The sequence below is a fragment of the Pseudomonas sp. 15C genome (assembly GCF_055484735.1).
On sequence record NZ_JBUDGD010000027.1, the window covers coordinates 1 to 56784 of the forward strand.

Annotated in this window: 53 protein-coding genes (1 of these 53 only partly in view); 33 read left to right on the plus strand and 20 right to left on the minus strand. The window is 61.0% G+C overall.

Annotation, left to right across the window (positions count from 1 at the left end):
• Positions 1–327 precede the first annotated feature (327 nt).
• From ccoM to ACYYKW_RS15255, 3 genes are all read right to left on the minus strand, one after another.
• Positions 328–441, minus strand: coding sequence for a cytochrome c oxidase subunit CcoM (ccoM, locus tag ACYYKW_RS15245; RefSeq protein ID WP_016771346.1), 114 nt, complete (start codon positions 439–441; stop codon positions 328–330).
• Between the two features lie 144 nt (positions 442–585).
• Positions 586–747, minus strand: a complete 162-nt coding sequence (locus ACYYKW_RS15250) for a hypothetical protein (RefSeq protein ID WP_090282138.1) — start codon at positions 745–747, stop codon at positions 586–588.
• Positions 748–853: 106 nt separating this feature from the next.
• Positions 854–1195, minus strand: a complete 342-nt coding sequence (locus ACYYKW_RS15255) for an aspartate-semialdehyde dehydrogenase (RefSeq protein ID WP_090282137.1) — start codon at positions 1193–1195, stop codon at positions 854–856.
• Between the two features lie 239 nt (positions 1196–1434).
• Between ACYYKW_RS15255 and rapA the strand changes: the two genes are divergently transcribed.
• Entirely contained in the window at positions 1435–4281 is a 2847-nt protein-coding gene (gene rapA / locus ACYYKW_RS15260; protein WP_093103963.1) for an RNA polymerase-associated protein RapA, read from the plus strand.
• Between the two features lie 184 nt (positions 4282–4465).
• On the opposite strand, the gene ACYYKW_RS15265 is transcribed toward rapA, so the two are convergent.
• On the minus strand, positions 4466–5815 hold the full coding sequence (locus ACYYKW_RS15265; RefSeq protein ID WP_093103966.1) for a spinster family MFS transporter: 1350 nt from the start codon (positions 5813–5815) through the stop codon (positions 4466–4468).
• Between the two features lie 301 nt (positions 5816–6116).
• Here ACYYKW_RS15265 and ACYYKW_RS15270 point away from each other — a divergent pair, with 301 nt between their 5' ends.
• Positions 6117–6485 (plus strand): YkgJ family cysteine cluster protein, encoded by a 369-nt coding sequence (locus tag ACYYKW_RS15270; RefSeq protein ID WP_090282134.1) that lies wholly within the window; start codon positions 6117–6119, stop codon positions 6483–6485.
• 148 nt (positions 6486–6633) lie between these two features.
• Positions 6634–8916 (plus strand): putative bifunctional diguanylate cyclase/phosphodiesterase, encoded by a 2283-nt coding sequence (locus tag ACYYKW_RS15275; RefSeq protein WP_093103969.1) that lies wholly within the window; start codon positions 6634–6636, stop codon positions 8914–8916.
• On the opposite strand, the gene ACYYKW_RS15280 is transcribed toward ACYYKW_RS15275, so the two are convergent.
• Positions 8807–9703, minus strand: coding sequence for an NAD(P)-dependent oxidoreductase (locus ACYYKW_RS15280; protein WP_464990478.1), 897 nt, complete (start codon positions 9701–9703; stop codon positions 8807–8809). The genes ACYYKW_RS15275 and ACYYKW_RS15280 overlap by 110 nt on opposite strands.
• Before the next feature lie 193 nt (positions 9704–9896).
• Here ACYYKW_RS15280 and ACYYKW_RS15285 point away from each other — a divergent pair, with 193 nt between their 5' ends.
• Complete coding sequence (locus tag ACYYKW_RS15285; RefSeq protein ID WP_464990479.1) at positions 9897–12089, plus strand: hypothetical protein; 2193 nt, start codon at positions 9897–9899, stop codon at positions 12087–12089.
• A 303-nt stretch (positions 12090–12392) separates the two neighbouring features.
• Here ACYYKW_RS15285 and ACYYKW_RS15290 read toward each other — a convergent pair whose 3' ends face one another.
• Positions 12393–12713, minus strand: a complete 321-nt coding sequence (locus ACYYKW_RS15290; protein WP_464990480.1) for a DUF2288 domain-containing protein — start codon at positions 12711–12713, stop codon at positions 12393–12395.
• A 351-nt stretch (positions 12714–13064) separates the two neighbouring features.
• On the opposite strand from ACYYKW_RS15290, the gene ACYYKW_RS15295 reads away from it, so the two are divergent.
• The 9 genes from ACYYKW_RS15295 (at position 13065) to ACYYKW_RS15335 (ending at position 20811) form a co-directional block, all read left to right on the plus strand.
• Positions 13065–14192, plus strand: coding sequence for a branched-chain amino acid ABC transporter substrate-binding protein (locus ACYYKW_RS15295; protein ID WP_336355044.1), 1128 nt, complete (start codon positions 13065–13067; stop codon positions 14190–14192).
• Between the two features lie 231 nt (positions 14193–14423).
• Positions 14424–15347 carry a high-affinity branched-chain amino acid ABC transporter permease LivH gene (gene livH, locus ACYYKW_RS15300; protein WP_090282129.1) on the plus strand — a complete coding sequence of 308 codons (924 nt, stop codon included), beginning with the start codon at positions 14424–14426 and terminating at the stop codon, positions 15345–15347.
• Positions 15344–16600, plus strand: coding sequence for a high-affinity branched-chain amino acid ABC transporter permease LivM (locus tag ACYYKW_RS15305; RefSeq protein WP_090282128.1), 1257 nt, complete (start codon positions 15344–15346; stop codon positions 16598–16600). The genes livH and ACYYKW_RS15305 overlap by 4 nt, the downstream gene beginning before the upstream one ends.
• Positions 16597–17364 (plus strand): high-affinity branched-chain amino acid ABC transporter ATP-binding protein LivG, encoded by a 768-nt coding sequence (gene livG, locus ACYYKW_RS15310; protein ID WP_016771357.1) that lies wholly within the window; start codon positions 16597–16599, stop codon positions 17362–17364. Before ACYYKW_RS15305 ends, livG begins: the two co-directional genes overlap by 4 nt.
• Positions 17365–18066: an ABC transporter ATP-binding protein gene (locus ACYYKW_RS15315; RefSeq protein ID WP_003222380.1), complete on the plus strand. Its 702-nt coding sequence runs from the start codon at positions 17365–17367 to the stop codon at positions 18064–18066. It begins immediately after the preceding gene.
• Positions 18067–18364: 298 nt separating this feature from the next.
• Positions 18365–18670: a BufA1 family periplasmic bufferin-type metallophore gene (locus tag ACYYKW_RS15320; protein ID WP_336355043.1), complete on the plus strand. Its 306-nt coding sequence runs from the start codon at positions 18365–18367 to the stop codon at positions 18668–18670.
• Positions 18671–18695: 25 nt separating this feature from the next.
• Positions 18696–19583 (plus strand): MNIO family bufferin maturase, encoded by an 888-nt coding sequence (gene bufB / locus ACYYKW_RS15325; protein ID WP_336355042.1) that lies wholly within the window; start codon positions 18696–18698, stop codon positions 19581–19583.
• Complete coding sequence (locus ACYYKW_RS15330) at positions 19580–20338, plus strand: HvfC/BufC N-terminal domain-containing protein (protein WP_464990481.1); 759 nt, start codon at positions 19580–19582, stop codon at positions 20336–20338. The genes bufB and ACYYKW_RS15330 overlap by 4 nt, the downstream gene beginning before the upstream one ends.
• On the plus strand, positions 20335–20811 hold the full coding sequence (locus ACYYKW_RS15335) for a DoxX family protein (RefSeq protein WP_464990482.1): 477 nt from the start codon (positions 20335–20337) through the stop codon (positions 20809–20811). The genes ACYYKW_RS15330 and ACYYKW_RS15335 overlap by 4 nt, the downstream gene beginning before the upstream one ends.
• A gap of 104 nt (positions 20812–20915) precedes the next feature.
• Here ACYYKW_RS15335 and ACYYKW_RS15340 read toward each other — a convergent pair whose 3' ends face one another.
• Positions 20916–21830 carry a LysR family transcriptional regulator gene (locus ACYYKW_RS15340; protein WP_464990483.1) on the minus strand — a complete coding sequence of 305 codons (915 nt, stop codon included), beginning with the start codon at positions 21828–21830 and terminating at the stop codon, positions 20916–20918.
• A 104-nt stretch (positions 21831–21934) separates the two neighbouring features.
• Here ACYYKW_RS15340 and ACYYKW_RS15345 point away from each other — a divergent pair, with 104 nt between their 5' ends.
• Positions 21935–22534: a short chain dehydrogenase gene (locus ACYYKW_RS15345; protein WP_464990484.1), complete on the plus strand. Its 600-nt coding sequence runs from the start codon at positions 21935–21937 to the stop codon at positions 22532–22534.
• A 4-nt stretch (positions 22535–22538) separates the two neighbouring features.
• On the opposite strand, the gene ACYYKW_RS15350 is transcribed toward ACYYKW_RS15345, so the two are convergent.
• Positions 22539–22886, minus strand: coding sequence for a hypothetical protein (locus ACYYKW_RS15350; RefSeq protein WP_093103997.1), 348 nt, complete (start codon positions 22884–22886; stop codon positions 22539–22541).
• A gap of 128 nt (positions 22887–23014) precedes the next feature.
• Here ACYYKW_RS15350 and ACYYKW_RS15355 point away from each other — a divergent pair, with 128 nt between their 5' ends.
• Complete coding sequence (locus ACYYKW_RS15355) at positions 23015–23668, plus strand: COG3650 family protein (protein WP_464990485.1); 654 nt, start codon at positions 23015–23017, stop codon at positions 23666–23668.
• A 97-nt stretch (positions 23669–23765) separates the two neighbouring features.
• The gene (locus ACYYKW_RS15360; protein ID WP_464990486.1) at positions 23766–25379 is read left to right on the plus strand and encodes an NAD(P)/FAD-dependent oxidoreductase; all 1614 of its coding nucleotides are present in this window, start codon (positions 23766–23768) and stop codon (positions 25377–25379) included.
• Positions 25380–25492: 113 nt separating this feature from the next.
• Here ACYYKW_RS15360 and ACYYKW_RS15365 read toward each other — a convergent pair whose 3' ends face one another.
• On the minus strand, positions 25493–26587 hold the full coding sequence (locus ACYYKW_RS15365; protein WP_464990487.1) for a PLP-dependent cysteine synthase family protein: 1095 nt from the start codon (positions 26585–26587) through the stop codon (positions 25493–25495).
• A 250-nt stretch (positions 26588–26837) separates the two neighbouring features.
• Here ACYYKW_RS15365 and nhaA point away from each other — a divergent pair, with 250 nt between their 5' ends.
• The 3 genes from nhaA (at position 26838) to ACYYKW_RS15380 (ending at position 29600) form a co-directional block, all read left to right on the plus strand.
• Entirely contained in the window at positions 26838–28028 is a 1191-nt protein-coding gene (gene nhaA / locus ACYYKW_RS15370; RefSeq protein ID WP_336355036.1) for a Na+/H+ antiporter NhaA, read from the plus strand.
• A 166-nt stretch (positions 28029–28194) separates the two neighbouring features.
• Positions 28195–29379: an S-type pyocin domain-containing protein gene (locus ACYYKW_RS15375; RefSeq protein ID WP_464990488.1), complete on the plus strand. Its 1185-nt coding sequence runs from the start codon at positions 28195–28197 to the stop codon at positions 29377–29379.
• Positions 29376–29600 carry a hypothetical protein gene (locus tag ACYYKW_RS15380; protein WP_093104013.1) on the plus strand — a complete coding sequence of 75 codons (225 nt, stop codon included), beginning with the start codon at positions 29376–29378 and terminating at the stop codon, positions 29598–29600. Before ACYYKW_RS15375 ends, ACYYKW_RS15380 begins: the two co-directional genes overlap by 4 nt.
• A 128-nt stretch (positions 29601–29728) precedes the next feature.
• Here ACYYKW_RS15380 and ACYYKW_RS15385 read toward each other — a convergent pair whose 3' ends face one another.
• The 6 genes from ACYYKW_RS15385 to dinG form a co-directional block, all read right to left on the minus strand.
• Positions 29729–30193, minus strand: coding sequence for an outer membrane lipoprotein (locus ACYYKW_RS15385; protein ID WP_016771369.1), 465 nt, complete (start codon positions 30191–30193; stop codon positions 29729–29731).
• A gap of 179 nt (positions 30194–30372) precedes the next feature.
• Positions 30373–31020, minus strand: a complete 648-nt coding sequence (gene pdxH / locus ACYYKW_RS15390; protein ID WP_093104015.1) for a pyridoxamine 5'-phosphate oxidase — start codon at positions 31018–31020, stop codon at positions 30373–30375.
• 24 nt (positions 31021–31044) lie between these two features.
• Positions 31045–32151, minus strand: a complete 1107-nt coding sequence (locus tag ACYYKW_RS15395; RefSeq protein ID WP_434708114.1) for an OmpA family protein — start codon at positions 32149–32151, stop codon at positions 31045–31047.
• A 112-nt stretch (positions 32152–32263) separates the two neighbouring features.
• Positions 32264–33409, minus strand: a complete 1146-nt coding sequence (locus tag ACYYKW_RS15400) for a serine hydrolase domain-containing protein (protein WP_093104021.1) — start codon at positions 33407–33409, stop codon at positions 32264–32266.
• Between the two features lie 145 nt (positions 33410–33554).
• A complete protein-coding gene (locus ACYYKW_RS15405; protein ID WP_464990489.1) occupies positions 33555–36017 on the minus strand; it encodes a beta-agarase in 2463 nt (820 codons plus the stop codon).
• A 95-nt stretch (positions 36018–36112) separates the two neighbouring features.
• The gene (dinG, locus tag ACYYKW_RS15410) at positions 36113–38257 is read right to left on the minus strand and encodes an ATP-dependent DNA helicase DinG (protein ID WP_093104027.1); all 2145 of its coding nucleotides are present in this window, start codon (positions 38255–38257) and stop codon (positions 36113–36115) included.
• Between the two features lie 98 nt (positions 38258–38355).
• On the opposite strand from dinG, the gene ACYYKW_RS15415 reads away from it, so the two are divergent.
• Positions 38356–38814 carry a DUF2269 family protein gene (locus ACYYKW_RS15415; RefSeq protein WP_464990490.1) on the plus strand — a complete coding sequence of 153 codons (459 nt, stop codon included), beginning with the start codon at positions 38356–38358 and terminating at the stop codon, positions 38812–38814.
• Between the two features lie 113 nt (positions 38815–38927).
• On the opposite strand, the gene ACYYKW_RS15420 is transcribed toward ACYYKW_RS15415, so the two are convergent.
• The 4 genes from ACYYKW_RS15420 to ACYYKW_RS15435 form a co-directional block, all read right to left on the minus strand.
• A complete protein-coding gene (locus ACYYKW_RS15420; RefSeq protein ID WP_464990491.1) occupies positions 38928–39686 on the minus strand; it encodes a collagen-like protein in 759 nt (252 codons plus the stop codon).
• Positions 39679–39960 (minus strand): DUF1145 domain-containing protein, encoded by a 282-nt coding sequence (locus tag ACYYKW_RS15425; protein WP_464990492.1) that lies wholly within the window; start codon positions 39958–39960, stop codon positions 39679–39681. The genes ACYYKW_RS15420 and ACYYKW_RS15425 overlap by 8 nt, the downstream gene beginning before the upstream one ends.
• A gap of 159 nt (positions 39961–40119) precedes the next feature.
• A complete protein-coding gene (locus tag ACYYKW_RS15430; protein ID WP_093104040.1) occupies positions 40120–40842 on the minus strand; it encodes a PA1041 family peptidoglycan-binding anchor lipoprotein in 723 nt (240 codons plus the stop codon).
• A gap of 90 nt (positions 40843–40932) precedes the next feature.
• Positions 40933–41628 (minus strand): PA1041 family peptidoglycan-binding anchor lipoprotein, encoded by a 696-nt coding sequence (locus ACYYKW_RS15435; RefSeq protein WP_090282103.1) that lies wholly within the window; start codon positions 41626–41628, stop codon positions 40933–40935.
• Positions 41629–41827: 199 nt separating this feature from the next.
• Between ACYYKW_RS15435 and ACYYKW_RS15440 the strand changes: the two genes are divergently transcribed.
• From ACYYKW_RS15440 to ACYYKW_RS15455, 4 genes are read left to right on the plus strand one after another with little or no spacing between them, the layout of a single operon-like run.
• Entirely contained in the window at positions 41828–42325 is a 498-nt protein-coding gene (locus ACYYKW_RS15440; protein WP_093104043.1) for a DUF6231 family protein, read from the plus strand.
• A gap of 4 nt (positions 42326–42329) precedes the next feature.
• Positions 42330–42806 carry a YchJ family protein gene (locus ACYYKW_RS15445; protein WP_093104046.1) on the plus strand — a complete coding sequence of 159 codons (477 nt, stop codon included), beginning with the start codon at positions 42330–42332 and terminating at the stop codon, positions 42804–42806.
• A 42-nt stretch (positions 42807–42848) separates the two neighbouring features.
• A complete protein-coding gene (locus ACYYKW_RS15450; protein WP_093104049.1) occupies positions 42849–43343 on the plus strand; it encodes an LEA/WHy family protein in 495 nt (164 codons plus the stop codon).
• The gene (locus tag ACYYKW_RS15455; RefSeq protein WP_034154967.1) at positions 43340–43543 is read left to right on the plus strand and encodes an SEC-C metal-binding domain-containing protein; all 204 of its coding nucleotides are present in this window, start codon (positions 43340–43342) and stop codon (positions 43541–43543) included. The genes ACYYKW_RS15450 and ACYYKW_RS15455 overlap by 4 nt, the downstream gene beginning before the upstream one ends.
• Positions 43544–44381: 838 nt before the next feature.
• Here the strand turns inward: ACYYKW_RS15455 and ACYYKW_RS15460 are convergent.
• Complete coding sequence (locus ACYYKW_RS15460; RefSeq protein WP_464990500.1) at positions 44382–44939, minus strand: cysteine hydrolase family protein; 558 nt, start codon at positions 44937–44939, stop codon at positions 44382–44384.
• 198 nt (positions 44940–45137) lie between these two features.
• Between ACYYKW_RS15460 and ACYYKW_RS15465 the strand changes: the two genes are divergently transcribed.
• From ACYYKW_RS15465 to ACYYKW_RS15505, 9 genes are all read left to right on the plus strand, one after another.
• The gene (locus ACYYKW_RS15465; RefSeq protein ID WP_464990493.1) at positions 45138–47588 is read left to right on the plus strand and encodes a penicillin acylase family protein; all 2451 of its coding nucleotides are present in this window, start codon (positions 45138–45140) and stop codon (positions 47586–47588) included.
• A gap of 457 nt (positions 47589–48045) precedes the next feature.
• Positions 48046–49080 carry a ligase-associated DNA damage response exonuclease gene (locus ACYYKW_RS15470; RefSeq protein WP_464990494.1) on the plus strand — a complete coding sequence of 345 codons (1035 nt, stop codon included), beginning with the start codon at positions 48046–48048 and terminating at the stop codon, positions 49078–49080.
• Positions 49077–50765, plus strand: a complete 1689-nt coding sequence (locus ACYYKW_RS15475) for an ATP-dependent DNA ligase (protein ID WP_464990495.1) — start codon at positions 49077–49079, stop codon at positions 50763–50765. Before ACYYKW_RS15470 ends, ACYYKW_RS15475 begins: the two co-directional genes overlap by 4 nt.
• A gap of 382 nt (positions 50766–51147) precedes the next feature.
• Positions 51148–51930 carry a transporter substrate-binding domain-containing protein gene (locus ACYYKW_RS15480; RefSeq protein WP_090282095.1) on the plus strand — a complete coding sequence of 261 codons (783 nt, stop codon included), beginning with the start codon at positions 51148–51150 and terminating at the stop codon, positions 51928–51930.
• A gap of 56 nt (positions 51931–51986) precedes the next feature.
• Positions 51987–52715 (plus strand): ABC transporter permease, encoded by a 729-nt coding sequence (locus ACYYKW_RS15485; RefSeq protein ID WP_090282094.1) that lies wholly within the window; start codon positions 51987–51989, stop codon positions 52713–52715.
• Positions 52712–53422: an ABC transporter permease gene (locus ACYYKW_RS15490; protein ID WP_464990496.1), complete on the plus strand. Its 711-nt coding sequence runs from the start codon at positions 52712–52714 to the stop codon at positions 53420–53422. Before ACYYKW_RS15485 ends, ACYYKW_RS15490 begins: the two co-directional genes overlap by 4 nt.
• Before the next feature lie 13 nt (positions 53423–53435).
• Positions 53436–54554: a succinylglutamate desuccinylase/aspartoacylase family protein gene (locus ACYYKW_RS15495; protein WP_090282092.1), complete on the plus strand. Its 1119-nt coding sequence runs from the start codon at positions 53436–53438 to the stop codon at positions 54552–54554.
• A 13-nt stretch (positions 54555–54567) separates the two neighbouring features.
• Positions 54568–55332: an ABC transporter ATP-binding protein gene (locus tag ACYYKW_RS15500; RefSeq protein ID WP_464990497.1), complete on the plus strand. Its 765-nt coding sequence runs from the start codon at positions 54568–54570 to the stop codon at positions 55330–55332.
• Between the two features lie 192 nt (positions 55333–55524).
• Positions 55525–56784, plus strand: the 5' portion of a protein-coding gene (locus ACYYKW_RS15505; RefSeq protein ID WP_464990498.1) for a ligase-associated DNA damage response DEXH box helicase. 1230 nt of this gene lie beyond the right edge of the window; 1260 of the gene's 2490 nt are visible here — the first part of the coding sequence; it begins with the start codon at positions 55525–55527; the stop codon falls past the right edge of the window.

Genomic DNA, 56784 nt, shown 5'->3' on the forward strand with positions numbered 1-56784 from the left:
GCGTAGCGACCGTCTGGCGCAGCCAGACACAGCGGAAGGAGGTGCAGCGAAGCAAACCGTAGCCGCTGCGCCCGGATCGATCCCGGAGCGAAGGGACCCCGAGCTTGCGAGGGGCCGGACGTAGGAGCAAAGCCTTTTGGTTCCTTTTTGGCGTCTGAAAAAGGGACTCGCCGTAAGGGCGAAACCGCCAGAAGCAGCACCCGAAGCAACGGATATTCACCCAAGACACCAAGAGCCTGGTCGGCCCAAAGGCCGCCACGGCCCAAAAAAAAAGGGGCAACCGAAGTCGCCCCAAAATGCCTTGCGTGCCCATCAACCCAGAAGAACTCACTTGCGCCGCTTATGCGCATCCTTCCAGATAAAAAATCCAAACCCTGCAAAAAACAGCACCATCAGCCCAACCGTCAGGACCCCGGCAAACACCACGTTATCGAAAAACATGACTGGCCTCCTGGCCCCTGCTTTACTGCGATGAGTGCAAATTAGCAGACACACAGACACGCACATTGACCAGGATCAATGTCCGCAACAAAGAGAGAAACGAGGGGAAAACTAAATGACCTGCGTCAAAGAACGCAGGGGAGATCAGCGCTTTTTCGGCTTGTTCTTCGACTTTTTCCTGGCTTTCCCCAACGGCATCGCCTGCTCGAACGCCTGGCGGACTTCGTTCAGGCGCTTCTCGTTGAGGTCATGCACACGCTTGGCGCGCTCGCTGCTGAGGTCGATCAGTTTGTCGTCTTGGCTCATGGCATCAGTACATCGAAGAAAAAGAACACAACTGCCACATCACCGGCAGGACTGCGCCCATCATGCCGCCTGACGCCGGCGCTGACCAGCCACACCGGCACCGCAATCAAATCTCGATATCGACCCACAACCCCTGACGCGGCTGATCGTCCATCAGCGGTACCACTGGCACGGTGTTGTCGGCATTGAGTTCGGTACCGGGTACGGCCAGATGTTCTTCCGGGTCTTCATCGGCCTCGCGACGCCGACGCTCGCGCTCCTGCTGGCGGCGCTGTTCCTCGCGCAGCAACAGGCCATCCTCTTCGGGATTGCGTTTTTGCAGATCGATCGTGCTTTCGTTGGAGCTTTCCTGCACCGGCACCACCGGAGGGATGTCCGGCCGCTGGCGGATCGGATCCTGCTGGGAAGTGATCGGCACGGCGCTCAAGGGGAGCATCGGTGGCAACATATATAGGTCTCCTGTGTGCAGGCTATCGGCTGCGGTACAGGCGCCTTGAGCCGCCCGTCGCAAACTTGTGACCCGGTTGGCACCCACAGGTGCCCCGCCGCTGGAAAAAACCGACGCCTGACGCTCCGGTACCCGCTTGCAGCTTGCAGCTAAAAGCTCGCCACTGCTCCTATTCCTTTGGCCCTGAAGCCGTCATTCCGTTAAGATAGCCCGCTTTTTCAAGGTGGGAGTCAGGCAGCATGGCGCAGCAGTATCAACCGGGGCAACGCTGGATCAGTGACAGCGAAGCAGAGCTTGGTTTAGGCACCGTTCTGGCACAGGACGGCCGCTTGTTGACCGTGCTTTACCCGGCCACTGGCGAAACCCGCCAGTACGCGCTACGGAATGCGCCCCTGACCCGCGTGCGGTTCTCGCCGGGTGACAGCATCACCCACTTCGAAGGCTGGAAGATGACCGTGCAGCAAGTCGACGACGTCGACGGGCTGATGGTCTATCACGGTCTCAACGCGCAGAACGAAGCCGTCACCCTGCCGGAAACCCAGCTGTCGAACTTCATTCAGTTCCGTCTGGCCAGTGACCGTCTGTTCGCCGGGCAGATCGATCCGCTGCCGTGGTTCTCCCTGCGCTACAACACCCTTGAACACACCAGCCGCCAGTTGCAGTCCTCGCTCTGGGGCCTGGGCGGCGTGCGCGCACAGCCGATCGCACACCAGTTGCACATCGCCCGTGAAGTCGCCGACCGTATCGCGCCGCGGGTACTGCTGGCCGACGAAGTAGGCCTGGGTAAAACCATCGAAGCCGGTCTGGTGATCCACCGCCAACTGCTGTCCGGCCGCGCCAACCGCGTGCTGATCCTCGTTCCGGAAAACCTCCAGCACCAGTGGCTGGTGGAAATGCGCCGCCGTTTCAACCTGCAGGTCGCGCTGTTCGACGAAGAACGCTTCATCGAAAGCGATGCCACCAACCCGTTCGAAGACACGCAACTGGCGCTGGTCGCGCTGGAATGGCTGGTCGACGACGAAAAGGCTCAGGACGCACTGTTCGCTGCCGGTTGGGATCTGCTGGTGGTCGACGAAGCCCACCACCTGGTCTGGCACGAAGAAAAAGCCAGCCCGGAATACTCGCTGGTCGAACAACTGGCCGAAGTCATTCCCGGTGTGCTGCTGCTCACCGCCACCCCGGAACAACTCGGTCAGGACAGCCACTTCGCCCGTCTGCGCCTGCTCGACCCGAACCGTTTTCATGATCTGGCGGCGTTCCGCGCCGAGAGCGACAACTATCGCCCGGTCGCCGAAGCGGTTCAGGAACTGCTCGACAAGGGCCGCCTCTCGCCCGCAGCGCACCAAACCATTCACGGTTTCCTCGGCAACGAAGGCGAAGCCTTGCTGACCGCGGTCAACGATGGCGACACCGAAGCCAGCGCGCGTCTGGTGCGTGAATTGCTCGATCGCCACGGCACTGGCCGCGTGCTGTTCCGTAACACCCGTGCGGCCGTGCAGGGTTTCCCGGAGCGCAAGCTGCACCCCTATCCACTGCCATGCCCCGACGAATACCTCGAACTGCCGTTGGGCGAGCATGCCGAGCTGTATCCGGAAGTCAGCTTCCAGTCCCAGCCGGAGGCCAGCGAAGAAGAACGCTGGTGGAAATTCGACCCGCGCGTCGAGTGGCTGATCGACCAGCTGAAGATGCTCAAGCGCACCAAAGTGCTGGTGATCTGCGCCCACGCTGAAACCGCAATGGATCTGGAAGACGCCCTGCGTGTGCGCTCCGGCATCCCGGCCACGGTGTTCCACGAAGGCATGAACATCCTTGAGCGTGACCGCGCCGCGGCCTACTTCGCCGACGAAGAGTTCGGCGCGCAAGTGCTGATCTGCTCGGAAATCGGCAGTGAGGGTCGCAACTTCCAGTTCGCTCACCACCTGGTGCTGTTCGATCTGCCGTCGCACCCGGACCTGCTCGAGCAGCGTATCGGTCGTCTCGACCGGATCGGCCAGAAGCACATCATCGAACTGCACGTGCCGTACCTGGAAACCAGCCCGCAAGAGCGCCTGTTCCAGTGGTACCACGAGGCGCTGAACGCATTCCTCAATACCTGCCCAACCGGCAATGCCTTGCAGCATCAGTTCGGCCCGCGCCTGCTGCCGCTGCTCGAAGAAGCCGACGACGGCGAGTGGCAAGCGCTGATCGACGAAGCACGCGCCGAGCGTGAGCGTCTGGAAGCCGAGCTGCACACTGGTCGCGACCGTCTGCTGGAACTCAACTCCGGTGGCGCTGGCGAAGGTGAAGCGCTGGTCGAGGCGATCCTTGAGCAGGACGACCAGTTCGCCCTGCCGATCTACATGGAAACCCTGTTCGACGCGTTTGGCATCGACAGCGAAGACCATTCGGAAAACGCCCTGATCCTCAAGCCGAGCGAGAAAATGCTCGACGCCAGCTTCCCGCTGGGCGACGACGAAGGCGTGACCATCACCTACGACCGTAACCAGGCGCTGTCGCGTGAGGACATGCAGTTCATCACCTGGGAACACCCGATGGTGCAGGGCGGCATGGACCTGGTGCTGTCCGGCTCGATGGGCAACACCGCCGTCGCACTGATCAAGAACAAGGCGTTGAAACCGGGCACCGTGTTGCTGGAACTGCTGTATGTCAGCGAAGTGGTCGCCCCGCGTTCGCTGCAGCTGGGCCGCTACCTGCCGCCGGCAGCGCTGCGCTGCCTGCTCGATGCCAACGGTAACGACCTGTCGCCACGGGTATCCTTCGAAACCCTCAACGATCAACTGGAAAGCGTGCCGCGGGCCAGCGCCAACAAGTTCATCCAGGCCCAGCGCGATCAGTTGACGCCACGGATCAACGCCGGCGAAGACAAGATCGCCCCGCGTCATGCCGAGCGTGTGGCCGAGGCGCGTCGTCGCCTGGCCGCCGACACCGACGAAGAACTGGCGCGTCTGACCGCATTGCAGGCGGTCAACCCGACCGTGCGTGACAGCGAACTGGAAGCGTTGCGCACTCAGCGCGAGCAGGGTCTGGCGATGCTGGATAAAGCGGCGTTGCGTCTGGAAGCGATTCGGGTGCTGGTGGCGGGCTAACCGCTCCGCTCCACCGCTGAAAACAACAAGGCCCGCAGCGATGCGGGCCTTTTGTTTGCCTGTAATTTATTAGCTGAAGCTGATGGCCTCATCGCTGGCAAGCCAGCTCCCACAGGTTTCGGGTTGTTTACAGATTATGTGTACGACTCGGTCACTGTGGGAGCTGGCTTGCCAGCGATTACGGTCAGGCAGTCGCCGCCGCAGCACCTGGCTCAACCACAGCCACCAACCCCTCCTTCATCCGCTGCGCATCCCGCACAAAACACCGCGAGGCCAGAAACAGAAACACCATGGTCAGAAACAGCGCCACCGGAATCAGGTACATCGCGTCATGCAAGCCGACCGCCTTGAACGCTTCGGTCATCTGTTCCGCCCCCGCCGACAGCATCGCCGTGTGCGCAAAATGGTCCGACAAACCACCGACCACCACCGGCCCCAAACCACCGCCGAGCAGATACAGCCCGGCAAAGAACAACGCCATCGCCGTCGCGCGCAGGCGCGGTTCGACAACGTCCTGAATCGCCGTGTACACGCAGGTGTAGAAGTTATAGGCGAACAGCCAGCCAACACTGAACACTGCGACGAACACGCCGATCTCGATTCGCCCGGCATGCAGCGCCCACGCCGTGCACAGGGTCGAGATGATCAGACTGAACGCCGCAAACAGCAGTCGCCCGCTGGCCACGCGCTGGTGAATCTTGTCAGCGATCCAGCCGCCCAAGGTCAGCCCGACCAGCCCGGTCACGCCGACAATGATCCCGGTGGCCACCGCCGCTTCCTGCAACGGCATGAGGAAGAAGCGTTGCAGCATCGGCACCAGAAACGAGTTGCAGGCATAGGTCGCGAAGTTGAAGCACAGCCCGGCCATGACCAGCCACAGAAACGTCGGCACCGCCAGCACGCGACGAATTGGCTTGTCGACTTTCTCTTGCGAGACTTGCACGGTTTCCGCCGCGCCGCGCTTGGGTTCCTTGATGAAGAACATGAACACCGCAAGGATCAGCCCCGGCACCGCGGCGATAAAGAACGGCGCGCGCCAGCTGTCGAACGCCTTGACCATCGCGCCGATGGTGAAGAACGCCAGCAGCAGCCCAAGCGGCAAGCCAAGCATGAAAATGCCCATGGCCCGCGCCCGACGGTGCGCCGGAAACAGATCGCCGATCAGCGAGTTGGCCGCTGGCGCATAACTGGCTTCGCCGATGCCGATGCCCATGCGCACGATCAGGAAGCTCCAGAAACTGCCGACCATACCGTTGACCGCAGTCAGTGCACTCCAGGTCGCCAAACCCCAGCCCATCAGTTTGCTGCGTGAACCGGTGTCGGCCATGCGCCCGAGTGGCAGGCCGGCAATGGCGTAAACGATGGTGAAGGCAGTGCCGATGATGCCCAGCTGAAAGTCGCTGAGGTGCCATTCCATGCGGATAGGTTCGATGATGATCGCCGGAATGGTACGGTCGAAGAAATTGAACAGGTTGGCGAGGAACAGTAAAAACAGAATGCGCCAGGCATTCGCCGCTTGGGTCGAGTTCTGCATGGGTCCGTCTCTTTATTGTTATGGGGCTTCACTGCCAGCGCGTTCGAGCCCGGAACCTGCAATCTAGTCAGCCGCGCGAGGGCTGTCTGTGATCATTCGTCAGCCTGATATCGGCCCATCGCACTGTAACGAAACGTAAGCCCTTGATAACGCTGAAATCCCCTGCCATACGGGGCTTTCACGGCAAAATCCGGGCACAAAAAAATACTTTCGCGCCCCCCTTCCCAAGTCCATGGCAAAGCCTAGAATGGCCGCCGGATCCGTCCGGATCTGCCGATCAATCCCTTTGATACCCTCGCCCATGTCTGAAGTCAGTCCGTGTCTGAATTGCGGTGCCTGCTGTTCCCATTTTCGCGTGTCTTTTTTCTGGGGTGAATGCGCATCCTCCGGCGGTACGGTACCTGATGAACTGGTCGAGCAAATCACCCCGAGCCGTGTGGCAATGATCGGCACTGATCGCAAACCCACGCGCTGCATCTCGCTGGCAGGGGAAGTCGGCAGCAAAGTAGCGTGCACGATCTATGAAAATCGCTCGAGCCCCTGCCGCGAATTCGAAGCGTCGTGGGAGAACGGTGAACACAACCCCGACTGCGACAAGGCCCGCGCCGCGCATGGTCTGCCGCCGCTTGACCCGCACTGGAACGATCTGCCACTTGAGCGTATTGCCTGAGTCTTAGCGCGAATCGCTATGATGCTAATGCCAAAATCATTAGCGCCAATGTGCCACTACCGCTTGCGCGCCGAAATCGGCCTCTATACTCCAGTCATTCGCCTGCGTTGATCGCGCAGTCAGGACGACTTCAGAGACGGGGCACGCTATGGAGTGGCTTGGTTTGCATTTTGTTACCGAGCTGCCGGCGCGCGGGCAGGTCATTCTCGATTGCAGCCACAATCCGTTGCTGGTGCTGGCGGCCTATCTGGTTGCCTGCGCGGCGAGTTTCGCGACGCTCGATATGGCCGAGCGTGTGGTGCATGCCGAGGATCTTGCCTCGCGGCGGCTCTGGCGCTGGATCGGTGCGACCTGTCTGGCCGGCGGCATCTGGGCCATGCACTTCATCAGCATGTTGGCTTTTCAGACGCCCATCGATATCGAGTATGACCTCGGCATCACCCTCTTCTCGTTACTGATCGCCCTGCTCGCCTCGTGGCTGGCCATGCAGACCCTGAGCGAGGTGCAGCCCAGTGCGCAGCGCTGCCTGAAAACGGCGTCGGTCATTGGCCTGGGTATCGCCGGCATGCATTACGTGGGCATGGCGGCGATGAAATCGAGCGCCAGCGCCTACTACCATCCGGGGCTGTTTGCGCTGTCGGTGCTGATCGCCATCGGCGCCAGTTTCGCCGCGCTGTGGGTCGCCCGCTATCTGAGCGAAGGCAGCGGCGTGGCCCATCAGTTGCTCAAATACAGCGCTGCGCTGATTCTCGGCGCAGGCATCATCAGCATGCATTTTACCGGCATGGCCGCGCTGGATCTGGTCATTGCCGAGGGTGGCCTGGCAGCGAGCGGCGGCGCAACCGGACATCTGCAACTGGGCCTGACCGTGGCGTTGATCATCCTGTTGATATTGGGCAGTGCAATCAGCGCCGCCCTCGCCGACAAGAAGCTGCAAAACAAGGAGCAAGACCTGCGCCGGGTCAACGCCCTGCTCAGCCAGCTCGATCAGGCGCGCATGTCGTTACAGCAAGCGGCCAATTACGACGCGCTGACCAATTTGATCAACCGCCGTGGCTTCAACCAGATGTTCGCGGAAAAACTCAGCCAGAAAACCAGCGAAGGCGGCATGCTCGCGGTGATGTTTCTCGACATCGATCACTTCAAACGGATCAACGACAGCCTCGGGCATGACGCCGGCGACGCGCTGCTCAAAGTCATCGCCCAGCACATCAAAAGCTCGGTGCGCAGCCACGAAGACGTGGTCGCGCGGTTCGGCGGTGACGAGTTCTGCATCCTGATCAGCCTGCACGACCGCGAAGAGGCACGCGGCATGGCGCAGCGCATCATGCTCAAGATGAAAGAGCCGATCGAACTGGCCGGCCGGCGCATGGTGATGACCACCAGCATCGGCATCAGCCTGTTTCCTGAAGACGGCACGACTTGCGAAGAACTGCTAAAACACGCCGACCTGGCGCTGTACCAGTCCAAAGGCGCGGGGCGCAATGGCCTGCACTTTTTCAATTCAAGCCTGAAAAACCGCGCCACCCTGGAATTGCAACTCGAAGAAGAACTGCGCCAGGCCCTGCGCGAAGAAAACGGCCTGACGCTGTACTACCAGCCGATCTTCGAGCTGAAAACCGGCCGTGTCACCAAGCTCGAGGCGCTGATTCGCTGGCAGCACCCGCTGCACGGTTTGCTGACCCCGGATCGTTTCATCGCCATCGCCGAGAGCAACGGCCTGATCGCCGAACTGGACAACTGGGTGTTACGGCGCGCCTGTCGCGATCTCGGCGAGCTATCCAGCCATGGCTGCGAGGAGCTGAAAATCGCCTGGAACTGCTCGCCGTTGAATCTGGCCCGCGAAGAGCTGGCCGATGAAATCGAACACGCCCTGCGCAGCGCCGGAGTGGCGCCGGAACGACTGGAGCTGGAGGTCACCGAAAATGCGCTGATGGGCAACATCGCCAACACCCTGGTGTTGTTGCGGCAGATTCGCGCGCTTGGCGTGTCGCTGTCGATTGACGACTTCGGCACCGGTTATTCGTCGCTGGCCTACCTCAAGCGCCTGCCGCTCAACACGTTGAAAATCGACCGCTCGTTCATCCTCGACATCCCCAAGGCCACGGCGGACATGGAAATCGTCCAGGCGATCATCGTCATGGCGCACACCCTGCACCTGCAGGTGGTCACCGAAGGCGTGGAAAGCCTGGAGCAGTACGAGTTTCTCGAGCGCTCGGGCTGCGATTTCATTCAGGGCTACTTGCTTAGCCGCCCAGTGCCGCTCAACGAGTTGCGCCCGGTGCTGGCGGAAATCAACCAGCGCAAGGCGTCGCCGGCGTTCAATCCGTTGCTGCTGGCGCGCGGTACATTTGCACCAGTGTCGCTGGGTCCTGCGCCAGATAGCCCTGCGCCCCATGCAGGCGCATCAGTTGTGCGGCCAATCCGCTGAGCGGCGTGGCCGAGCCCTGTTCACGGGAAAATTTCACTGCCGTGTCGAGATCCTTGAGCAACGTGCGCACGTGCCATTTGATCGGCTCGAAACGACTCTCGGCCATTTGCGGCGCAAGAATCTGCAGCGGTTTCGAATCGGCAAAACCGCCGGCCAGCGCTTCGGCAAGCAGGCTGGCATCGACCCCGGCCTGTTCGGCCAGCGCCACCACTTCGGCGATCACCAGCGCGTTGCAGGCGACAATCATCTGATTGCAGGCCTTGGTCACCTGGCCGGCACCGACGCCGCCCATGTGCGTGACGCGCTGGCCGAGACTCAGCAGCACCGGACGCACCCGCTCGAGATCCGCCGCCGCGCCGCCAACCATGATCGCCAGGCTGCCCGCCTCGGCCCCGACCACGCCGCCGGACACCGGGGCGTCCAGCCAGCCCATGCCGGCTCGCTGCGCCAGTTGCGCGGCCATCTCGCGGGTCGCCGTCGGTTCGAGGCTGGAAAAATCCACCAGCAGTTGTTCGTTTTTTGCGCGCTCGGCAATGCCGCCAGCACCAAACACCACCTCGCGCACCACCGCCGTGTCAGCCAGACACAACATCACGATGTCCGCGTGCTCGCACAGTTCGGCGGGGCTCGCCACTTGCCGGGCACCCGCCTCGACCAGTGCCGCGCACTTGGCCGGGTTTCGATTCCACACGGTCAACGGGTAGCCCGCCGCCAACAGACGCCGGCACATCGGCAAGCCCATCAGGCCGATTCCGGCAAACCCCAACGAAGGTCGCGTTGACATCATTTTGCCTCTTTTCCATTAAAGATCGCCGAATAATGGCCGATTCAACAACGATCAGGAAAGGATTCCCCCCAGCGACAGTCAGGCCACCGCGCTGACGCTCGGGCTCAATTCGCGCAAAAGACGCGAGATCCTATTCCGTGAGGTTCGCTGACATCGGTCATCGGGCCAACCCAGTCCAGGTACATGGCGCACCATGACATCCAAAAACAATCCTGCCACTGCGATTTCCGACCTGACCTCCAGCCCCGCCGCCAACAGCCCGACCAAGCCTGCGCAACCCGCGCGTCCGCTGTCGACCCAGCAATACCTGTACTTCACCGAAACCAATACCGACCGCATCCTCGATAACCTCGACGGCCTGCGCGATCTGGTGTTCCCGCGCCCGCCGCACCTGGAAGGCGATAACGAACAGCACAACGATCAGGAATTCCCTTCGGTGTGCCTGATCGGCCTCGGTCGCTGCGGCTCCAACATCGCCCTCGACGTCGCGGAGCTGGTGTACAACGCGCGCAAGTTCTACCTCAACGAATTCAACAACGAAGATCGCCCGGCCGATCGGCGTCTGGCCGACAAGGGCTACAGCCCGGCGCAGTGGATTAAAAACAACCTGCGCATCGGCACCAACAAATCGGCCAAACCGGTGTTTCTGGTCGAGCCGCTGGTGATGCTCGGCGACCTCGACAAGGACATCGCCGGGCGCATCCGCTTTTCCCGCAAGGGTGAGAAAAGCGGTTTCCTGCGCGACTACAGCAAGATGAAGATCATGGACTTGTCCGAAGTCCACGCCGGTGGCGCCGGTAACGCGCCGATCCTCGGCCAGTACCTGGCGAAGATCATCCTCAACAAGGACACCCAGCGTTTCTCCAGCCCCGACTGGAAAATGATCCACTCGTACCTGATCGACAGCTGCGGCATCAAAGCCAACCAGTCGCGCCTGTACTTTTCGATTTTCAGTGCCGGCGGCGGTACCGGTTCGGGCATGGCCTCCGAATTCGGTCTGGCCCAGCAGCACTCGTACATGAACAAGACGTTCGACACCAAGCCGATGGACGAACATGACGGCAAGAGCGGTCATTCGTTTGTATTCGAGCCGATCTTCACCAGCGGCATCTGCGTGCTGCCGAACATTTCTGATCACCGCAGTGAAATGTCCGAGGCGCTGCACATCAACGCCGGGCGCCTGCTGTGCAAATACCTTTCCGAGGAATGGGACTTCTCCTACAACTTCGCCAACGAAGACAGCAGCGAAGCCAGCGTCATGGGGCGGATTCGCCCGTGGAACGCGATGATGCTGATTTCCAACGACATCATGCGTTACGCCGAAGAAAGCGATGACGGCAACATCCAGAACATTGATGTCAATGCGATGGAGAAGCACGCCAACCAGTACATCTCGCAGCAGATCTTCAACATTCTCACCGCGCAGGCAGTGACCACCGACTACGACCAGAACTACTTCCGTCGCGCCGGCATCGACATCGGCGAGACCATTCGCCTGGACGCCAACGACCTGTTCATGAGCCTGGCCGGCCCGGTGGCGATCGCCTACGCCGAATCGGTGGTGCCGGAAACGCCGCCGCCGAGCAGCGACAAGTTCAAGGTCTTCGAAAAAGAGCCGCAGCGTCTGAACATCGACGATCTGTTTTTCCGCTCGATCGACCTGCCGCACTTCAACAAGGTCACCCAGGCCATCGAAGGCATCAGCCTGCTGCCGATCGAGTCCAAGCGCTATCGCGCGTCGCTGGAGCAGTACAAGAATTCCGGCTACGACGCCGCTGCCCTGCATGACCTGCACTTCTTCAAGAACTGCTCGTCGGTGGTCTCGATCGTTTCGCTGCCCAAGGACTACAAGCTGTCGTACATGGACCTGAACCGGCTGAAGACCCACCTCAACAGCCTGTTCCCCAACACCACGCTCAAGCGTTACGCGCTGGTGATCGGCGCTTCGGCGAACCTGTCGCTGACCACGCTGATTGCCAAGAGCCCGTGCCTGTCGGATGACTTCCTGACGTTGATCGTGGCATTCATCAAGCGTTGCTTCGCCAAGACCCCGTACCGTTTCGACGAGACGCTGGACAACTCGATTCTCGACTTCATCATTCAGGAAGAGTTTGACGAAGACCGCATCGATGATCTGCTCAACGAGTTCGAAAACCCGGCGAAGATTCTCGACACCAACTGGTACGCGATCAAACCGATGTACGAGAAGAAGTACCGCGAGCTGATCAACGACAAGGACAAGTTTGTTTCGATCAACGACATTCGCCTGTCGCGCGATTGTGTGAAGAAGTCGATCAAGTACCTGCGCGAGATTTACCGCCACCGGATTGGCAAGACCAAGGTGATTTCCCTGAATAACCATACCGGCAAGACTTATTCGGTCTGATCCACTACCGAGTCGCCCCCATCGCTGGCAAGCCAGCTCCCACAGATTTTGTGGTGCTCACAATATTTGTGTTCACCCGGACACTGTGGGAGCTGGCTTGCCAGCGATGGGGCCTTCAAATTCACTAAAGATTTCAGCCTTTCCAACATCCAGAAACAATTAAGCGACCCTCAGGCCGCTCAATAAACTGTTCCCGTTACGTTTACGTCACCGTGAAGTGAGACGCGCCTGTGGCATTTCTCTACGGCAACGTGCCATCACGCTACTCCGCTACACACTTTTCGCCGATGACAGCTCGCACCATTAAGGTGCGGCACTTGGAGCGCTCGCCCTTTCCTGGATCAGAATCCATGGCGACACCACCACGGCCCACAGTTGCGGATCGCGTTCAAAAATATCCAGCGCCCGTGTTTCAGACAGCTTGGCGACCTTGTCGTCGGCCAGCCAGGCCGCGACTTTCTCGCCTTCGTCAGACGCCACGGCTTCGGCAGCCGCGATCAAATCCAGCTCAGGGTCGACCCACAATAGGGCACCCTTGGCGAAGAACGGCTCCAACTCTTTCCAGGTAATAGATGCGGTTTCCCCAAGCAGCTTGGCATAGAGGGTGCTAGGTTCTTGATTCATGGGCTCTGTCCGGAAAAGAAATCGACGCGAATCATAACGTTGGTGGTCCGCCAGAAAAACCCGGTTGCAAATGGCTGCACCGAACGAAAAGAGCAGGAACGCCAGGGAATGCCGCTGATTGGGCTATATGCCCGCGAAAGCCCCGCCGCAATTCTGTCTTTTTCATTCAAAAATGCGACACCCCCAAGTTTTGCCCCTTGGCGCCCGCTTCCCAGTTGAACAAGCGGCGCTCTACACTGTACCGGTACAGTTGCCGGGGGCATTTCCGGAGGATGTCGCAAAGATATCTGACCCGGTTCTGCTGCTACGGCGCCAGAACTCTAAAAAATACAACAGTAAGAGTGGAGCACTATGACTAAGGCTACTAAGCAGATTTCCAAACTGTTTGCCGCTATGGTTCTGGCCGGGGTTGCCAGCCATTCGTTCGCAGCTGACACCATCAAAATCGGTATCGCCGGTCCTAAAACCGGTCCAGTAGCCCAATACGGCGACATGCAGTTCAGTGGCGCGAAAATGGCCATCGAGCAGATCAACGCCAAGGGCGGCGTCGACGGCAAGAAACTCGAAGCCGTTGAATACGACGATGCCTGCGATCCGAAACAAGCGGTAGCGGTAGCGAACAAGGTCGTCAACGACGGCGTCAAGTTCGTGGTCGGTCACCTGTGCTCCAGCTCCACTCAGCCAGCTTCGGACATCTATGAAGACGAAGGCGTGATCATGATCACCCCGGCTGCCACCAGCCCGGACATCACCGCCCGTGGCTACAAAATGATCTTCCGTACCATCGGTCTGGACAGCGCTCAAGGCCCTGCCGCCGGTAACTACATCGCCGATTACGTGAAACCGAAAGTGGTTGGCGTGCTGCACGACAAACAGCAGTACGGTGAAGGCATCGCCACCGCGGTGAAATCGACCCTGGAGAAGAAAGGCACCAAGGTTGCCGTGTTCGAAGGCGTCAACGCCGGCGACAAGGACTTCTCGGCAATCATCGCCAAGCTCAAGCAAGCCGGTGTCGATTTCGTCTACTACGGCGGCTACCACCCAGAGCTGGGTCTGATCCTGCGTCAAGCCCAGGAAAAAGGCCTGAAAGCCAAGTTCATGGGTCCGGAAGGCGTGGGTAACGACTCGATCACCCAGATCGCCAAGGACGCGTCTGAAGGCCTGCTGGTGACCCTGCCGAAATCCTTCGACCAGGATCCGGCCAACGTTGCCCTGGCTGACGCGTTCAAAGCGAAGAAGGAAGACCCGAGCGGCCCGTTCGTGTTCCCGTCCTACTCGGCTGTGACCGTGATCGCCGAAGGCATCAAGGCTGCCAAGTCCGAAGACGCCACCAAAGTTGCCGAAGCCATCCACGCCGGTTCGTTCAAGACCCCGACCGGTGACCTGAGTTTCGACGCCAAGGGCGACCTGAAAGACTTCAAATTCGTGGTTTACGAGTGGCACAACGGCAAACCTAAAACTGAAGTTTCGCCTCAGTAAGGCGCTGCCTGGACTGACTGCCAATAAAGCCCACGGCGTGCCGTGGGCTTTGTTTTACGAATGTATGGGCCGCGCTGGCGTGATCCGCCAGTCTCCCCACCTGAAAATCTCAAAACCGTCATCAGCGGTTCGCTGGCAAAACCCGGATTCGAAGTGGATAGAGATCCACGGGGCCGGGCGGGAAAATGACTCCACCAGTGAAATGCGTATCAGGTTTTTAGGAGCGCTGTAATGCCTGACCTCTATCACTTCTTCCAACAGCTGGTTAACGGCCTCAACGTTGGCAGCATGTATGCCTTGATCGCCATCGGCTACACGATGGTCTACGGCATCATTGGAATGATCAACTTCGCCCACGGCGAGGTGTACATGATCGGTTCCTACGTGGCGTTCATCGCCATCGCCGGGCTGACCATGATGGGACTCGACAGTGTCCCGCTGCTGATGACCGCGGCGTTCATTGCCAGCATCGTCGTCACCAGTTCCTACGGTTACAGCATCGAACGCATTGCCTACCGCCCCCTGCGCGGCAGCAACCGTCTGATCCCGCTGATTTCCGCCATCGGCATGTCGATCTTCCTGCAGAACACCGTTCTGCTGGCGCAAGACTCCAAGGACAAAGCAATCCCCAACCTGATCCCGGGCAACCTCGCCTTCGGTCCGGGTGGCGCACAAGAAGTGCTGATTTCCTACATGCAGATCGTGGTGTTCGTCGTCACGCTGATCGCCATGCTCGGCCTGACCCTGTTCATCTCCCGTTCTCGTCTGGGCCGCGCCTGCCGCGCCTGCGCCGAAGACATCAAGATGGCCAACCTGCTCGGCATCAACACCAACAACATCATCGCCCTGACCTTCGTCATCGGTGCTGCGCTGGCAGCCGTTGCAGCTGTGCTGCTGAGCATGCAATACGGCGTGATCAACCCGAACGCCGGTTTCCTCGTCGGCCTCAAGGCGTTCACCGCTGCGGTACTGGGCGGCATCGGCAGCATTCCCGGCGCGATGCTCGGCGGGTTGGTGCTCGGTGTAGCGGAAGCGTTCGGTGCCGATATCTTCGGCGACCAGTACAAGGACGTCGTGGCGTTCGGCTTGCTGGTTCTGGTGCTGTTGTTCCGTCCGACCGGCATTCTGGGCCGTCCGGAGGTTGAGAAAGTATGACTAGGAATCTTAAACAGGCGCTGTTCAGCGCTTTGCTGGTGTGGGCCGTGGCCTACCCGGTACTCGGTCTGAAACTGACCATCGTCGGCATCAATCTGGAAGTGCACAACACCAGCCCTGCGGTGCTTGCGACCATCGCAATCTGCTCGGTGCTGATGTTCCTGCGCGTGCTGTTCAATCAGCAGATCAGCAAAGCCTGGCGCTCCTCGCCGGGCATGCCGCTGATCCCGGCCAAGGCCAGCAACTTCCTGACCCTGCCGACCACTCAGCGTTACTTCATCATTGCGCTGATCATCATCGCCCTGGTGTGGCCGTTCTTCGGTTCACGTGGCGCGGTGGACATCGCCACGCTGATCCTGATCTACGTGATGCTCGGCCTCGGCCTGAACATCGTCGTCGGTCTGGCCGGTCTGCTCGACCTCGGTTACGTCGGTTTCTATGCCGTCGGCGCCTACAGCTACGCGCTGCTGTCGCACTACTACGGCCTGAGTTTCTGGATCTGCCTGCCGATTGCCGGCCTGATGGCGGCGACGTTCGGCTTCCTGCTGGGCTTCCCGGTGTTGCGCCTGCGCGGTGACTATCTGGCGATCGTGACCTTGGGTTTCGGTGAGATCATCCGTCTGTTCCTGCGTAACCTGACCGATATCACCGGTGGCCCGAACGGCATCAGCAACATCGAAAAACCGACGTTCTTCGGCCTGACCTTCGAGCGTAAAGCGGCCGAAGGTCTGCAGACGTTCCACGAGTATTTCGGCCTGCAATACAACTCGATCAACAAGGTGATTTTCCTTTACCTCGTTGCGCTGTTGCTGGCATTGGCTGCGCTGTTCGTGATCAACCGTTTGCTGCGCATGCCGATCGGCCGTGCGTGGGAAGCGCTGCGTGAAGACGAAATCGCCTGCCGTGCGCTGGGCCTGAACCCGACCGTGATCAAGCTTTCCGCGTTCACCCTCGGTGCAGCGTTCGCCGGTTTTGCCGGCAGCTTCTTCGCCGCGCGCCAGGGTCTGGTCACGCCGGAGTCGTTCACCTTCATCGAGTCGGCGATCATTCTCGCCATCGTCGTGCTGGGTGGCATGGGCTCGCAACTGGGTGTGATTCTGGCGGCGATCGTGATGATCCTGTTGCCGGAAATGATGCGTGAGTTCAGCGAGTACCGCATGTTGATGTTCGGTGCCCTGATGGTGTTGATGATGATCTGGCGTCCACAAGGTCTGCTGCCGATGCAACGCCCACACATGGAGTTGCGCAAATGAGCCGCGAGATCCTTAAAGTCGAAAACCTGAGCATGCGCTTCGGCGGTTTGCTCGCGGTCAACGGTGTGGCCCTGACCGTCAAAGAGAAACAAGTGGTTGCGCTGATCGGGCCGAACGGCGCGGGCAAGACCACCGTGTTCAACTGCCTGACCGGTTTCTATCAGCCGACCGGCGGCAGCATCCTGCTCGACGGCGAGCCGATCCAGGGCCTGCCCGGTCACAAGATCGCCCTCAAAGGCGTCGTGCGTACTTTCCAGAACGTGCGTCTGTTCAAGGACATGACCGCGGTCGAGAACCTGCTGATCGCTCAGCACCGGCACTTGAACACCAACTTCCTGTCCGGTCTGTTCAAGACCCCGGCGTTCCGCAAAAGCGAGCGCGAGGCCATGGAGTTTGCCGAGTACTGGCTGGAAAAGGTCAACCTCAAAGAGTTCGCCAACCGCACCGCCGGCACCCTCGCCTACGGCCAGCAACGGCGTCTGGAAATCGCTCGCTGCATGATGACCCGCCCGCGGATCCTCATGCTCGACGAACCGGCCGCCGGTCTGAACCCGAAAGAGACTGAGGACCTCAAGGCGCTGATCGGCGTGCTGCGCGAGGAGCACAACGTCACCGTGCTGCTGATCGAACACGACATGAAACTGGTCATGAGCATTTCCGACCACATCGTCGTGATCAACCAGGGCACGCCGTTGGCCGACGGCACGCCGGAACAGATCCGCGACAATCCTGAAGTGATCAAAGCCTACCTGGGGGAAGCGTAAATGCTGCAGTTCGAAAACGTTTCCACCTTCTACGGCAAGATCCAGGCCCTGCACAGCGTCAACGTCGAAGTCCGTCAGGGCGAGATCGTCACGCTGATCGGCGCCAACGGTGCCGGCAAGTCGACGCTGCTGATGACGCTCTGCGGTTCGCCGCAAGCGCACAGCGGCAGCATCCGCTACATGGGTGAGGAACTGGTCGGCCAGGACTCGTCGCAGATCATGCGCAAGAGCATCGCCGTGGTGCCGGAAGGTCGTCGGGTGTTCGCCCGTCTGACCGTCGAAGAAAACCTGTCCATGGGCGGTTTCTTCACTGACAAGGGCGATTATCAGGAGCAGATGGACAAGGTCCTCGGCCTGTTTCCGCGCCTCAAGGAACGCTTCAACCAGCGCGGCGGCACCATGTCCGGCGGCGAACAGCAAATGCTCGCCATCGGCCGTGCGCTGATGAGCAAGCCCAAGCTGCTGCTGCTCGACGAACCGTCGCTGGGCCTGGCTCCGATCATCATCCAGCAGATCTTCGACATCATCGAACAGCTGCGCAAGGACGGTGTGACGGTGTTCCTGGTCGAGCAGAACGCCAACCAGGCGCTGAAAATCGCCGACCGCGCCTACGTTCTGGAGAACGGTCGCGTGGTCATGCAAGGCACCGGTGAAGCGCTGCTGACCGACCCGAAAGTGCGCGAGGCGTATCTGGGGGGTTGAGCGTTATCGCTGAACACGAAAACGGCCTTCGGGCCGTTTTTTTATTGCCTGCCACAAACCTCGAACCCACCACCCTGTAGGAGTGAGCCTGCTCGCGATAGCGGTGTATCAGTTGCAAAAATATTGACTGCCAGTCCGCTATCGCGAGCAGGATCACTCCTACAGGGGGACGAGGCGGTTCGGAGATTTTTAAAAAAATTTCAGGCCCACCTGTAACGCATCCCCCCGACCTTTCTCTAGAGGGACAAGCAAGCGCAACAGCACTTGCAGACACCCTGATAAAACCTGGAGAAACATCATGACTGCTACCACCCGCACCCTGTCCGCCACCGCACTGGTTCTGGCCCTTGGTTCCGCGCTGAGCATCGCCACTGTCTCCACCGCTCAAGCCGCCGATGCCAACATGGAAAAATGCTTCGGCGTGGCCATGAAAGGCAAGAACGACTGCGCCGCAGGTGCAGGCACCACCTGCGCCGGCACAGCGAAAATGGACTATCAGGCCAACGCCTGGAAACACGTTCCGAAAGGCACCTGCGGCACCATCGAAAGCAAAACCTCGCCGACCGGTTTCGGTCAGCTCGAAGCCTTCAAAGCCAAGTCCTGATCCGCGGCCTGCCTGAGTGACGATCATGTTCAGCCACCACGACCATGTCCTTCCACGCACTCAGGCAGCCCTCACCGGGCTCCCGCCCCGTGCAGGGCTGGGCCTCAAGACCGGGCACTTTCAACAAGTGCTCGGTTCATTACCGGACCTCGGTTTCTTCGAAGTCCACGCCGAAAACTACATGGTGGCCGGCGGCCCGTTTCATCATTTTCTCGGTTTGATTCGTGCGCAGTATTCGCTATCGCTGCACGGTGTCGGCTTGTCCATCGGTGCCGAAGGGTCGCTGGATCAACAACACCTCAAGCGCCTGGCTGAGCTGATTGAACGCTATCAACCGCAATCTTTTTCCGAACATCTGGCGTGGTCGAGCCACGGCCCGGTGTTTCTCAATGACCTGCTCCCGCTGGCCTATGACACGCCAACGCTGAACCGCGTCTGCGCGCACATCGATCAGGTCCAGAACGCCCTCAAGCGGCCGATGCTGCTGGAAAACCCGGCGACCTATCTGGCGTTCGAACGCTCGACGATTGATGAGCCAGACTTCATCGCTGAGGTGATTCGCCGCAGCGGCTGCGGCCTGTTGCTCGACGTGAACAACGTCTATGTGTCGTGCATCAATCATCAGCGCGATCCGCTGACCTACCTCGACGCCCTGCCGCTGCACGCGGTCGGCGAGATTCATCTGGCCGGGTTCGCCGAAGATTGCGACAGCCTCGGCGATCGTTTGCTGATCGACGATCACGGCGCGCCAATCGACCAAGCGGTCTGGCAGTTGTACCGCCAGGTGCTGGAGCGCATCGGCCCGGTGGCAACGCTGATCGAGCGTGACAACCAGGTGCCGCCGTTCGAGGTATTGCTGGCCGAGGCGCAACAGGCCGAGCGGCTATTGCTGCAAAGCGGAGGCCGCGCATGAGCACACATAGCGCTTTCGCCGCCGCGCTGATCGATACGCGCCTGTCCTGCCCCGATGGTCTGCGCAGCGCCAACGGTGCGGACCCGGCGAGCCGTTTCGCGGTGTATCGCAACAACGTGCAGGCGTCGCTGATCAATGCCCTGGCCGACAGTTATCCGGTCGTACAGCAGCTGGTTGGCGAGGAATTTTTCCGCGCCATGGCCGCGATTTTTATCCGAAGCCAACCGCCACAGAGTCCGCTGATGAGCCGCTACGGCGAAACGTTCGCCGACTTCATCGCGCAGTTCGAACCGATTGCCGGCGTGCCGTATGTCGCCGACGTCGCGCGCCTCGAGTATTTGCGCGTCCTCGCCTACCACGCCGCCGACGCGCAGCCGATCCGGCCGGAGCACGTCAGCGCCGCCCTCGCCAATCCGCATACTCTCGGCGGGCTGACGTTCGGCCTGCATCCATCGCTGCACCTGCTCGATTCAGGGTTTGCCGTGGTGGCGATCTGGGCCGCGCATCAGCAGGAACAAAGCCTGGCGGGCATTGGCCTGAATCAAGGGCAACACGCACTGGTGTTGCGCAACGGCCTCGAAGTTGAAGTGTTTGCCTTGGATGCCGGCGCCAGCGTGTTTATCCGTCACCTGAACAATGGCGAGCCGTTGCTCGCGGCGGCCGAAAACAGCCCACCCTTCGATCTCGCCCAAACCCTCGCCTTGCTGATCGCCCATAACGCGATCATTCAACTGAGCTACAAGGAGTTGCCATGAACACGCTTATCCCGCGCGCCATCACCCTGCTGGAAAAAATCCCGCACAGCCTGATTGCCTTCCTTGCGCGTTTTTCCATCGCTGCGGTGTTCTGGAAGTCCGGGCAGACCAAGGTCGAGGGGCTGGCGATCGACCTGATTGACGGCACGTTTGAACTGAGCTGGCCGCGTCTGGCGGACTCGGCGATTCCGCTGTTCCAGAGTGAATACAACGTGCCGCTGCTGTCGCCCGAAATCGCCGCGCATCTGGCGGCGTTCGCTGAACACTTTTTCCCGGCGCTGATCCTGATCGGCCTGGCGACACGTTTTTCGGCGCTGGCGCTGCTGGGCATGACCCTGACCATCCAGATTTTCGTCTATCCCGACGCGTACCCGACCCACGGCACCTGGGCGGCGGTATTGCTGTATTTGATGACGACAGGACCGGGCAAATTGTCGATCGATCACCTGATCGCCCGCCGCTTCCAAGGCTGACCTCGAACTGTAGGCCTTCATCTTCTCGCGATTGCGGACTGTCAGTTATTGAGTTTGTGACTGATACACCGCTATCGCGAGCAGGCTCCCCACAAGGTACGAAATCAGCGCAGGAGTCGATCCAGCGCCTCACCACTGCGCTTGAACCAGTCCATCAGGTAATCCGCCAGCACCTGCGTGCGTTTCGGCAAACCACCCTGATACGGATGCACCAGCAGCATCGGCATGCGCCGGGTCTGAAAGTCGCGCAGGAGCCAGCGCAAGCGGCCGTCGGCCAGTTCCGTCTGCAACAGGTAGGAAGGCAGTCGGGCGATGCCGGCACCGGTGAGCGCGGCTTTTTTCAGCAGGCTGTAATGGTTGCTGGCGAACGGGCCCGAGACCCGCACCCGCAACAACTCATGCTGCTGGTGATACAGCCATTCTTCACGCCCGCTGTAATGGCTGTTGAGCAGGCAGCGGTGCTTGACCAGTTGCTGGGGCGTCGTTGGCTCGCCGTAATGTTCGAGATAGGCCGGGCTGGCGCAGGTCATCTCCTGCCACGCCAGCAGCGGCCGGGCTACCAGCCGCTGATCATTGGCTATCTCGGAGCGGATCGCCAGATCGAAACCGTCGCGCGACAGATCGCGGTAGCTGTTACTCAACTCCAGCTCGATCTGCACGTCGGGGTACTGCTGCGAGAATTCCAGCAGCAAGCCATCGAAAAAGGTTTCCCCAAGCGACACCGGCACCGTCATCCGCACCGGGCCGGCCATGTCGTCCTTGAGCCGCGCCAATGCCTGACGTGCCCGTTCCACCTGAACCACCAGTGCCTGCGCTTGTGGCAACAGCGCCGCGCCCGCCGCGGTCAGGCTCAAACGGCGAGTGGTGCGTTGCAGCAGAACCACGGAAAACTGCGCTTCGAGCTGACTGATGCGCTTGGACAACTGGCCTTTGCTGCAGCCCAACTGTTGCGCGGCCAAGGTAAAACTGCCGGCTTCGATCAACACGGCGAACGCTGCCAGATCATCCATCTCGCTCATGGATTGTTTCCATTTGAAAACCAAAGGTTGCCTATTAGCGCGCTTATCCAAGAGAAAAACCACTCTAGACTGAAACCTCATGCAATCACTTGAGGTACAGCTCGATGAAGATTCTGTTGATAGGCGCTGGCGGCACCATCGGTTCGGCCGTAGACAAAGAACTGTCGCAACGTCACGAAGTCATTCGCATCGGCCGTAACAGCGGCGACTTGCAGGTCGATATCAGCGACAGCGCGTCGATTCGCAAGCTGTTCGAACAGACCGGCAAATTCGACGCGCTGATCTGCGCCGCCGGCAACGTAACCTTCGCGCCGCTGAGCGAAATGAGCGACGACAGTTTTGCCCTCGGCCTCAAGGACAAGCTGATGGGCCAGGTCAATCTGCTGCTGATCGGGCGCGAATTCGCCAACGATGGCGCCTCGTTCACCTTCACCACCGGCGTGCTCAGCCACGATCCGATTCGTAGCGGCGCCTCGGCAGCTATGGTCAATGGGGCTCTCGACAGCTTCGTCCGTGCCGCCGCGATCGAACTGCCACGCGGTTTGAGGGTAAATTCTGTAAGCCCGACGGTTCTGACGGAAGCCTTGGGCAAATATGCTCCTTACTTCCGCGGCTTCAAGTCCGTTCCTGCGGCGGACGTGGCATTGGCCTACGCCAAAAGTGTCGAAGGCCTGCAAACCGGTCAGACATTTCACGTCGGTTGATCGTTTATTCGATCAGCGTCGGCAACAGTTTTTTGGCAACGGGCCGAGGTATCGCCATTCTGAATTGCCGCCCCAGCGCCGAGTGAACCGTTGCCGTCGAAACGGGCTGCCCATTGATCGAAAGCGTCAGTGGCTTGCCGATCGACTCCTGACTGATTTGCGCCATCCTCTCGGTTGCTTCTGGCGTAAGCGTGACCGAGAGCTGAACGAGATCCGGATTAGCTCCTTCATCATCCTTGAGCAGCACCTCCATTCTGGAGAAATCCGTAGCCGAGGACAGATTGATCTCGGCTGCCTGACTTGCGCCTGATGTTGCCAGTGTCAACAGCAATATTGCCGACGTCCATTGCATAAAATTCTTCCTGATTTACGTGGCGAAACTATGCATCGACGCTAATCGTGACTCAATAGTGGCCACACAAGCCTTGTGATCGACAGCCGCCCTCAGTAACGTGGCGACACTTGTCTGGAGAGCCAAAGATGCGTGTCGCCCGTTCGTTGATCGTTGTTGCCCTGCTGCCGTTGTTTGCCGCCTGCCAGTTGTTCGATGGCCAGCGCGAAAGTGCTTCGCACGTCGGGCAGGCGCGAATGCAGGGGCAACTGACGGCGGCGGACGGCAAGCTGGTGTTTCAGCCGTGTCAGAATCAGCGCCAGTTGGTGGTCAATGACACCGGCGGCACCAGCGTGTTGCAGGAAGCCGCGACGCTGGCCGATGAGCAAGGCAAGTTGTTCGCCGATGTTCGCGGCAAAGTCGTCGGCGATCGCCTCGATCTGACCCAGCTGTACCGTGTCGAGCGCTCCGGCAGCGCTTGCGATGATCCGAATTTCAAACTGCTGATTCTGCGTGCTGCCGGCCACGGCCCGGAATGGAACGTCAAGGTCAGCGGCAAGGGCATGGTCATAGAGCGTGAGGGCCAGCCGCCGCTGGCCGTGCCTTATGTCGAGGAACAACTCGGAGACGGTCGTTTCAACCTCAGCAGCGAAGCCAACAACCAGCGCATCGAATTGTGGGTCGCCCCGCAACGCTGCGTCGACAGCAGCACCGGCAGCGTGCAGCACATGAGCGCCGAGTTGCGCATCGACGGCCAGGTGCAGCGTGGTTGCGGGTATTTCGGCGGATCGCGCAACGACTGAGCGCATTATCCTCGGCGGATCCGGACGTTGCGGCTTATAATCGCCGCCTTCAAACGCCCTGGCGCAGTTGTGCGCCCCGCGAACCCGGATCCCCGCCATGTTACGAATCACCGAACTCAAGCTGCCCATCGACCATCCCGAAGAAGACCTGCGCGCGGCCATCGTGCAACGCCTGGGCATCGCCAGCGATGAGCTGCTCGATTTCACCTTGTTCAAGCGCAGCTACGACGCGCGCAAGAAATCCTCCGAGCTGTGTTTCATCTACACCATCGACCTCAGCCTGCGCGACGAGACCAGGGTGCTGGGCGAGTTCGCCGATGACCGCAATGTCAACGTGGCGCCGGATGTCAGTTACCAGTTTGTCGGTCAGGCACCGAGCGACTTGGGACAGCGCCCGATCGTCGTCGGTTTCGGCCCGTGCGGGATTTTCGCCGGCCTGCTGCTGGCACAGATGGGCTTCAAGCCGATCATTCTCGAACGCGGCACCGAAGTGCGTCAGCGCACCAAAGACACCTGGGGCCTGTGGCGCAAAAGCGTGCTCAACCCCGAGTCCAACGTGCAGTTCGGTGAAGGCGGCGCGGGGACGTTCTCCGACGGCAAGCTGTACAGCCAGATCAAGGACCCGAAATTCCTCGGGCGCAAGGTCCTGCACGAGTTCGTCAAGGCCGGCGCGCCGGAAGAAATCCTCTACGTCAGCAAACCGCACATCGGTACGTTCCGTCTGACCGGCATGGTTGAAAACATGCGTGAGCAGATCCGCGAACTCGGCGGTGAAGTGCGCTTTCAGGAGCGCGTTTCCGACGTGCTGATAGAAGAGGGCCAACTGGTCGGCGTGCAACTGGCGAGCGGCGAAACCTTGCATTCGAAGCACGTGGTTCTGGCCCTCGGCCACAGCGCCCGTGACACTTTCCGCATGTTGCACAGCCGTGGCGTGTTCATGGAAGCCAAGCCGTTTTCGGTGGGTTTCCGTATCGAACACCCGCAATCGCTGATCGACCGCGCACGTTTGGGCAAGTATGCCGGGCACCCGAAACTCGGCGCCGCCGATTACAAACTGGTGCACCACGCCAAGAATGGTCGTTCGGTCTACAGCTTCTGCATGTGCCCGGGCGGCACCGTGGTCGCGGCAACTTCAGAGCCGAACCGCGTGGTCACCAACGGCATGAGCCAGTACTCGCGTAACGAGCGCAATGCCAACTCGGGCATCGTCGTCGGCATCACCCCGGAGGTCGATTATCCGGGCGGCCCGCTGGCGGGCATCGAGTTGCAGGAGCGTCTGGAATCCCACGCGTTCATCCTTGGCGGCAGCGACTACAAGGCCCCGGCGCAGCTGGTCGGCGACTTCATCAATGGCAAACCTTCGACCGAACTGGGTGAAGTCGAGCCATCGTATAAACCGGGTGTGGCGTTGGGCGATCTGGCGTTGGCCCTGCCGGACTTTGCCATTGAAGCCATCCGTGAAGCGTTGCCTGCGTTCGAGAAGCAGATCCGTGGTTATTCGTTGCACGACGCGGTGTTGACCGGGATCGAAACGCGCACTTCGTCGCCGCTGCGCATCACCCGTAACGAGTCACTGCAAAGCATGAACGTCAAAGGCCTGTTCCCGGCGGGCGAAGGCGCGGGTTATGCCGGCGGGATTCTTTCGGCGGGCGTGGACGGGATTCGGATTGCCGAGGCGGTGGCGCGGGATATCCTCGGTCTCTCTGACTGACATAACCGTGTAGGAGTGAGCCTGCTCGCGATAGCGCGATAACATTCAACACTTAAGTTGACTGAATCACCGCTATCGCGAGCAGGCTCACTCCTGCATTTGATTGCGGTGTGTCAGATATTGGCGCGCAAGACTGAAGTCGGCAGCGCCTCTCCCCGCTCGGCACTCGCCGTTACGGCCTCGATCAATCCTTCCAACTCGTACCCCTGCGCCTGCAACCAGGCCTGATCGTAATAGGTGTCGGCATAGCGCTCGCCGCCATCGCACAGTATCGCCACGATCGACCCCGACTCCCCCGCCGCTTTCATCTGCTGCGCCGCCATCAGCGCACCGATCAGGTTGGTCCCGCTCGAGCCGCCGACATGCCGGCCCAGACGCCGCGCCAGGTAATGCATGGCCGCCAGCGACAGGGCGTCCGGCACCTTGACCATCGCATCGATCACTTTGGGCAGAAACGACGCTTCCACCCGCGGCCGGCCAATGCCTTCGATGCGCGAACCGCACTCCAGGCGCAGACTGGCATCGCCGCTCCGGTAATAATCGAAGAACACCGAGCGCTCGGCATCGGCGCACAACACGCGAGTGCAGTGCTGGCGATAGCGCACGTAACGACCGAGCGTCGCGGTAGTACCACCGGTGCCGGGGCTGGAAATCAGCCAGCTCGGTTCCGGATGTTTTTCATAGCGCATCTGCTGAAAGATCGATTCGGCGATGTTGTTGTTCGCCCGCCAGTCGGTGGCGCGTTCGGCGTAAGTGAACTGATCGATGAAATGCCCGCCGTGTTCGCGAGCCAAGCGCTCGGATTCGGCGTAAATCTGTGTCGGGTCTTGCACCAGATGGCTCTGGCCACCGTAAAAAGCGATCTGCGCGATCTTCTCTTTCGACGTAGTCGCCGGCATCACCGCAATGAACGGCAAACCCAGCATCCGGGCGAAGTACGCTTCGGAAATCGCCGTCGAGCCGCTGGACGCCTCGATCACCGGCGCGCCAGGCTTCAACCAGCCGTTGCACAGCGCATACAGAAACAGCGAACGGGCCAGGCGATGCTTGAGGCTGCCGGTCGGGTGGCTGGATTCATCCTTGAAGTACAACTCGATGCCCGCAAAACCCGGCAGCGGCAAGGGGATCAGGTGGGTATCGGCGCTGCGCTGGAAATCCGCCTCGATGATGCGGATGGCCTCGCGGGCCCACTGTCGGTTGTCGCTCATGGTCAGGCTTCTCGTCGAATCGGGCAGGAATCAGCCTCTTTATGAGGCTCGCTCATCAGCTTAGGAAAAATCCTCCAGCGCGCACAGGTACAGCTGAGTCTCAATGTGTCCGGCAACTGCTAGGCTCAGCGTGGCTGGGGACCAAAGCCTTGTAACGACATATAACAAAAAAGAATATAACTTTTGTTTTAACAACTAACCGTACGGGTTAGGGTGTCCTACCTTTTTGACGATTCGATGGAGAGCGACCTTGCCTCTGCGTAGCACTTTCACGCGTTTCTTTCAGTTGGAAGCTGCCAGCGGTCTGTTATTGATCGCCGCAGCCATTCTGGCGCTGATTATCAACAACTCGCCGCTGTCGTGGCTGTACACCGGCCTGCTCGACACGCCGGTGGTGGCGCAGGTCGGTGCGTTGAAAATCGCCAAACCGCTGCTGTTGTGGATCAACGACGGCCTGATGGCGATGTTCTTCCTGCTGATCGGTCTGGAAGTGAAGCGCGAAGTGCTCGACGGCCAGTTGTCCAAGCCCTCGCAGATCGTTTTGCCCGGTGCGGCGGCCGTCGGCGGCATGCTGATACCGGCGCTGATCTACTGGTTTCTCAACCGCGACAACCCTGCCGCCCTCAGTGGCTGGGCGATCCCGACCGCCACCGACATCGCCTTCGCCCTCGGCGTACTTGCCCTGCTCGGCAAACGCGTGCCGGTGTCGCTGAAGTTGTTCCTGATGACCCTGGCGATCATCGATGACCTCGGTGCCATCGTGATCATCGCGATCTTCTACTCCGGCGAACTGTCGACCCTGTCGCTGGGCCTCGCCGCGGCGTGCATCGCCTCGCTGGTGGCGATGAATCGACTCGGCGTGGTCAAGCTCGGGCCATACATGATCATCGGTCTGATCCTCTGGGTCTGCGTGCTCAAGAGCGGCGTCCACGCGACGCTGGCCGGTGTGACGCTGGCGTTCTGCATTCCGTTGCGCACGAAAAACGCCGAACCGTCACCCTTGCTCACCCTCGAACACGCGCTGCATCCCTGGGTCGCCTACGGCATCCTGCCGCTGTTCGCCTTCGCCAACGCCGGTCTGTCGCTGAGCGGCGTCACCGTCGAAAGCTTCACCCATGATGTACCGATGGGGATCGCCATCGGCCTGCTGCTGGGCAAGACAATAGGCGTGTTCGGCCTGACATGGCTCGCGGTAAAAGTCGGTATCGCCGCCCTGCCCCAAGGCGCCAACTGGGGCCAGATCCTCGGGGTGGCGATCCTCTGCGGCATCGGCTTCACCATGAGCCTGTTCGTCGGCTCACTGGCCTTCGAGCCAGGCGTGAGCGACTACGCCGGCATGGACCGGATGGGCATTTTGACCGGCTCGATTCTGGCGGCGTTGATCGGTTACGCGGTGACGGCGGCGGCGAGTCGCAAGCAGGCCGTATTGCCGACCAGATAGAAGATCCATGGCGAGGGGAAATCTTCCCTCGCCATCATTCTTTGTAACGCGCGGCGAACTATCTCCACGCCTTTAGCGACGCGTCCTACAGCCATAATTTTCCTGCTTCGTTAACGTCGTGCAGCCCCTTTCGAGGGGCTGTCGATGATGAACGAAGGGACGATCTGTGGCGCGTGACAAGGACATTTCGCGGGTGCAAAACCCACCGGCGGGCGACGGGCATCATGTTACCTGGCGGTATATGACGGCCACTGAACTGGCCGAGCGTGAAGCGCGACAAAACGCCTACGACGCGATGCTGGTCCGGCAAGAGACGTTTGAACGCAGCCGGGAAGTGGCTGCGACAAAACCTGAAGCCGTGCGTGCTGGCTGCGTGTTTGCCAAGTCCTGCAAGTTGCCGGACGCCATCATCGATTACGCCAACCCTTCCGGCATGGTGCCGACCGACAGCCTGAAGGATTACGGCGAGCTGATCCTGCTCGGCGCTCGCGAGGCGGATGAACGCGGTGGCGTCCCCCTCAAGAAAATCAGCGCCAATGCCCTCCCCGTCGGGTTTGGCAGCCTGGCGTTGGCCGGCTCAGCCTTCGAAGCGCTGCCAGCGATGATGTCCAGCGCGGCGGTCTCGCCTTTGCTCGGGTTGGTTGCGCTGCTGATGCCTTCAAATCTGGGTGACAGTGCGCTGTATACCGATGAGCAACTGAGCACGCTCAAACAAGCCCGGACTCGCGTGCGCCTGCGTGTCGAACAGCAGGCCGATGGCACGCTCAAGGGTTACGGTTTCTACACCGGCAAGAACCGCGATTGGGAAATGGTTGATGTCGTGCAGTTCAGGCCACGCGGTGACCGGTTCGTTGCGGATCTGGGGGAAGGCGTCGAACTGCTGTGGACGCCGGCTGTGGATGGCTCTGACATTCTCGGCATACCGGCGTTGGAGGCTGCACCACAAGCACCGCATATCTGGGTGTACCCGCCGACGAAAGCGGCGGACGGGATTCTGGTGAATCCAGTTTATCCGCCGGAGTACAAGGATTTCATTCTCGTGTTTCCGGCGGATTCGGGCATCAGGCCGCTATATATTGTGGCCAGCATTTCACAGGGAAATTACCATCAAAAACCTAAAAGCTTACCTGCATATCCCGATGCTCGATGGGCTCCTCCAAAAACACCAATAAAGGGTGGCGGAGGGTTACGCCCGCGATGGAAAGACAAAGAGGGATTAATTTTTGAATGGGATTTCCGGCACGGTGCGGTTGAGAAATATACAAAGCGTGGGAGGCATTTGGGGGAGTACAACCATGAAACAGGCGAACAGACGAAACCAGCAGATCCTACAAGAAGGATAGAACCATGAAGCATCGAATCATGGGCGTGGTAAAGGGTGACGACTCAGCTGTATTTGAGCAAGCGCTCCCCATCGCTACGTCCAATTTAAAAGTCATTATGGGTTGGAGTACGAGAGACGACTCTCTTTACGATTACAAGCTGACGGAGCAACAGATCACTGATATTGAACAAGCATGCGCCGTAAACATGCCTCGACACCTTGACCTATATCTTTCCTCTGAAGACTAATGACTTAGGTGCCACAGGGGCCTCGAATACTTCATGGGCACCTGCGCCAAATACTGATTGCTCAAATCACAAGCAACAAAAAACCCCGACCAGTCACCTGATCGGGGTTTTCTTCACCTGCATCCCGCTTAGTGCGAAACGCGACTGGTCCCGCCAACGGTCGAAATCCGTACCCGCTCGCCGACGCGGAACACTTCATTCTCCTGAACCTGCTGCACGTAGGCGCGCATGCTGCCGTCGTCTTCACGGACGGTAATTTCCACGCCCTGGGTGCGCGTCAGGCCTTCTTCGGTAGCCGAGCCTAACAGGCCGCCTGCCACTGCGCCGATGACTGCGGCGACGATGCTGCCCTTGCCGCCGCCGATGGCGCTGCCGCCGACACCGCCGACCACTGCGCCTGCCGCGCCGCCGATCGGGGTCTTGGTGCCTTCGATTTTCACCGGACGCAGGGATTCGATGGTGCCCATGCGAATCGTCTGTACGCGACGTGCTTCGTCACGGGAGTAGGAGTCACCGGTCAGGCTCGACTGGCAGCCGGTCAGCAACATTGCCATGGTGGAAAAGGAAGCAACCAGCAGAACAGACTTACGCATAGCATCAACTCCAAAAGAACATGTGTTCATTAAACTCCGTGGCTTGGCGCCTGTCACGACACCTGCCGGATAAATTGGCTTCCATTCAGGCCAGGTACAGACGGCGGCGAACGTCCACTTACAGTAGCGCCAAATCAGCAATCCTGCGCCGCCGGCCGCTATCTGGCTCGGTAGACTGCTCAGGGTGCCAGTCGTTCAAGAATCCAGGCGGCGCCCTGCGCACGGTAGTTGAGGCGATCGTGCAGACGGCTCGGCCGGCCCTGCCAGAATTCGATGCGCTCGGGCAGCAAGCGATACCCGCCCCAGTGTGCCGGGCAGTCGGGTTGGCTGTCGGAGAAACGCTGCTCGGTGGCCTTGAGCAAATCTTCCAGTTCACCACGGCCGTTGATCACGCGGCTTTGCGGTGAGGCCCAGGCACCGAGACGACTGCCCAGTGGCCGTACCTGGTAGTACGCATCGGACTCCTGCGGTGTGACCTTGACCACTCGCCCTTCGATGCGCACCTGACGTTCCAGGGTAGGCCAGAAGAACGTCATGGCGGCGAATGGGTTGGCCGCCAACTGCTGGCCCTTGGCACTGTCGTAATTGGTGAAGAAGGTGAAGCCGTGGTCATCCAGGCCCTTGAGCAGCAGAATGCGGCAGTGCGGACGCCCGTCGGCATCGACCGTGGCCAGGGTCATGGCGTTGGCCTCTACCGGTGCCTGTTCGGTGTTCACCGCATCGGCGAACCACTGGTGAAACAGGGCGAACGGCTCGGCCGGGGCTTGCGCCTCGGTCAAGCCATCGCGGGTGTAATCACGACGCATATCTGCCAGAGCCTGGGTCATGGCGCATTCCTTTTGATTAGCGGATCACTTTTTGGTGGCGTCTGTCGCAGCGACTTTCTTGTCGGTCGTGGCAGCTTTGGCTGGCGCGGTTTTCTTTGCAGCCGGTTTGGCCGGAGCCTTTTTCGCAGGTGCCTTGGCCGCAGCTTTCTTGGCCGGGGCCTTTTTCGCCGCTGGGACGGCGGCTTTTTTCGCGGCTGGAGCCGGAGTCGCTGGTTTGGCCGCTGGCTTGACGTCTTGCGCTGCAACCAGGGTCACTGGCTTCGGCGCTGGCATGTTGTATTTGCTCAACAGCGCAACCATGGTGTTTTGTGGGGTCACCAGCAACTCAACGCGACGGTTCAAGGCGCGGCCTTCAACGCTGTCATTGGCCGCACGCGGTGCTTCCGAACCCATGCCACGCAGCATCAGGCGATCACGCTGCAGACCGCTGAGGCGGAAGATCGCCGCCACCGATTGAGCTCGTTCCTGGCTCAGCTTGATGTTGGCCGGCGCGGCACCGCTGGTGTCGCTGTGGCCGAGCACCAGCACGGCAGTTTTCGGGTCGGCTTCGAGGATTTTCGCCACGCGGGTGAATGGGCCGAGGGTGACCGGCAACAGCATCGCCGGACGGTCCGGGTTGAACGAGCCTTCAACTGGCGCGGTGACGACCAGCACGTTGTCGCGGCGCTCGAGTTGCAGGTTGCTGTCCTTGACCGCTTCACGCAGGCGCGGTTCGTAGTCGTCGAGCCAGGCCTGAGTCACCTTCGGATCAGGCATCGGCACGGCTTTGGCGGTAGGCTGGTCCTTGCCGCCAAATGGCCACCACCATTTGCCATTGGATTCGGCGTCAGCCTTGGCGACGGCAACCGGTTTTTTCACTTCCGGAGCAACTTCAGCCTTCAGGTCCGCTTTGGTCGCTTCATCGCTGGAACCGAACGGCCAGTACCACGGATTGCTGCTCTCAGCCTTGGCGACCGGTGCAGTCGCCGCAGGTTTCAACGGGGCCGGGGCCGGTGCAGGCTCCTTGGCCGCGACCGTGTCGGAAGAACCGAACGGCCACCAGCTGCCGCCGTCCGCGTCGTTTTTCGGGGTCTGTGCGCAACCGGTGATCGCTACACACAGGGCCAGGGCGAGGGTCTTTTTAGATGACATTGAAAATCCACAAATGAAGTAATGAAAAATCAGAGCACTTTCGCCCGGATAAACAGCCGTTTTGAATCGAAAATCCTGTTGAGGTTCCGCCCCTGGAACCTCTATCAACGCTTTACAGACAAGTGGCAAGCACCCGCGCGAGCTTTTGCGCGCGCGGGTCCATCAATACATATGGCCCAAGGGTATTTGTCACGAAACCAAACGCGACATCATGCTCAGGATCAGCAAAACCGATGGAGCCGCCCGCTCCCGGATGGCCGAACGCGTGCGGACCGAGGCCATAGGTGGCGTTGGGCACGTCGGGTTGATCAAGCATGCAGCCGAGACCAAAACGCGTGCGGGTCAGCAACGTCTTGTCGTCGCCGAGGCTATGCTCACGGGTCAGCTCTTGGAGCATGTCGCTTTCGAGCAGGCTGCCGTCAAGCAGACCGGCATAAAACCCGGCCAGACTACGCGCATTGCCATGGCCGTTCGCCGCTGGTTGCTGCATGCGTCGCCATTCCGGTTTGTTGGTGCTGGTCAGCACCGACGGCGGATTGGTGAAGGCACGGGTGGTCATGGCCGTCGGCTCGCGCATGGTCACTTGCAGCAAGCGCTGGGCCGCGGCGTCGCCGGGGTTGCCCTTGCCGCGGGCGATGTGCGCCACGCGATGAAATTCTTCATCGGCCAGACCGACATGGAAATCCAGCCCCAACGGCTTGGCCACACGAGCGACGATGGATTCACCGGGCCCACGGCCGTCAGCGCGGCGCAGCAATTCGCCAACCAGCCAACCGTAAGTGATCGCGGCATAACCGTGACCCGTGCCCGGCGTCCACCACGGTGCTTCGGCCGCGAGGGCATCGACCATGGTTTGCCAGTCGTACAGGGCTTCGGGAGCGAGCAGTTCGCGCAACGCCGGCAGGCCGGCCTGATGGCAGAGCAATTGGCGCAGCGTTATGGATTCTTTACCGGCGGCGGCGAATTCCGGCCAATAGCGGGCGACCGGTGCATCGAGTTGCAACTTGCCTTCGGCCACCAGTTGCAGCGCGGTGACCGCAGTAAACGTCTTGGTGCAGGAGAACAGATTAGCGATGGTATCGCTGTGCCAGGCTTCGGCGCCGTCCTTGTCGGCGGTGCCGGACCAGAGGTCGACAACGGTTTGTCCACCGACCTGAATGCACAGGGCTGCGCCGCGTTCCTGGGCATCGTCGAACAGTGCGGCAAATGCCTCGCGCACCGCTTCGAATTGAAGCTCGTAATGACCCTGAATCTGCACCCGCAACTCCCCCGCGAAAACGCTCTACAAAGTGGCCCGCATTGTTCCAGCCCTTGAGGGATTTGGGAACAGGCGCGGGCCAGACGGTTGTTCTGGAAATTTGTTGAGCCTGCTCGCGAAGAACGCTAACGCGGTCTTTCGGAACTCAGTGACCATTGCCGGAATGCCCACCTGCATGTCCGGCCCCTGCCGCCTTACCCGCCTCCCCTTTGCGCCCGCCCTCAGCTTCATGAGCCGGGGCTTTCTGTGCTTCTTTGCCAAGCTGCTCAAGCGTCTGCAGATTGCTCTTGCGCACAGTCTCGACGAAGCCCTGGTACGGCACATCGGTGACCCCGACCAGACCGAAGTGACCATTCTCGCCGTCGAGCAAACGCCCGGTTACCGGTTGATCGAGATACTGGAACCAATGCACGCCAACAATCGACGGCTCCTTGAGCGCCTGTTTGAGGAAATTGGCATAGGCCGGGCCGCGATCTTCTTCTCGCGCGACTTGCGTAACACCGCCCCAGAGCGGGCCACGATCGGTCGAGCCGAAATTGAACTCGGTGATCAGCACCGGTTTGTCCAGCGCGGCGAGGGCGGCGAAGTCATGACCGTCCTGCGGTTTGAGCGTGTACATATTGAAGCTCAGCACATCGCAATACTGCGCACAGGACGCCACGGCTTCCGGCGTGCTGACAGCGAAGCGCCCGCCGAGCAACATTTGGTTGGGTGCGTGCCATTTCAGCGAGTCGGAAATGGTCTTGAAGTACGTGTCGGCGAAAACCTTCTGGAAGTATTTGAAGTCGGCCTCGATTTCCGGGTGTTCCGGGTTCGGCAGCGGCGGCACGAAGCCCGGATCTTCCATCAATTCCCACGCCGGCAAGTCGATGCCCCAGGCCTTCGACAGCCCGCCCTGATTGCGGTATTTGTCGCGCAGTTGTTTGAGGAAGGCGCGTTTGGCCGGCACGTCAGTGGTCATTTTCAGCGTGCCGTAAGCCAGTGCGTAACGCGCCTTCGGATCATCGCCAGGACCGGCCCAGGCCAGTTCGTTGTCGGCGTAATAGCCAATCAGCCACGGATCGTCGCGATGATCGCGCGCGGCAATCGCCACCGCACGTTCGGTAGCCATGGCGAAACGCGGATCGAACGGGTCAGGCATGCCGCCCCACCAGTCGCTGCCGGTGCTGATGCTGGCGTAGTCGCCGACGATCGACAGCGGCAAGGTATACGGCACGCGCTCGGCATCGCCAAGCACCGGTGCGCTCCAGTTGCCGATGGTATTGAAGCCCCAGGCTTGCAGGCGATCAAGAGTGTGGGTGGCCCATTGCTGTTCGTCGATAGTCGCTTGGCACGGCGCGGAGGTTTCAGCGCGGGCGATGTGCGCCGCGTCTGTTTGAGCGGCTTCGGCCACGCCGGATTTCGGCTCGACTACAGGCGCGGCGGTTTTCTCGGCGGACGTTTCGGCGGCTTCGGATTTGGCCGCCTCTGCCACGCCGGACTTGCCTTCGCTGTCCGCCTTGCACGGCGCGCCGTACAAGCGTTGCAGGTTAGCGGCGTAGAAGTCATACCAGCGACCATTGGCATAGCCTCGACCCTGATCGACGCCATTGCCACCGCGATTGTCGCCCTCGCCAAAATGGCTGGCCAACGGTTCGTTCGGCTTGGGCAACGAGTCGAACATGTATTCGCGACCGCTCACATAAGTGCGGTTGACGTCGGGGCTGACGGTGTTGACGCCGAGGGAGTAAAACGGATGCCCTTCAGGGGTTACCAGATACCAGCGGCCATCGCGCTTTTCGCTGCGGAAGAAACCGCTGGCCTTGAACGCCGGGCCCCGATTCCAGCCACCGAATTTGTCCAGTGAAGACTTCTGGCGCTCGGCCAGCCAGCTCTTCAGTTGCTGCTGTTCCTTGGCGGCGGCGGATTTCAGCTGCTGGTCATCGGCGATCTTCTCCGGCCACTTGCCTCGAGTCGATTGCCCGTATGCATCGACCAGATTGCCGTACACGGCCTGGTTGATCCCGTCGTCGTTCTGCACGCCGAAACGCTCGAGCAGCAGGCTCTGGGCAACTTTCGGTTGATCCATCGACAGACTGACCGAGACCACCTGGCTGCGATCAATTGCGCCACTGCTGCTGGCGAGCAGGATGCGTTGGCCATCGACAGTCATCGGCATCGCCGGCCCGGCTTTCATGCCCTGGCTCAACGGCGTGGTGGCGACCAAAGGCACCAACAGGGTCTGCGCCGGACCGGCCGGCAGGTCGACGCGGCTGACCAGGGTTTTGCCATCGTTGCTCTGAATCTGCACGTAAACCGTTACAGCCCAGTCCATCGCGCTCTGCAGCCGCAGGGTCATCATGCCGGACTGCGACCAGTCCCAAGCGCCGGCCTGCGGCGTCAGACGCAGGGTCGGACGGGCCACGGGATTGAAGGTCACACGGCGCAGCACCTCGCCCTCTGCTGTCTGCTCGGCGTTGGCTTGCGGCAGATCAGCATTTTCGGTGACAACCTTGACTACATCGGCCGGGCGCACGAAGTTGAACAGGGCCTGTTGACCGGCAGGCGCTGCGCACAACGGCGCAGCGAAGATCAGGGCGAATACAGCGGGCAACGAACGGCGAATCATAAGAACGGAGTTCTCCCTAACGACCCATCAAGGCCAGTGGAAAAGCGGTGGCAAGGAGATAGACAACACAGTGGGCGAAACCGCCCACCGTTGTCTCAGGATATTTCGCGGCGGAACGGCGGCAGTGCGTTGAGGATCGCCTTGCCGTAGCGCTGGGTGACCAGACGCCGATCAAGCAAGGTGATGGTGCCGCGGTCTTCTTCGGTGCGCAGCAGACGCCCGCAGGCCTGGACCAGTTTCAGCGAAGCGTCGGGCACCGAGATTTCCATGAACGGATTGCCGCCGCGGGCTTCGATCCATTCCGACAGCGCGGCCTCGACCGGGTCATCCGGCACCGAAAACGGGATCTTGGCGATCACCACGTGCTCGCAGTAAGCCCCCGGCAAGTCGACGCCCTCGGCAAAACTGGCGAGGCCGAACAGCACGCTGGAATCGCCGCCATCGACCCGCGCCTTGTGCTTGTTCAGGGTTTCCTGTTTCGACAGGTTGCCTTGAATGAACACTTGCTTGCGCCAGTCACGATCGAGGCCGTCGAATACGTCCTGCATCTGTTTGCGCGAAGAGAACAGCACCAGCGTGCCGCGCGAGCCCTCGACCAGATCCGGCAATTCGCGAATGATCGCCGCCGTGTGCGCCGCCGCATCGCGCGGGTCGGCCTTCAGGTCGGGCACGCGCAATACCCCGGCATCGGCGTGATGGAACGGGCTCGGCACCACGGCGGTGACGGCTTTTTTCGGCAGACCGGCGCGCATGCGGAATCGGTCGAACGTGCCCAGCGCGGTCAGCGTCGCCGAAGTCACCAGACAGCCGTAAGCCACGTTCCACAGGCTGCGGCGCAGGGTTTCTGCGGCGAGGATCGGGCTGGCATTGACCTCGATGTCGAACAGCGAACCGCTTTCGGCCAGGGTCAGCCAGCGCGCCATCGGCGGGCTGTCTTCCGGGTCTTCGGCGGTAAACGCGGTCCACAGTTCCCAGTTGCCGGAAGCACGGGACAACAGGCTGCCAAACAGCGGATACCATTCTTCGGCCTGATTACTGGCGATGCCGATGTTGACCTCGCCGTCCATGCCTTCCTTGAGCAGGTCGGTCAGGCGCTGGAACAGATCGTTGAGCCGCGAAAATCCCTTCTTCAGCTCGATGCCCATTTCGCGCATGTGCTCCGGAATCACCCCGCCGACAAAGCGATGACGCGGGCGCTCGCGGCCCTCGACGTCTTCACCGGGTTTGAAATCGGCCACCTGCTCGCAAGCGCTGAACATGAACTGCTGCTGCGCCTTGATCTCCCGCGCCAGCTCCGGGACCTGCTCGATCAGCTTGCCCAGATCGCCCGGCAACGGGTGCTGGGCCAGCAGTTTGGTGAGGTTCTTGGCGGTGGTTTCCAGCCAATCGGCGGTGGAACGCAGGCGCGTGTAATGGGCGAAGTGGCCGATGGCCTTGTCTGGCAGGTGGTGGCCTTCGTCGAACACGTAAATGGTGTCGCGCGGATCCGGCAGCACCGCGCCGCCACCCAAGGCCAGGTCAGCCAGGACCATGTCGTGGTTGGTGACGATCACGTCGACCTTGCCCATGCCTTCGCGCGCTTTGTAAAAGGCGCACTGGCCGAAGTTCGGGCAATGCCGGTTGGTGCACTGGCTGTGATCAGTAGTCAGGCGCGCCCAATCGGCGTCTTCCAGCGCATTGGGCCAGCTGTCGCGGTCGCCGTCCCACTTATTGCCGGCGAGCTTTTCGATCATGCTGGTGAACAGCTTCTGGCTGGCCTCGTCGACCTCGATCTTGAAGCCTTCTTCTTCGAACAGCTGCGCGGTGGCGGTTTGCGCGTGGCCTTCCTGCAGCAGCATGTCGAGCTTGGACAGGCACATGTAACGGCCACGGCCCTTGGCCAGCGCAAAGCTGAAATTCAGCCCGCTGTTGCGCATAAGGTCAGGCAAATCCTTGTAGACGATCTGCTCTTGCAGGGCGACGGTCGCGGTGGCGATCACCAAGCGCTTGCCGGCCAGTTTCGCAGTCGGGATCGCCGCGAGGCTGTAGGCCACCGTCTTGCCGGTACCGGTGCCGGCTTCCACCGCGACAATCGCGGGGTCGCCACTGCGCCGGCCTTCGTCGTCGGTGTCGATATCACCGAGGACTTTCGCGACTTCAGCGATCATCAGGCGCTGACCGTATCGCGGCTTGAGGCTCTTGGCCTCTAGAAAACGCGAATAGGCGCCCTGGATCGTGGTTTTGAGTTCAGTGCTGATCATTGAGTGTCGGGCGCAAAAACGCTGGATAAATTTTCAGTGGTTTGATTCGGCGGCTATCATACCCCGCTAATCGATCCTGCGCAGAACGGAGTGCCCGAATGACACCTTTTAGCCTCGTTTATCCCCTGCATGTCCTCGCCGCGCTGGTGTGGGTTGGCGGCATGTTTTTCGCCTGGATGGTCTTGCGCCCTGCGGCTGTGAAGGCTTTGGAGGGGCCGGCCCGGCTGACCCTGTGGGTGGAAGTGTTTCAAGGTTTTTTCCGTTGGGTCTGGGTGGCGGTGATCCTCTTGCCGATCACTGGCGTGGGCATGCTGCATTTGCAGCAGGTCGGGTTCGAGACCGCGCCAAAGTACGTGCAGGTGATGATCGGTTTGTATGTGGTGATGACCGCGCTGTTCATCCGCATCCAGGGGCTGATGCTGCCTGAGCTGCGCAAAGCGGTGGAGGCAAAGGACTGGCCGGCGGGTGCGGCGGTGCTGGGGCGGATTCGCCGGGTGGTGGGGGTTAATCTGCTGGTCGGGGTGGTGCTGGTGGCGGTTGCGGCGGCACGGCCTTGATCGTTCCCACGCTCTGCGTGGGAATGCCGCAAGGGACGCTCTGCGTCCAGTGACGCTGAGCGTCACGGGCAGTGTTCCCACGCAGAGCGTGGGAACACTCAGCGGGTTGGACGTTAAAAGCGCTGCACAGTCACAGCACCCGCCGCCCCCGCCGGCCCTGGCTGTCCATCCGCGCCGGCCTTGCCGTTCTTGCCGCCATCGGCGCGATACACCAGGCAGCCCTTGGACTTGCCGCCCTTGCCCGCCTTGCCGCCGACACCCGCCGGCCCACCGGCACCGCCCGCCACGTTGACCTTGATCCGCTCGGCCGGAAATTCACGCGGCACTTCAAGGCGCACCAGCGCTCCCGGTGCGCCTGGCTGGCCGTCGCTACCGTTGCTGCCATCGGAACCATGGCCGGCCGAGCCATAAGTGCAGCCTGGATCTTCACCGTTACCGCCGTCGAGCCCGACAAATCCAGGGGCGCCCGTGCCGCCACGAGCGTCAACCAACAGCTGCGGCGCGTTCAACGCCTTGAATTGCAGATTCAGATTGCGTCCGGCACGGGCGGCCTTTTCATAAGTGCCCGGTGCCCCGCGCGCGGTGATCTGGCTGCCTTCGCTGAGATCGGCGCGCGCCACCTTCATTTCCAGCGCCTGTTCGGCCGGGACGATCGCGATGCGCGCTTCATGGCCCAAACGTAATTCACCGACGTTCAATTCGGTCACGTTCGACGGGATCAGCAAAGTGCCGTAATCGGCTACTTCAAGCTTCTCCAGCTGCAAGGTGCTGGCAGTGTTGGGCAGACGCATCAGCGAGTTGGCTTCGACGCTGACCACCTGGGCGCAGGCAAAGGGACTGATGAATGCAGCGAGCAGGCAGAGTTTACGCATGGGAAGAAGCCTCCGGAGCGGCCGGGGCCGGGATGGTTTGCAGGTGGAAGACGCCGAACACCAGGATGCGGCCACGATCACGCCAGGGATGCGGGCGACCTTTGAGGCTGCGGTTGCACAGCAGCATTTCAATGACATGGATCAGCAACAACAGACCGCCGGCCAGATTGACCAGCAGGTGCAGCGGATGAACGAACGGCACCAGTTGATTGGCCAGCACCACGCAGCAGAACAGCAGGGTCAACAACCGCCCCAGCCACCAGAACACTTTCATACGCCCCCCGTGTTGCGAATTATTCTTTGCGCGCACAGTACCGGCTTCTACGGGGGATAAGCCAGAGGGTCAAATGAAAAAACTTCGCTGTGCCGCTAAATGGCTGCCGGCGCGATAACGATCGCCCGGCAGCTCTAGCCTGCGCCCTGCAGAGGCGCGCTAACGATTGATGTGCAATTCCACGCGACGGTTCTGTGCGCGCCCGTCGTCCGTGGCGTTGTCCGCCACCGGCTCGCTTTCGCCACGCCCTTCGCTGGTCAGTTTGTTCGGCGCCAGGCCCTGACTGAGCAGATAGGACGCAACACTGCTGGCACGGCGTTCCGACAAGGCCTGGTTGTAGGCATCCGAACCTTTGCTGTCGGTGTGGCCGATGACCTTGATGCTGACCACGTCGGCGTTGCGCAACTTGTCCATCAGCGTATCGAGCTGCGCCGTCGCAGCCGGGGTCAGGTCGGATTTGTCGAAATCGAACAGCACGTCGCCGGCATCGCTGAGGGTGATGACTTCCGTTTGCGGCGCCGGCTCCGGCGCTTTGGTCGCAGCCGGGTACACCGGCAGCGGGCAACCGCGATGATCGACCTCGGTGTTTTCCGGGGTATCGGGGCAGCGGTCGCGGCGGTCGAATACGCCGTCGCTGTCTTCATCGCCGTCCTGGGCGTAACAGATCAAGCCTCCGGTGAGGATGCCCAATGCCGCGCCGCCACCGGCCCAGCCGGCGCTTTCGATAGCGCCGAGGCCGCCACCGACCAGCCCGCCGAGAAGGCTGCAGATCGGCCATGTACGTTGATTGAGGGGTGCAGTGCCATCGCTGTGCGTGGCGCAACCGGTGAGCAGGCTGCCGAGCAGCAGTACCGGCAAGACGGACCTTGCGAAAACAGTCATGGTGAAAGCTCCTGTGTCACCGGCCCATACCGGTTACACAGGAGTAAAGACCCGCATCCGCGACTGCACAAGCCGCGGATGCGAGAGGGCTTAGCGGACGATTTTGATTTCGGTGCGACGGTTCTGCGCGCGACCATCAGCCGACTTGTTATCCGCCACTGGCTGACTTTCACCCAGACCGGACACCGAGACGAAGCTGGCGCGTGGCACGCCTTGCTGGATCAGGTATTCCACCACCGAATGCGCACGGCGATCCGAGAGTTTCTTGTTGTAGGCATCGCTGCCCACACTGTCGGTGTGACCGGTCACGGTCAGTTGCGCGGTCGAGGACTCCTGTTTCAGGCGGTCGGCAACCTTGTCCAGTACCTGTTTGTCAGGACCGGTCAGCGTGGCCTTGTCGAACTGGAAGTGCACATCACGGATGACGATGGTTTCTTCCTTGACCACGACCGCTTCTTCAACCACTGGCGCAGGGGCCGGTGGCGGGCAACCGTCAGCATCGACCTGAACGCCTTTAGGCGTGCCCGGGCACTTGTCGCGGCTGTCTGGCACACCATCGCCGTCTTCGTCACCATCACCATGAACCCAGCAATAGGCCGCTGCCGTACCACCGACCAGCAGCGCACCGTAACCGGCCCACGCAGCGCTTTCGGTGGCACCGAGACCGGCGCCGACCACACCACCGACCGCCGCACAGGTCGGCCAGTCGGTTTTCTGCAAACCTGCACAACCAGTCAACACACTGGTTAGCAGAACCAAGGGTAATGCTGTCCGAACTATGCTCATCTAGTTTTCTCCTGAGGGATCGGCTTAAAACCGATTCAGGGAGTAAAGACCGGAGTTTTAATCTCCGCCAGCAATAGGCCATTGCTGTTTGCGACCGTGTTCACAGGGCTTGGCCAGATTGTCGGGCGAGCGCGCCGACGCAACGCTTTGCCCCCGCGCACAGGCAGGCTAGTCTTGGCGGTCTGATTGAGGAGCATTGATGAACGTCGCCATTTCTTCCCGCACGCCGCAACAGGCGTTGGCTGCCTTGCTGGATCGCTACGCGCCGGCGCACTTGCTGCTGATCGGCGCCAGCGAGTTTCCGGCCTTGAGCGCTTTCAAAGAGGCGCATCCGGATACCGTCGTCGCCCATGCCGCACCCGGTACATTGCCCGCCGAACTGGCGGCGCAGCGCTTCGATCTGGCGCTGGTCGTCGATTGCCTGGAACATTTGCCCAAGCGCGACGGCCTGAACCTGTTGGGCGGCATCCGTAACCTCAACGCCAGTCGCATCGCAGTATTGGCGGACCTTAGCGCCAGCGGCTGGCAGGAAACCGACTTCTATTCGCTGGCGCTGCAGGCCAGCGAACGTTTCCAGCGCGACGATCAGGTGCTGACCCTGTTCACCTACGATCTGCTTGACTACAAACAAGTCCCTGATTGGCTCAATTCGCGATTCTGGGCCAATCCGGAAAATTTCGGGAAATACTGGTGGTAATGCAATGAGTACAGCTATTTGCCCGTGCGGCAGCGGCAATCTGCTGGAAGCCTGCTGCGGCCATTATCACGAAGGCCACCCGGCACCGTGCGCCGAAGCGCTGATGCGTTCGCGCTACAGCGCTTATGTGCTGGGGCTGATCGATTATCTGGTGGCAACCACCCTGCCCGCTCAGCAAGCGGGTCTGAATCAGCAGGCGATCCGCGACTGGAGCGCGCAGAGCACCTGGCTCGGTCTGGAAGTGGAAAGCTCGGAAGTCTTCGGCGGCCAGCCGGAGCACGCCTTCGTCACCTTTACCGCGCGCTGGCATGACGACCAGGGCGAGCACAGTCATCGCGAGCGCTCCTCGTTCGTGCAGAACGGCGGCCGCTGGTATTTCATCGACCCGACCGTGCCGATGAAGTTGGGGCGCAATGACAATTGCCTGTGTGGCAGCGGGCAGAAATTCAAGAAATGCTGCTCGGGGTATTTCGGCGCGTAGACCGGCTGGCGACTAGACTGGGGTCAAAGGGAGTTCTGCTCGATGCTCGGTCAACGTCACACGTTGCGATTGGTTGTTCTGATGCTGATGTTGAACCTCGGCGGTTGCGCGTCGTGGTTCGGCGACGACAGCGTCGAACCCGCCGTGCATCTGGTGAAAGTCGAAGTGGTGCGGGCGAAACTGCTCGAACAGAAATTCATCCTGCATTTTCGCGTCGACAACCCCAACGACAGCGAACTGACCGTGCGCGGTCTGGAATACCGTATCCATCTGGCTGACATCCTGCTGGCTGAGGGTGAACACGAGCATTGGTTCAGCGTCGGACCGAAACACAGTGCATATTTCAAGGTGCCGATCCGCACCAACCTGTGGCCGAAGGTCAAGGACGTGGTGAAAATGCTGAAAAAATCCGATCAGCAGATTCCCTATCGCCTGCAGGGCGAAATGGAAACCGGTTTATTCATCGCCCACTACGTGCACCTGGAGCGCAATGGCGTGATAATCCCCGCCGATTTAATTCCGGAGCAACACCGATGACCCAGCAACCTCATGTCCACGGCCCTGACTGCAACCACGACCACGACCATCATCACGAGCATGACCACGGCCACGTGCACGGCCCGAACTGCGGCCACGCCCACCAGGAACCGGTGCGCAACGCCTTGAAAGACGTCGGCCGCAACGACCCGTGCCCATGCGGCAACGGCAAGAAATTCAAGAAGTGCCACGGCGCGTGATGCGTTGGGCGGAGCATCTCTTCGCCCGTTAGATCGCCATCGCTTGCAGGCAAGCTCCCACCTTCGACCGCGTTATTCAATTGCAACGCGGTCCAGTGTGGGAGCCTGCTCGCGATGAGGCCGGCACATCCAGCATGGTTGTCGCCTGATACACAGCCATCGCTTGCAGGCAAGCTCCCACAAAAAACCGTCGCCCCCTTCAGGCCGAGTGTCAGCTCGCCTGCTGTTGATTTTGATCCACCGGCGACGTTGAAGGCTGGGGCTTGAAATCAGCCTGAAAATCAAAAGCCCCTCACCCTAGCCCTCTCCCAGAGGGAGAGGGGACTGACCGGGGTGGATGCGAAAGCTACGCCGACGTGAAATACCGAGTCGCACACAGGTCTGGAACAGCCCACAAATCGGCTCCCTCTCCTGGGGGAGAGGGCTGGGCGGGCGGCGTTCCGATGAGGGGCGAATACACCACAAATCCAAAGCCAACCACCCGCTTCTAACCACTCAACAATGAGCGTTAGCTCGAGTGCTTTTGATCTTGATCCACCGGCGACGTCGGAAGGCTGAGTGGAGGGATTGATCCGGGCGTGGGAGCGTAGCGACCGTCTGGCGCAGCCAGACACAGCGGAAGTAGGTGCAGCGAAGCAAACCGTAGCCGCTGCGCCCGGATCAGTCCCGGAGCGAAGGAACCCGAGCTTGCGAGGGCCGAACGCAGGAGCAAGCGTTTTTTTGCTTACTTTTTTTAGGCGTTTGTAAAAAAAGTGAGTCGCCGTCAGGCGAAACCGCCAGCCGCAGCACCCGAAACAACGGATATGTACACAGCAACAAAAAAAACCAATAGAGATATTCAGCCAGCCGCCAGAACCCGGTCACTGCTGACCACCGTCGCATACTCCCCGTGCAAATTCCCCAGCGACATCCCGTGCACCTCCTCAGCCGTCCGCGGTGTGCCGAAATAATCGGCCTTGTCGAAGGTAAAACACCCGTCCTCGACCACCCAAGCATCGAACCCAAGATTACCGGCGGTACGCGCCGTTGATTCCACCGAGTTGTGGGTAGCCACGCCGACAATCACCAGTTGCCCAATCCCCGCCTCACGCAATCGTGCCTCCAGTCCAGTGGCAGAAAACGCATCCGGCACCTGCTTCTGAACCAGCCACTCGCCCTGCTGCGGCACGAATCGTGGCTGAAACTCCACGCCCTCCTGCTCCGGCCAGAACACCGATTCCGGCGAGCGCGACAGATGCTGGACATGAATCACCGGGCGCGCGGTCCGGCGCCACAGCGCCAACAGATCAAGAATCCGTTCTTCCGCCTGCGGGTTATTTCTTCGGCCGAGACGCGGATGCAGAATGCCTTTCTGTTGATCAATGATGATCAGTGCAGCGTTGCCCTTGAGCTCCATGGCGATTTTTCTCACGAGGTTTGATCGGTTTTCCTCAGTTCACCATCACCGCTTCGCGTCAGGCAACTGCAAACGCGTCGACTGACCGCCTTACCACTGAAGAAATAACCGCTCACCCCGCTTGCGCGGCCCTCGCCTGCTCACTAACGTAGCGCCTTTATTGCGCACCCAGCCTTTGTCCCTCCAGGAGCTTCGCCCATGGCCTCGCCAGCCCTTACACATTTTCTTCCCCGGTTCGGCGTTGCCGCAGCAGTGGCCGGTGTCCTGGGCCTGTCCGGTTGCCAGACCTGGAACGCCCAGGACAGCCTGCCACCGACCTCCGGCGTGCAGCCGCTCAAGGGCCTGGCGCAGAATGTTTCGGTACGCCGCAATGCCATGGGCATGCCGTTGATCGAAAGCAACACCTTCCACGATGCGCTGTTCAGCCTCGGCTACGTCCACGCCAGCGACCGCATCAACCAGATGGTCACCTTGCGTCTGCTGGCACAGGGCCGTCTGGCGGAAATGGCCGGGGCCTCGATGCTCGATGCCGACCGCTACATGCGCGCGGTAAACCTGAAGAAAAGCGCTGGCGAGTTGTACAAGGCTTCGTCGCCGCGTCTCAAACGCTTCTTCGAAGTCTATGCGCGGGGCGTGAATGCTTACCTGTTCCGCTACGCCGACAAGCTGCCGGGCGATCTCGCCGCCAGCGGCTACAAGCCTGAATACTGGAAGCCGGAAGATTCGGCGCTGATCTTCGCCCTGCTGAATTTCAGCCAGTCGGCCAACCTGCCGGAAGAAATCCAGTCGCTGGTGCTCGCGCAAACCGTCACCAGCGACAAACTCGCCTGGCTGACGCCGTCCGCGCCGGATGAAAACCTGCCGCTGGCCGAGGCCGACAAGCTGCAAGGTCTCAAGCTCAACGGGCAGATTCCCGGGCTGAGCGAATTGAGCAACGCCAGCCAGCAACTGTCGACGCTGAACCTGCTCGGTGCGACGTCGGCGAACAACTGGGCGATCGCCCCGCAACGCAGTCGCAGCGGCAAGAGCCTGCTGGCCAGCGACGCCCACGGGCCGCTGATGGCGCCATCGTTGTGGAGCTTCGTGCAGATCCGCGCGCCGAAATATCAGGCGGCCGGGGTGACCATCGCCGGTTTGCCGATGGTGCTGGGCGGTTTCAACGGCAAAGTGGCGTGGAGCATGACCAGCGTGCTCGGCGACAATCAGGACCTGTTCCTGGAAAAAATTCGCCGCCAGGGCAGCAGCCTGACCTACGAGGTCAACGGCAAATGGCAGCCACTGGGCGTGCGCAACGAAACCTATTTCGTCAAAGGCCAGCGACCGATTCGTGAAGCGGTGTACGAAACCCGTCACGGCGCGCTCCTCAACAGCGCTCAAGCGGCAGCGCAAGGCAGCGGTTTCGGCCTGGCCTTGCAGACCCCGAGCTTCACCGACGACAAATCCCTGGACGCGTTTTTTGACCTGACCCGTGCGCAAACCGTCGAACGTGCTTCCGACGCCAGCCGCGAAATCCGTGCTATCACCACCAATCTGGTGTTCGCCGATGCGAGCAACATTGGCTGGCAGGTCACCGGACGCTTCCCCAACCGCCGTGAAGGCGAAGGCCTGCTGCCCTCGCCGGGTTGGGAGGGTCGTTATGATTGGGACGGTTACGCCGACCCGATGCTGCACCCCTACGATCAGGACCCGGCGCAAGGCTGGCTCGGCACCGCCAACCAGCGCGTGATCCCCGACGGTTACGGCATGCAGTTGTCGAAATCATGGGCGGCCCCGGAGCGCGGCGAGCGCCTGGCGGAACTGGCTGGCGGCAGCAAACACGACAGCCGCAGCGTGATCGCCATGCAGTACGATCAGACCACAACCTTTGCCGCCAAACTGAAGAAAGTCTTTGAAGCGCCGGGCATGAAACAACCGCTGAAGCAGGCGATCGATGCCCTGCCGGAAGCCGAGCGCAGCAAGGCCCGCGAAGCCTTTACGCGGCTGATGGCGTTCGGCGGCAAGCTCACCCCGACCTCGGCGGATGCGGCGCTGTATGAACTGTTTCTGCAGGAAAGCATGAAGCAGATCTTCCTCGACGAACTCGGCCCGCAATCGAGCCCGGCGTGGAAAGCGTTTGTCGCCAACGGGGATACGTCGTACGCAGCGCAGGCCGACCATTTGCTCGGTCGCGAGGACAGCCCGTTCTGGGATGACGTGCGCACGCCGCAGAAAGAAGACAAGGCGCAGATTCTTGCACGCAGCCTCGCCGCTGCGATCAGTGCGGGCGACAGTCAATTGGGCGGCGATCACCGCGCCTGGCAGTGGGGCAAGTTGCACAGCTACCAATGGCGCGATGCCAACGGCCAGACCGTGCGCGGGCCGCTGGCGGCGGGTGGTGATCACACGACGCTGAACACCGCTGCGTTTGCCTGGGGGCAGGATTTCGCGACCACGCGGGCACCGTCGATGCGTTTCATCGTCGACTTCGGCCAGGCGGAACCGCTGATGGGGCAGAACGGTACCGGGCAGTCGGGTAATCCGCTTAGCCCGAGTTACCTCAACGGCATCGATGCGTGGCTGAAGGGGCAGTACATCGGGTTGCCGATGCAGCCGCAGAATTTTGACCGGGTGTATGGCAAGACTCGACTGACACTTACTCCCGGGAAATAGGCCAAAGATCAAAAGCCCCTCATCGGAACGCCGCCCGCCTAGCCCTCTCCCAAAGGGAGAGGGGACTGATTGGGGATGCTTGAGAAATTCGCCGACCTGATCGAGCGAGGCTGAATCCGGCATGGATTTCATTTTGCCGAAACCGGCACTGATCGTTCCCACGCTCCGCGTGGGAATGCCTCAACGGACGCTCCGCGTTCGGCACTGGAGGGGACGCGGAGCGTCCCGGGCTGCGCTCCCACGCAGAGCGTGGGAACGATCAGAGTGGCTCGGCTTCCAGGCGAGGTCAGCCCCATATTCAGCTCGGTCCATCAGGTCGATGCACCTCGTCAGACACTTCGCTCGGCCCCCTCTCCCTCCGGGAGAGGGCTGGGGTGAGGGTAGCGCGGCAAAACCGATCGAACTTCCAGCCTCACGCCCGCCTCATACGTAACAAGCCCCCCATTCCGGTCACGACATGGATCTTGTTATCGCCCGACCCGAAGGTCTCTATTGCCCCGCCGGGGATTTCTATATCGATCCGTGGCGCCCGGTCGAACGTTCGGTCATCACCCATGCCCACGGCGATCATGCACGAACCGGCAATCAGCATTACCTGTCCAGCAGCGCCAACGAAGGGATTTTGCGCGCGCGCCTCGGTCAGGACATCAACCTGCAGACCCTGCCCTACGGCCAGCGCCTGACGCATCACGGTGTCACCTTGAGTTTTCACCCGGCCGGCCATGTGCTCGGTTCGGCGCAGGTGCGTCTGGAATATGGCGGCGAAGTCTGGGTCGCGTCGGGCGATTACAAGGTCGAACCGGACGGCACCTGCGCGCCGTTCGAACCGGTGCGCTGCCACACGTACATCACCGAATCGACCTTCGGTCTGCCGATCTACCGCTGGCAGCCGCAAGCGCAGATTTTCGCCGAGATCAATCAATGGTGGGCCGCCAACATCGCCGCCGGCAAAGCCAGCGTGTTGCTCTGTTATTCATTCGGCAAGGCTCAGCGAATTCTCCACGGCATCGACGCCAGCCTCGGGCCGATCCTCAGCCACGGCGCAGTCGAGCCGCTGAACCGGGTCTATCGCGAGGCCGGCGTGTATCTGCCACCGACGCTTTACGCAGGAGATATAAAGAAAAGCGACCCGATCATGCGCCAGGCGCTGGTCATCGCCCCGCCCTCGGCCGGCGGCAGTACATGGATGCGTCGTTTCGGCGAATTCAGCGACGGTTTCGCCAGCGGCTGGATGCGTTTGCGCGGCACTCGGCGGCGGCGTGGCGTCGATCGCGGTTTCGTGCTTTCCGACCACGCCGACTGGCCAGGCCTCCTGTGGGCCATCGAACAGACCGGCGCGGAACGGGTGATGGTCACTCACGGTTCGATCGGCGTGCTGGTGCGCCACCTGCGTGAAAAAGGTCTGGATGCGCAAGGCTTCAACACCGAGTACGGCGATGACGAAGAAGAAAACGCCGCCAGCGAGCCCGCCGTGGCCCAGGTGCCGACATGAAAGCGTTTGCCGAGCTGTACGCCGAACTCGACGCGACCACCTCGAGCAACGCCAAACTGGCAGCGATGCAGGCCTACTTCGCCCAGGCCGAGCCACAGGATGCGGCGTGGGCGGTGTACTTTCTTTCCGGTGGTCGGCCCCGGCAACTGGTGCCGGTGAAGATCCTGCGTGAACTGGCGGTCGAGGTTTCCGGGCTGGAACCGTGGCTGTTCGAGGAAAGTTATCAGGCGGTCGGCGATCTGGCGGAAACCATTTCGCTGGTGTTGCCTGAAAACCCGCACAGCTCCGAAGCCGGCCTTGCTGAGTGGATCGAAGACAAGCTGCTGCCACTGCGCGGCGAAACCCCGGAGTCTCTGGCGCGGCAACTGCCGGCACTGTGGGTGCAACTTGATCGGGCGAGCCTGATGCTGTGCATCAAACTGATCACCGGCAGCTTCCGCGTCGGGGTGTCGAAACTGCTGGTCACCCGCGCTCTGGCATCGATGGCCGGGCTCGACAGTAAACGTGTCGCGCAGCGACTGGTCGGCTACACCGACCTGTCCAACCGGCCGAGTGCCGCCAGCTATCTGAAACTGATCGCCCCTGAGTCGGCTGACGAACATGCCCAACGCGGCGGTCAGCCCTACCCGTTCTTCCTCGCCCATGCCCTGTCGCAACCGGTCGATCAGTTCAACGCATTGCTCGGCCCGGTCAGCGACTGGCAGGTGGAATGGAAGTGGGATGGCATTCGTGCGCAAGTGGTCAAGCGTGACGGCCGTTTGTGGGTGTGGTCGCGGGGTGAGGAACTGGTTACCGAACGGTTTCCCGAACTTGACGTGCTGGTGCATGGATTACCGGATGGCACGGTCATCGACGGTGAAATCGTTGTCTGGAAAAGCACCCATCCGAGCACCGAAGACGCCTTCAATCCGCAGTCCACGGCGCCGCCGGCGGTTCAACCCTTCGCCCTGCTGCAACAACGCATCGGCCGCAAGACCCTCGACAAGAAGATCCTCGAAGACGTGCCGGTGGTGGTGCTCGCCTACGACCTGCTGGAATGGCAGGGCGAAGACTGGCGCAACCAGACCCAGGCCAGACGCCGCGAACAACTGGAAGCCGTGATCGCGCGCTGCAACAGTCCGGTGCTGTTGCCGTCGCCGGTGCTGACCGGCGGCGACTGGGCCGATCTTGCCCAACAACGCGAGGCCTCGCGGCGCCTCGGGGTCGAGGGCATGATGCTCAAGGCACGCGACGCGTTGTATGGCGTCGGGCGCACCAAGGACATGGGCGTGTGGTGGAAGTGGAAGGTCGATCCGTTCAGTGTCGATGCGGTGTTGATCTATGCGCAGCGCGGTCATGGTCGTCGCGCCAGCCTGTACAGCGATTACACCTTCGCCGTGTGGGACGGCCCGCCGGAGTCGAGCCAACGCTCGCTGGTGCCGTTTGCCAAGGCCTATTCGGGGCTGACCGATGAAGAAATGCGCCAGGTCGACAGCATCGTGCGCAAGACCACGGTAGAGAAGTTCGGCCCGGTCAGCAGCGTCAAACCGAGCCTGGTGTTCGAACTGGGTTTCGAAGGCATCGCCCTGTCACGGCGGCACAAGAGCGGAATCGCCGTGCGCTTCCCGCGCATGCTGCGCTGGCGCAAGGATAAAACCGTCGAAGAGGCTGACAGCCTCGCTACCTTACAGGATCTACTGGCCTGATCCTGGCCCCGCCCCGGTGATCGCAGTAATCGCGATGATCGCGGTGATCGTACCCCCGCTCTGCGTGGGAATGCTTCAACGGACGCTCCGCGTTCGGCTTTGGAAGGGACGCAGAGCGTCCCGGGCTGCGTCCCTACGCAGAGCGTGGGAACGATCAAGGTGAGCAGTCGAGCGCCGAGCAGTGCAAAGCCCCAAAACTGTGCAAGAATCCAGACCCAGCCAAGCGCTCGCACCAATCGCGTGCTCGCCCTCGTGTCTCAATCTTTTAAAACACCTGTTCGGCACTCTGGTTCGGAAATTGCTACTTTCTATAGGTCGTAAGCGTTGCAGTAACAATAATTCTGCGCCACAAGCGCTCATATTGGTTCTTAGGGATTGAATAATGAAAAAAGCATTGCTGACCCTTTCTGCACTGGCGTTGTGCATGGCCGCCGGCTCCGCGCTGGCCAAGGAATACAAAGAGCTGCGCTTTGGCGTTGACCCTTCGTACGCACCGTTCGAGTCGAAAGCGGCCGATGGCAGCCTGGTGGGTTTCGATATCGACCTGGGTAACGCGATCTGCGCCGAACTGAAGGTCAAGTGCAAGTGGGTCGAAAGCGATTTCGACGGCATGATTCCGGGCCTCAAGGCCAACAAGTTCGACGGTGTGATCTCGTCGATGACCGTGACCCCGGCGCGCGAGAAGGTCATCGACTTCTCCAGCGAACTGTTTTCCGGCCCAACCGCTTATGTGTTCAAGAAAGGCTCGGGGCTGAGCGCTGACGTTGCGTCGCTCAAGGGCAAAACCGTCGGTTATGAGCAAGGCACCATTCAGGAAGCCTACGCCAAAGCCGTGCTGGACAAGGCTGGCGTGAAAACCCAGGCCTATCAGAACCAGGATCAGGTTTACTCCGACCTGACTTCCGGTCGTCTCGATGCGGCCATTCAGGACATGCTGCAAGCCGAACTGGGTTTCTTGAAGTCGCCAAAAGGCGAAGGCTATGAAGTCAGCCAGCCGGTCGACAGTGAATTGCTGCCAGCCAAAACAGCTATCGGTATCAAGAAAGGTAACACTGAGCTGAAAGCGCTTTTGGATAAAGGTATCAAAGCGTTACACGACGACGGCAAATACGCCGAGATTCAAAAGAAACACTTTGGCGATCTGAATCTGTACAGCGGCAAATAATGCCCCGGCGCCCATCCTCGATGGGCGCCTTTTCCATCCGTTCAGGTTGCTGATTTATGTTTGAAACCCTTCTGCAAAATCTGGGGCTGGCCTCCTTCAGTCTGCAGGGCTTCGGCCCGTTGCTGCTGGCAGGCACCTGGATGACCATCAAATTATCGGCGATGTCGCTGCTGGTGGCCGTGTTGCTCGGCCTGCTCGGCGCCAGTGCCAAACTGTCGAAAGTCAAACTGCTGCGCCTGCCTGCCCAGCTCTACACCACGCTGATCCGCGGCGTACCGGACCTGGTGCTGATGCTGCTGATCTTCTACAGCCTGCAAACCTGGCTGACGTCGCTGACCGACTACATGGAATGGGAATACATCGAGATCGACCCGTTCAGCGCCGGCGTACTGACCCTGGGCTTCATTTATGGCGCGTACTTCACCGAGACCTTCCGTGGCGCGATTCTCGCGGTGCCGCGCGGTCAGGTCGAAGCGGCCACCGCGTACGGTCTGAAACGCGGCCAGCGCTTTCGCTTCGTGGTGTTTCCGCAAATGATGCGTTTCGCCCTGCCGGGCATCGGCAATAACTGGATGGTGATGCTCAAGGCCACCGCGCTGGTGTCGATCATCGGCCTCGCCGACCTGGTCAAAGCCGCGCAGGACGCCGGTAAAAGCACCTATCAACTGTTCTATTTCCTGGTTCTCGCTGCCTTGATTTACTTGCTGATCACCAGTGCCTCCAACTTCATTCTGCGCTGGCTCGAACGTCGCTACGCGGCCGGTGCCCGGGAGGCCGTGCGATGATCGAACTCCTCCAGGAATACTGGCGCGCCTTCCTTTATACCGACGGCCAGAACATCACCGGGCTGGCGATGACGATGTGGCTGCTGACCGCCTCGATCTGCATCGGCTTCATCGTCTCGATTCCGCTGTCGATCGCCCGCGTCTCGCCGCACTTCTACATTCGCTGGCCGGTGCAGTTCTACACCTATCTGTTCCGGGGCACGCCGCTGTATATCCAGCTGCTGATCTGCTACACCGGGATCTACAGCCTGACGGCCGTGCGTGAGCAGCCGTTGCTCGACAGTTTCTTTCGCGATGCGATGAACTGCACGATCCTCGCCTTTGCCTTGAACACCTGCGCCTACACCACGGAGATCTTCGCCGGGGCGATTCGCAGCATGAACCACGGCGAAGTCGAAGCGGCCAAGGCTTACGGCCTGACCGGCTGGAAGTTGTATGCGTATGTGATCATGCCCTCGGCGCTGCGCCGGTCGTTGCCGTATTACAGCAACGAAGTGATCCTGATGCTGCACTCGACCACTGTGGCCTTCACCGCGACCATTCCCGATATCCTTAAAGTCGCGCGGGACGCCAACTCGGCAACCTTCCTGACGTTTCAATCGTTCGGCATCGCCGCGCTGATCTACCTGACCATTACCTTTGCGCTGGTCGGCCTGTTCCGCCTTGCCGAACGCCGATGGCTGGCCTTCCTCGGCCCGACTCACTAGGACAACCCTGCAAATGCGCCACCTGATTCATGACTTGCTGGCCCCGCTGCCGGGGACCGCACGACAGATTCACAGCTTCCACTTCGGCCCGGAGCAGGCCAAGGGCAAGGTGTATATCCAGTCTTCGCTGCATGCCGACGAACTGCCCGGCATGCTGGTGGCCTGGCACCTCAAGCAACGGCTGGCCGAGCTGGAAGCCGCCGGCCGCCTGCGCAGCGAGATCGTGCTGGTGCCGGTGGCCAATCCGGTCGGCCTCGAGCAAGTGCTGATGGACGTACCGCTGGGTCGCTACGAACTGGAGAGCGGGCAGAACTTCAACCGCTGGTTCGTCGACCTCAGCGAAGAAATCGGCAACGCCATCGAAGGCCAGCTCAGCGACGACCCGCAACACAACCTCGAACTGATCCGCGCCAGCCTGCGCGCCGCCCTCGCCCGCCAGACCGCCAGCACGCAACTGCAATCCCAGCGCCTGACCTTGCAACGGCTGGCCTGCGACGCCGACATGGTGCTCGACTTGCACTGCGATTTCGAATCGGTGGTGCACCTTTACACCACGCCGGAAGCCTGGCCGCAGGTCGAGCCGCTGGCGCGCTACATCGGTGCCCAGGCGAGCCTGCTTGCCACTGACTCTGGCGGTCAGTCGTTCGACGAGTGCTTCACCCTGCTCTGGTGGCAACTGAAGGAACGCTTCGGCGAACACTTCGAGATTCCGCTGGGCAGTTTCTCGGTCACCGTCGAATTGCGCGGTCAGGGTGACGTCACTCATCCGCTGGCCAGCCGCGACTGCCAGGCGCTGATCGACTATCTGATCCAGTTCGATGCGATCGTCGGCGAAACCAAGCCACAGCCGTCCTTGCCCTACCCTGCCACGCCGTTGGCCGGCGTCGAACCGGTGACCACCCCGGTCGGTGGCCTGCTGGTGTACACCGCCACCGCCGGGCAGTACCTGGAGGCCGGTCAGCAGATCGCCGAAATCATCGACCCGATCCACGATCGCGTCACCCCCATTCATTGCACCGCCGCCGGCCTGCTGTACGCACGCTCGCTGCGGCGCATGGCCACTGCCGGCATGGTCATTGCCCACGTTGCGGGCGCTGAAGCCTATCGCAGCGGCTACCTACTTTCGCCTTGAGGATGTTCCTCCCATGTACAAACTGACCGTTGAAGGCCTGCATAAAAGCTATGGCGACCATCAGGTGCTCAAAGGCGTTTCGCTCAAGGCCAAAACTGGCGACGTGATCAGCCTGATCGGCGCCAGCGGCTCGGGCAAAAGCACGTTTTTGCGCTGCATCAACTTTCTCGAGCAACCCAACGACGGCGCCATGAGCCTCGATGGCCAGTCGATCCGCATGGTCACCGATCGCCACGGCATGCACGTCGCCGACGCCAATGAACTGCAACGCCTGCGCACGCGGGTGGCCATGGTGTTCCAGCATTTCAACCTGTGGAGCCACATGACTGTGCTGGAAAACATCACCATGGCTCCGCGCCGGGTGCTGGGTTGCAGCAAACAGGAGGCCGACGACCGCGCCCGGCGCTATCTGGACAAGGTCGGCCTGCCGGCGCGCGTCGCCGAGCAATACCCGGCGTTTCTCTCCGGCGGCCAGCAACAGCGCGTGGCGATTGCCCGGGCGCTGGCGATGGAACCGGAAGTCATGCTGTTCGACGAACCCACCTCGGCGCTGGACCCGGAACTGGTCGGCGAAGTGCTCAAGGTGATTCAGGGCCTGGCCGAGGAAGGCCGGACGATGATCATGGTCACCCACGAAATGAGTTTCGCGCGCAAGGTGTCGAATCAGGTGCTGTTTCTGCACCAGGGTATGGTCGAAGAAGAAGGTGCGCCGGAGGATGTGTTGGGCAACCCGAAGAGCGAACGGCTGAAGCAGTTCCTCAGCGGCAACCTGAAATAACGCCGTACACAACCCCCCTGTAGGAGTGAGCCTGCTCGCGATAGCGTCATACCAGTCGATGCTTTTGTGACTGACAAACCGCTATCGCGAGCAGGCTCACTCCTACAGGGAACCGCGCCTGCCTTAAAAATCAAACTTGTCCCCCCGCTTCGCTGTCTCTGAAAAAACCCCTCCAGAGCGCACGCAGCCGGCATGGCGAAATCCCCCGACCTTGCAAAAACCTGGTTCAGCGCCCGCGGCTGGAAGCCATTCGCGTTTCAAAAGCAGGTGTGGGCCGCGGTGAAGAAAGGCGAGTCCGGGCTGCTGCATGCCAGCACCGGTGCTGGTAAAACCTATGCCGTGTGGTTCGCTGCGCTCAACCGCTACGCCCGTGAGCGACCTGCCGTCGAAACACCGCGCAAACGCAAGCCACCCGCCGAACCGCTGACGGTGCTGTGGATCACCCCCATGCGAGCGCTGGCCGCGGACACGGCGCGCGCCTTGCAGGCACCGGTTGATGACCTGAACCTCCCCTGGAGCATCGGTCTGCGCACCGGCGACACCAGCAGCAGCGAGCGCGCCCGCCAGGGCCGGCGCCTGCCGACTGCGCTGATCACCACGCCAGAGAGCCTGACGCTGCTGCTCGCCCGTGCCGATGCGCGCACGGCGCTGTCGACCTTGCGCATGATCGTCGTCGATGAATGGCACGAGTTGCTAGGCAACAAGCGCGGCGTGCAATTGCAACTGGCCCTCGCCCGCCTGCGTCATTGGCAGCCGGAGCTGATCGTCTGGGGCGTCTCTGCCACGCTCGGTAATCAATCCCACGCTGAACAGGTGCTGATCCCACAGGGTGGGGGCGTGAGTGTGCAAGGACAAAGCGAAAAAGCGCTGCAAGTTGACACCCTGCTCCCACCGGCTATAGAGCGTTTTCCGTGGGCTGGGCACATCGGCCTGAAGATGCTGCCGCAAGTGGTCGCCGAACTGGATACCTGCGCCAGCAGCCTGGTGTTCACCAACACCCGCGCGCAATCGGAAATCTGGTATCAGGCGCTGCTTGAAGCCCGGCCGGATTGGGCCGGATTGATCGCCTTGCATCACAGCTCGCTGTCACGCGATACCCGTGACTGGGTCGAACAGGCATTGAAGGACGGACAGTTGAAAGCCGTGGTGTGCACCTCCAGCCTGGATTTGGGCGTGGATTTTCTGCCGGTCGAGCGCGTGCTGCAGATCGGTTCGGCCAAAGGCGTTGCGCGTCTGATGCAACGGGCCGGGCGTTCCGGCCACGCACCGGGGCGCACCTCGCGGGTGACGCTGGTGCCGACTCACAGCCTGGAACTGATCGAAGCGGTGGCCGCACGCGATGCGGTCGAGCAGCGGCGCATCGAGCCGCGCCTGTCGCCGCACAAACCTTTGGATGTGCTGGTGCAGCATCTGGTCAGCATGGCCCTTGGCGGTGGGTTTATTCCTGAAGAT

Coding starts and splice junctions, on each gene's coding strand:
- ACYYKW_RS15425 (WP_464990492.1), bottom strand. CDS start 39,960: ATGAAAGTGTTCTGGTGGCTGGGGCGGTTGTTGACCCTGCTGTTCTGC.
- ACYYKW_RS15355 (WP_464990485.1), top strand. CDS start 23,015: ATGCGTGTCGCCCGTTCGTTGATCGTTGTTGCCCTGCTGCCGTTGTTT.
- ACYYKW_RS15280 (WP_464990478.1), bottom strand. CDS start 9,703: ATGATGTCAACGCGACCTTCGTTGGGGTTTGCCGGAATCGGCCTGATG.
- ACYYKW_RS15250 (WP_090282138.1), bottom strand. CDS start 747: ATGAGCCAAGACGACAAACTGATCGACCTCAGCAGCGAGCGCGCCAAG.
- ACYYKW_RS15365 (WP_464990487.1), bottom strand. CDS start 26,587: ATGAGCGACAACCGACAGTGGGCCCGCGAGGCCATCCGCATCATCGAG.
- ACYYKW_RS15500 (WP_464990497.1), top strand. CDS start 54,568: ATGTACAAACTGACCGTTGAAGGCCTGCATAAAAGCTATGGCGACCAT.
- ACYYKW_RS15495 (WP_090282092.1), top strand. CDS start 53,436: ATGCGCCACCTGATTCATGACTTGCTGGCCCCGCTGCCGGGGACCGCA.
- ACYYKW_RS15460 (WP_464990500.1), bottom strand. CDS start 44,939: ATGGAGCTCAAGGGCAACGCTGCACTGATCATCATTGATCAACAGAAA.
- ACYYKW_RS15255 (WP_090282137.1), bottom strand. CDS start 1,195: ATGTTGCCACCGATGCTCCCCTTGAGCGCCGTGCCGATCACTTCCCAG.
- ACYYKW_RS15420 (WP_464990491.1), bottom strand. CDS start 39,686: ATGCGTAAACTCTGCCTGCTCGCTGCATTCATCAGTCCCTTTGCCTGC.
- ACYYKW_RS15320 (WP_336355043.1), top strand. CDS start 18,365: ATGACTGCTACCACCCGCACCCTGTCCGCCACCGCACTGGTTCTGGCC.
- ACYYKW_RS15330 (WP_464990481.1), top strand. CDS start 19,580: ATGAGCACACATAGCGCTTTCGCCGCCGCGCTGATCGATACGCGCCTG.
- ACYYKW_RS15450 (WP_093104049.1), top strand. CDS start 42,849: ATGCTCGGTCAACGTCACACGTTGCGATTGGTTGTTCTGATGCTGATG.
- ACYYKW_RS15485 (WP_090282094.1), top strand. CDS start 51,987: ATGTTTGAAACCCTTCTGCAAAATCTGGGGCTGGCCTCCTTCAGTCTG.
- ACYYKW_RS15395 (WP_434708114.1), bottom strand. CDS start 32,151: ATGTCATCTAAAAAGACCCTCGCCCTGGCCCTGTGTGTAGCGATCACC.
- ACYYKW_RS15445 (WP_093104046.1), top strand. CDS start 42,330: ATGAGTACAGCTATTTGCCCGTGCGGCAGCGGCAATCTGCTGGAAGCC.
- ACYYKW_RS15475 (WP_464990495.1), top strand. CDS start 49,077: ATGAAAGCGTTTGCCGAGCTGTACGCCGAACTCGACGCGACCACCTCG.
- ACYYKW_RS15360 (WP_464990486.1), top strand. CDS start 23,766: ATGTTACGAATCACCGAACTCAAGCTGCCCATCGACCATCCCGAAGAA.
- ACYYKW_RS15285 (WP_464990479.1), top strand. CDS start 9,897: ATGACATCCAAAAACAATCCTGCCACTGCGATTTCCGACCTGACCTCC.
- pdxH (WP_093104015.1), bottom strand. CDS start 31,020: ATGACCCAGGCTCTGGCAGATATGCGTCGTGATTACACCCGCGATGGC.
- ACYYKW_RS15430 (WP_093104040.1), bottom strand. CDS start 40,842: ATGACTGTTTTCGCAAGGTCCGTCTTGCCGGTACTGCTGCTCGGCAGC.
- ACYYKW_RS15340 (WP_464990483.1), bottom strand. CDS start 21,830: ATGAGCGAGATGGATGATCTGGCAGCGTTCGCCGTGTTGATCGAAGCC.
- ACYYKW_RS15290 (WP_464990480.1), bottom strand. CDS start 12,713: ATGAATCAAGAACCTAGCACCCTCTATGCCAAGCTGCTTGGGGAAACC.
- ACYYKW_RS15415 (WP_464990490.1), top strand. CDS start 38,356: ATGACACCTTTTAGCCTCGTTTATCCCCTGCATGTCCTCGCCGCGCTG.
- livG (WP_016771357.1), top strand. CDS start 16,597: ATGAGCCGCGAGATCCTTAAAGTCGAAAACCTGAGCATGCGCTTCGGC.
- ACYYKW_RS15275 (WP_093103969.1), top strand. CDS start 6,634: ATGGAGTGGCTTGGTTTGCATTTTGTTACCGAGCTGCCGGCGCGCGGG.
- dinG (WP_093104027.1), bottom strand. CDS start 38,257: ATGATCAGCACTGAACTCAAAACCACGATCCAGGGCGCCTATTCGCGT.
- ACYYKW_RS15380 (WP_093104013.1), top strand. CDS start 29,376: ATGAAGCATCGAATCATGGGCGTGGTAAAGGGTGACGACTCAGCTGTA.
- bufB (WP_336355042.1), top strand. CDS start 18,696: ATGTTCAGCCACCACGACCATGTCCTTCCACGCACTCAGGCAGCCCTC.
- ACYYKW_RS15455 (WP_034154967.1), top strand. CDS start 43,340: ATGACCCAGCAACCTCATGTCCACGGCCCTGACTGCAACCACGACCAC.
- ACYYKW_RS15295 (WP_336355044.1), top strand. CDS start 13,065: ATGACTAAGGCTACTAAGCAGATTTCCAAACTGTTTGCCGCTATGGTT.
- ACYYKW_RS15345 (WP_464990484.1), top strand. CDS start 21,935: ATGAAGATTCTGTTGATAGGCGCTGGCGGCACCATCGGTTCGGCCGTA.
- ACYYKW_RS15385 (WP_016771369.1), bottom strand. CDS start 30,193: ATGCGTAAGTCTGTTCTGCTGGTTGCTTCCTTTTCCACCATGGCAATG.
- ACYYKW_RS15335 (WP_464990482.1), top strand. CDS start 20,335: ATGAACACGCTTATCCCGCGCGCCATCACCCTGCTGGAAAAAATCCCG.
- ACYYKW_RS15435 (WP_090282103.1), bottom strand. CDS start 41,628: ATGAGCATAGTTCGGACAGCATTACCCTTGGTTCTGCTAACCAGTGTG.
- rapA (WP_093103963.1), top strand. CDS start 1,435: ATGGCGCAGCAGTATCAACCGGGGCAACGCTGGATCAGTGACAGCGAA.
- ACYYKW_RS15315 (WP_003222380.1), top strand. CDS start 17,365: ATGCTGCAGTTCGAAAACGTTTCCACCTTCTACGGCAAGATCCAGGCC.
- ACYYKW_RS15270 (WP_090282134.1), top strand. CDS start 6,117: ATGTCTGAAGTCAGTCCGTGTCTGAATTGCGGTGCCTGCTGTTCCCAT.
- livH (WP_090282129.1), top strand. CDS start 14,424: ATGCCTGACCTCTATCACTTCTTCCAACAGCTGGTTAACGGCCTCAAC.
- ccoM (WP_016771346.1), bottom strand. CDS start 441: ATGTTTTTCGATAACGTGGTGTTTGCCGGGGTCCTGACGGTTGGGCTG.
- ACYYKW_RS15470 (WP_464990494.1), top strand. CDS start 48,046: ATGGATCTTGTTATCGCCCGACCCGAAGGTCTCTATTGCCCCGCCGGG.
- ACYYKW_RS15350 (WP_093103997.1), bottom strand. CDS start 22,886: ATGCAATGGACGTCGGCAATATTGCTGTTGACACTGGCAACATCAGGC.
- ACYYKW_RS15265 (WP_093103966.1), bottom strand. CDS start 5,815: ATGCAGAACTCGACCCAAGCGGCGAATGCCTGGCGCATTCTGTTTTTA.
- ACYYKW_RS15405 (WP_464990489.1), bottom strand. CDS start 36,017: ATGATTCGCCGTTCGTTGCCCGCTGTATTCGCCCTGATCTTCGCTGCG.
- ACYYKW_RS15465 (WP_464990493.1), top strand. CDS start 45,138: ATGGCCTCGCCAGCCCTTACACATTTTCTTCCCCGGTTCGGCGTTGCC.
- ACYYKW_RS15480 (WP_090282095.1), top strand. CDS start 51,148: ATGAAAAAAGCATTGCTGACCCTTTCTGCACTGGCGTTGTGCATGGCC.
- ACYYKW_RS15490 (WP_464990496.1), top strand. CDS start 52,712: ATGATCGAACTCCTCCAGGAATACTGGCGCGCCTTCCTTTATACCGAC.
- ACYYKW_RS15440 (WP_093104043.1), top strand. CDS start 41,828: ATGAACGTCGCCATTTCTTCCCGCACGCCGCAACAGGCGTTGGCTGCC.
- ACYYKW_RS15305 (WP_090282128.1), top strand. CDS start 15,344: ATGACTAGGAATCTTAAACAGGCGCTGTTCAGCGCTTTGCTGGTGTGG.